Origin of the sequence: Amazonocrinis nigriterrae CENA67, from assembly GCF_016056305.1 — a bacterium.
Lineage (GTDB): Bacteria > Cyanobacteriota > Cyanobacteriia > Cyanobacteriales > Nostocaceae > Amazonocrinis > Amazonocrinis nigriterrae.
In genome coordinates this window covers 1-57,671 of record NZ_JAECZC010000002.1, presented here as the reverse complement: position 1 = coordinate 57,671, position 57,671 = coordinate 1, and the positions used below count along the sequence as shown (strand labels likewise).

Sequence of the window (57,671 nt, the reverse complement as noted above, 5' to 3'; positions counted from 1 at the left end):
TCTTCATTGAATCTTTAACTGGAACTGATACAGTTTATAAGAAATTCAAGTACAGATCAGAATATTAGGTTGTAATGTTAAGAACATGAGTTAAGTAATAGCTTCATTGTTTATCAGTAAGCTATTGTCTTGACTTCACATATTGCACTGTTTACCGTAAAAACCGTCATTAGTGATTAGTCATTTGTAAGCACAAATGAAGCCCACTAACTTCAAGGGGGAAACCCCAACGAACAGTTTGATGCCAGTTGCAAAGGCTGTTGGTAGAGCCTTTCGGCAGTCGCTCATAGGGGGCATCCCCAAGACTGTACTGCCTCACCGCGCTGCCGACGCTCCTACGTCGCTACCGCTACGCTAACACCACGCAACTGTCCTCTGCAACGCAGTGGCTGCTAATGACAAGTGACCAAAGACAATTCTCACGAGTCAGTGTGCAATGTCAATGGGTAACAGTTCTGTTATTCTTATGCTGCTTATAGGTATGAGAATGACTCATCATGTCAATTTATAAAATTACTGCATTTGTTTGAACATAATGCAACTATACACACCTACTGAAATCCAACAAACCCAACAAGATCTTCCCTACTTAAATGAAATCATGGAGTGGGTTAAGAATTTTTTAGCAAGCCCTCACCCCAATTTAGGTAGATCTGGCTCAGTTTGCCCTTATGTGGCTAATGCTATGAGATTAAACAGTATTCGGATGGCGGTTATTCGTGCAAAAAGTTTGGATTTACCGCAATTAGAAGAAATTGTTCAACGCTATCGTGACATCTTCCTTGAGATAGATTCAGAGCAGAAAGAATTATCTATTTATAGAGCTTTTATACTCATATTTCCAGATATGTGTATGGATGAAGATTTGAAATTAATTGATCAAATTCAACGAAAACTTAAACCATTGTTTGTGGAATTAGGCTTAATGTTAGGTGAATTTCACAAGCATACTCAAAGTCCTGGTCTGCACAACCCAGACTTTCGTCCACTGCGTAGCCCTATTCCACTACTAGCTATTCGTTTTATGGTTGAATCAGACCTTCCTTTTCTGCAAAGTCCAAATGATCCGCCCCATTTACGTATAAAGTATCTCGAAGCTTATATAAAGCTTTTCGCTGATCAGATTATAGATAAAACAAAGTTAGATAATGCTTATCAAGCATTAGCGTTAGCGAAAGAACAACTTAAACAAGAAAATGCGGTTTTACTATAAATTTACCTTTGTAACATCAGGTGATTGCCCCGATATTTGTAAATCCTTCTTTAGATAGAAACTTTAACTTGTTCTATTAACATAAATTCATTCCAAGAAGTACAAAGTCAAAGAATAGGGTAAACTCATCCCACCCCTAAAAGGAGTGGGCTTTCCTGCTGGCTTTCTGTACAGATGTTTCCTTTCCTTTGATACTTCTACACCCAGATATCCGAGGTGCAATCACCACCAGGATAGCGCATTTCATGAGCGCGAGCCGGGCCTGCTGGTTCTTTACCAAAATCAACGTAGAAATCTTCGTTGATTTTCAGTCCCCCCTTTTCAGTATCGCAGTCAATCTGCAATAAGTAAGAGCCAGACTTAGACAAGTCAGGGTAAAACTGATTATCCCAACTACTAAATAAAGAATTTGTGACATAAAGCCGCTTACCATCCAGACTTAGCTGTAGCATTTGCGGCCCACCAGCCAATTTATGTCCTTGAACTTCGCCACTTTTCCCTAGCAAACCACCGCACCAAACTTGACCGGTAAGTTGGGGATGGCTAGGATCACTGATATCGTATTGACGAATATCTCCATGTAGCCAGTTGGAGAAATAAACGTAGCGATCGCACATGGAAATTAAGATATCAGTAATCAAGGATGGTACAGGGATAGGCCAGCCTTCTAATTCCACCGATGGCACATCAATTACTTTCTCAACTTCCCAATTACCGTTAGACTTGTGCCAATGCCAAACATTACTACTAAGTGCAGCTGCGACAAATCCGTGAGTGCTGTCGGGGTTATGGTGAAAGCGCACTTCTAAAGGAATTAATCCTTCTTCCCCCAAATCAAAACTTTGGATAATTTCCCTTGTTGACCAATCCCAAAAATGTATATGGTGGCCATATTTACCAGCAGTTACATCATTTAGATCAAAACCAGGATAAAAGGTTTTAGGTGCGCCCCACTCGCTACTTACCATCACATTGTGACGCGGCTGATACCAAAAGTCATAGTTAAACTGCATGGCATCAGCTTGACGTTCCCATTGTCCAACAATATCAAAATTATCATTTAGTAACAAAAAGCCACCAGGGCCATTACCCTCGCTGTCACCTAGCATGGAAATCATCACATGACCATCTGCTAGACAATGTACCGTGTGGGGTGCAGTTAAGTTGGTCTTGGCTTTAATTTCTTCTGGTTCAATAACTTTGTACAGTTTTGGTGCTTTCGTCTCTACTGTATCAACTATATAAATACGGCTAGACCGTAAGCCAGGAATTACAGTATACCGTCGGGATTTACTAGCATCACCATGACAGGAACTACAGGTATTCCAACCAAAATGATGCAATTCATCGCCAATGTAAGGTACTGGTAGGCGATGAATGACTTGGGAATAAGTCGGGGAGTCTGGATCAACATCTATAGTTGCTAAATAATCAGGCTCTTCAATACCTGTACCTGTATAAAGAGCGATCGCATAAAGTACTTTTTCTCGTTCTGCCTTAATGGCTGCTTCAACAGAAGCGTAACCAGGGCCACAGCAAGCATGAGTCATAGTTTAACACCTGAACAAGCTTTGATAAATCGCAATTACTATGAATTTTTACACGTTCTGCTACAGATGGCCATGCCATAAGGTGTATTAGTTGGGTTATGGCATTCTATAGATTGCGATCGCTGACACGTTTTTGGGGTGAATTGTATTTTTACTATCGAGAAATTGAATCTCTAAATATAGAGCTATAGTTTAGTGATTAATATTTCTTTTTTTTACTTAATGTTAACTTTCTTTATCTTCTAATTCATTAATTTGGCGATAAAACTGCTGCAAATAACTCAAGTCGCACGCAAAAAAGTTTTCTACTACCGCAGGCGTAATTTCCTCCAAAGCTCCTAGACGAGTAATCACACGGGATAAAATAATTATCGTGGCATAGGCTGGATTCGATTTAACACGAGGGTCACGCAACGGCACAATTTCATCGATGGCCCTAGATAAACGCATTATACCTTTGCGGTGCAAATTGCCGTCCGCATCTAAATATCCTTTAGGTAAAGTAAATTCAAACTCAGTTTGTAACATTCGGTACTCAGCTAATGTACAGGCCAGTAGCGTCAAGTTAATAAATCAAGATTAGCTTACCTGAACCCGCTTTAATTCTTCAACCACTACTTCTATCTCCTCAATTTCATGTTCACTACCAGCAGCTTTCACATCAGAAATTGTATATCCAGTAGGCCAGGCATTTTTGAATTCTAATCGAAACTGCTCATTAGCTGCTTGATTGTAAATTACTAAAGAACCATCTCGCCTTTGTTCGCTCCACTTTCCTTCTTGAATAGCAGCTAACCAGTTCCACATTGTCATAGAAATAGTTAAACCCCGGCGCAGAATAATATTAGAATAAGTTACATTTCCAGGAATTTTAGTACGGACAATTCTGCCGTTAGTATTTCCTGCTTTACCCCAAGTCAGGGGTGTAACTTCGGAAATTTCTATTACCTGTTGGGTAGTTTTAAAGCCTTGACATTCCATAAAGTAACCATCTACTGGTTCTTGACTACCATCTAGTTTGAGTTCTAGATAAAAACGGCTATTTGTCAAAATTTCTGGAAATTCAGACATAAATTTTCACGTCTTCAAAAAAGGTGAAATCAGTACAGCAATTCTAAATAGCTGGTGGACAAAAAATCATAAAAACGAACCACCAAGTACGCAAAGTACGCAAAGGAAGAAAAGAGAGAATATGTTCACAAATAATTTAGGATTGCTGTATGAATGTAAAAGATAAAGCCTGAAGGATGAAATTGAAGCCTTCAGACTTGATCTTTACTTCTTACGTTCAAAGTAGGTGAAGCCAACTGTCACTGTTTCTGTGAGTAAATCTCCACTACCTGCTGAAAAATCTCCTGTTCCATAACTGGTAGGAAAGACATCTGTAAATTCGTATTGAACTTTTTCATCTTGACCATCATAGATAGAAAGTTTGCCTAGTTTGCGATTCTTGCGACCCTCTGATTTACCTCCTGAGAGGGCTTCAGCATGGCATTTGTTATACCAATCAAGCAACTGTTTAGAATCAGCAGTTGCCACACACTCAATAGTAATCTCAGAGCATTCTACGCCACCAATAGTAGCTTGTGTCTGAGTTTTGCCATCCTTAGTTACACCAATAGGTGCATCCCCTCCTGCAACTGTCATTTTCATTTGCATACCACTGATTTTCTGTATCAAAATTTCAGTCAGACCATCAGCTTCAAAGTAAAACTTGGCATTAGAAATAAATTCTGCCATAAACAAACCTCCAGGTAATTAGGTAATGAGTAATTAATCAGAAGAAAAAATTAAAATCTATTTAGTACGATTGATATTTTCACAAGTAAGGGTGTAAGTTTCTTCGATATAATCGTTGCCATTCACATCTAAATCCCCAATTTTATACTCAGATGGCCAAGCTTCTTTTAAATCCCAACGGAGAACTTCATTTCCATCAGTATCATAGGCAACTATAGAGCCTGTTTTTTTACTATCTAACCATTTCCCTTCGCCTTTTTCAGCTTTGGGCATACACTTTTTAAACCAAGCATACATTTTCTTGCTAGTGCTATCATCATCACCACTCATCAAAGTTGAAACTTCAATTGTAAACAGTCCTTCAAAACCAGCAGAGTTAATTTGTCTAATTGTTGTTCCTCCTTTAGTAGACATCAAAGGTTTATCTTGTCCTTTGACTTTTGCTTCAAATTTGACTCCACCAACTTTGGTAAAAGCCATATCGGTCATACTATCTATTTCAAAGTAAAAATTACTGGCGGCGATAGGTTTAAGTTCAGCCATTTCAATGACTCCTTGGTTTATTTAAGTTGTCGTAATTTTGGACTTACAGAGCTAAAATATTACCCTGTAAGTCAGTTAAAATTGAGCAAGAATTTGGATATTTATTAGTGTTTTAAATTTCGGAAACAACCTTGAAATAAAGGCTTTAAATCCAAAATCCAAAATCTAAAATCCCTCCGGGTGACGCTCGCAAGCTCGCTACCGCTGCGAAGATCGGTAGTCCCCTATCGACGCAAGGCGCCAAGACGGGTGCTACCTCATCAAAATTGCTATCACTGGTTAGGCGACCACTGACTAAAGCGGAAGATGACAAATTCCGCCGGCCTGACTGGACAAACACCAACTTCGATATATAAACGACCCAACATCATAGTTTCGTGAGTGTTGATACTGGCGTCGCACTTGACGTAAAAAGCTTCCGCAGCTGAAGCACCAAATAAAGCACCTTCCCGCCAGAGTCTTTCTAGGAAGTTGCTGACGGTGCGGGTGACACGTGCCCATAAATCTTGATCGTTAGGCTCAAATACTACCCACTGAGTACCGAGTTCTACTGATTTTTCGATATAACTCATCAAGCGGCGGACGCTGATATAGCGCCATTGCACATTATCTGGTTCTACTAAAGTCCGGGCGCCCCAAATCCGGATACCTCGGTTGGGGAAGGTGCGGATACAGTTGATTCCCAAGGGGTTCAAGAGTTCTTGTTCGCGCAAGTTGGTTTCATAGGCTAAACCAATTACACCTCTTGGTGTATCGTTAGCGGGGGCTTTATAGACTCCTCGCGTTTCATCTGTGCGACACCAGACTCCTAGCATGTGACCAGAAGGGGGAATCAGAATTGGTCTACCGCCGTTGCGGGGGTTTGGTACTTTAATCCAAGGGTAGTAAAGGGCGGCAAATTGCGATCGCCGATTAAATGCACTCAACCATTGGGCGATATGCTGCGGCTTCACCTGGGTAGGAGATACAGCCGTACCACCACCCTTGCACGGCGGCGGGTCTAGCACTACCATCCGGTTGGGGGCCGTATTTTCGCACAGACTGACCATTGTCTCCATAATCCCATGCACTTGGTCGAGATCCAAGATGCCGTTTTGATATGCCCGCAACAAGTCAGGGAAGGCAATCATGGTAACTTCGTCAATTTCAAAGATACCTTGCATACCGGTGCGATCGTCGCGTACCCCTTGCACATCTCGTGGAAAGCGGTCTGGTGTAGATATCAATGGGGGAGGACTCACCTCATAGAAACCGTTTGCTGGACGGCGAGATAAGGGTTGTCCTGGAGACTCTAAATCAACTGCGGCTACAAACTGAGATTCTTGCAAAGCTGTTAAAGCATAAGTACCGGCTTCTGCTTGAACTTGTGGGTTCATCGACAGATGGTCGTACTCTTCTAAAACTTCTCCATTCCGACTAATTACGACTTTAAAGAATTCACCAGTATTTAATGGTGGTTCTGCTTCTGGGTTTTCTGGTGGACGAGGCTGACTTTCGGTAATGACAACATTCAATCTACCTTCTTCCCCAGTTTGGTCATTTTCACCTTCAGCAGGCTTGAGGGCTAACTGCAAAGAGGGACGATTACCTGTAGTGCGAATCTTGAGCGCACTTTCTTCGGTGGGTGGTGGCTGGGTACCTGGGAGTTTAGTGCCGATACTTGCTACCCAACAACGCCCTCCCCCATTCAAAAACCAACCATTGACGGCAAAGGGTAAATAAGCATCGAAATCTGTATAACCATCGGAACCTTGTTTGGCAAAGTATTCCAAATACTCGTTCCACGATGTCACCAACATTGGTTTAAACAATTCGGCATCACCGCGCACATCTTCGGTAAAGCCGATAAAGCCAGCAATATTAGTACTCACACCCTCTATTGGGCGGCTACCTCGGTCTACTTCTTCGACGTAAACACCAGGTGCAAAGTAATCCAGTCTAGGCATAGTGAGTCATTTTCCTATGAAGTATGAAATGTGAAAGATGAAGTATAGCCGTAGTCACAAGGGAGCAGGGGAAGCAGGGGAACTCGGGGCCCCCACGACCGAAGGGGAGTGGGGATTAGGGGCACAGGGGAGCGGGGGAGCTTTCGGAGCAGGGGAAGAAAAACTCTTAACTTTTAACTCAGCACTCAGCACTCAGCACTCCTAACTCCTAACTCCTGCCTCCAGCTTTCTGCCTTATTGTTTAAGAGATTGCTTTGTAGGTTAAAGGGTATTGTTAACGTCACATACAAAGCTGGACGTAATGGCACACCCAAAGCACTCCACAAAGCAGCAGCATCGATGGGATGAATAGCAGAAACGGTCATTGACAATTCGCCATGACCGCGTAAGGCTGGTGCTAGCACCTCCTCTTGTAACGAGTGGTGATGTAACAGTAGTATCAATACTTCTGACAGCAGACGTTGTTCTCCCAAACTGGTGAAGTCCCAGGCACTCACCAGAAATGACACATCAAACCATCTAGGTGATAGCATTTGTATCCCCTGCTCGACTGGATGGCGAGAAACTGATTGCTGTATGTAAACATTTTCTCGGATGTTGTAACAGTACAAGTTCAGCCTGGGGTTTACATTTTGTTCCATACCAGGGTGGTTGAAATCAATTTGCTCTGTACTGAGCAGGGAAATCCCGTCAGCTAAAATTTCTGCTAAAGTCTGGGTAGCAGCTGGGATCATAAGACACAACAGCAGGGTTACTTGAATGCTTTGCCAATCATCTTGGTAGGTTTATTTGATGCCACCAAAATGAATGTCTAGAGGTTGGAGCGTCCTTACCAAAGTTCCTAATGTAAGCAGCAAATTATACCAATTTTTAATTAGTAATATTCCTGTATAAACGTAAAATAGTGCGTCTATACTTATTTTTTTCAATTGGTATTACTACCTACCCTACGGAAAAATGAAGGGCTTACAAAACGAAATAAACCTGATTAGGGCTAGCTATTCATAGCTTAAAGATCTAACAGTCTAGTAGTTATTAGACTTTGGTCGATATTCTAAAATAAATGTTGCAATTGCTGACATTGCAAACTTAGGAATGTAAGCTATATTAGTCCGTATTTATACAGTAAGAAGCATAATTTCCACTTGAGAAAAGATTGGAGAGCTTGTAGCATCTGCAAGGCTTTTTGCTGTTCGAGTATGTCGGAGAGTAAAAGATGAAGGCTGCTACTCAAGATTTAACTGCTCATACGCCTCTACCTTCATCTACGCACAATTTACCAAGTAAGTTGTCGGAAGTTGATGTTAACAGGATTTGCCAACTGATTGTTCAACAGTTAGTGACTATGCTTGAAAGTGTGGCTGTCTTTTCTGTATATTTCAATTTGGATACAGGAAAGCGCCAAATAGTTGCGGAATGTATACAAGACCAAATGCTTTCCGCACAGGCTACACCATATTTAAACACAGATGGCTTTGCATCTAGGCAATCTCACCTCTATTTATATCTGCAAGAAGAAAAATGGTTGCTAGAAGAATTGCCTCTTCTGGAAATCAGAGAGTTCAGCATTACAGAACAATATTACGTGTATATTTGCTGTGTAGGTGAACAGAGTCCAGTAGCAGCAGAATATATACTTGTATGCACTACTGAAATGCTTTCAAATAGACAGCAACAATTGATACTTAATAATGCTCAGATATTGAGTGAATATTTAGTAATGTATAAAGAGCGATCGCATCACATGAGAGAAATTGCATCTTTATCTCAAACACTAGGACGAGCAGAACATCAACTGCGGAACCCTTTAGCATTAATTAATCTGTATGCAGAAAATCTCCGCTTAGCTTTGCCTAATGGGTGTTTGCAAGAACAGGCTACACTGATTCGCAAAACAGTAGATGAACTCAGTGCTAAGTTGACCGATTTACTTTACTATGGGCAACAAGCAAGATTACAGATAAAGCAACATAATTTGCAAACAATTGTTGCTGAAAGTATTAAAAATTTAGAACCCTGGTTAAAACAGAAAAAATTACAAATCCATTATCCTGATAAACCTGTGTATGTGACAGTTGACAGCTGGCAGATAAAACAGGTTTTTGACAACTTATTAGCGAACGCAGTTCATTTTAGCCCTGATTCTGGGACAGTGAATTGCAATTGGCATGTGTACAATCATGAAGTTTTAGTGGAAATTCGCGATCGCGGTTCGGGAATTTCCGAAGACGACTTGAAGCAAATATTCAAACCATATTATTCTCGGCGTTTAGGGGGTACAGGCTTAGGATTAGCGATCGCACAAAAAATCATTCTAGACCATCAAGGCAGCTTATGGGCAGATAATATTGCCGATGGTGGCGCTCAATTCTCCTTTACCCTACCGATTAAAAGGTAATGAAGTATGGGGAATTGGGAATTGGGAATTGGGAATGGGGAATTCGGGGCCCCCACGACCGAAGGGAGGAGCCACTGCGGTGAGGCAGTACGGTCTTGGGGTCTCCCCAAGTGGAGTAACTGCCGAACCCGTAAGGGTCTTGGGGTCTCCCCCTTCGGGTTCGGCAGTGACGCTCCTGCGTCGCTAACGCTTCGCTAACGCAATCGGCGGAAGCCGCCAAGACTGCGACTGCCTCACCAAGTGGAGCATGTGGCGTTGGGGATTAGGGGCAATTGGGAATTGGGAATGGGGGATGGGTGGAAAATGACTATTGTCTTGCTGCCTAGGGATATATTGGACAAAAGTCAAAACTGCCTATATAAAGCCTTGTTCTGTATGTCTTAATTACGAATTACGAATTACGAATTACGAATTACGAATTACTATGAGCGTTGCAAAAGAGCTAGTTTCAATTTTGCTTGTAGATGATGAACCGCAATTTCGCCAAGGAATACGAATTTTATTAAACTTTTACAACAATAGTAGTTCTGTAGGTTTCAACATTGTTGGAGAAGCTGCTTCTGTTGAACAAGCTGTGAAGTTAACCACAGAACAACATCCCGCTTTAATTTTACTGGATATGGAATTGCCACCAGAAGATGGAATCACAGCTTTACATCGCTTGGCAGAATTATCTTATAACGGGAAAGTACTAATTTTGTCAGCACATCAACAAGATGATTGGGTGTTTCGAGCAATGCAAGCTGGTGCTTGGGGTTATGTATTTAAAGACCAATTAGCTAGCCAATTACATGAAGCTATTACTACTGTAATTAATAACAAAATATATTTACCTCCAGAAGTAGCAACAGGCTTTTTTAGGTTGTTTCACTACTACACAGGACACTCCTTGACTACTGGTGCTGGCATTGAGTTAACCGAACGAGAAAAAGAAGTATTAAACTGGTTAGTCCAAGGAGCTTCTAACGAACAAATCGCTGGTCGCCTTTACATTACAGTCGCCACCGTTAAAGCTCATTTAACAGCCATCTTTGAAAAATTAGGTGTTGCTAGTCGCACTCAGGCAATTGTCAAAGCCCTCAAGTTGGGTTTGGTTTGCCCTTAGTGGGGAGCAGGGGAGATGAGGAAGATAATTCTTAACTCTTAACTCCTAACTCTTAACTCTTAACTCCCAACTCCTAACTCAGCACTCAGCACTCAGCACTCAGCACTGAGTTAGCACCCAGCACTCCTAACAAATGACAACTGACAAATGACAACTGACCAATGAGCAATTATTTAGCCATTGCCACTGTTACTGCAACTCTACAAAGAACGTTGCAGGCTAGTGTACAAGTAGATGTGGATGGTGCGAGGGTGACAACTGTTAGACCCGATCGCTTGAATACTGGTTCGCCAGAAGCGGGAGTTAATATTTATCTCTATGATATTTTACAAAATACCGCTTGGCGCAGTGCTGATTTAAGGCAACGCTTTTCAAATGAAAAATATACTAAGCAACCACAAACCGGTTTAGATCTCTATTATTTGCTCAGTTGCTATGGTAACGAGGTGGAGTTGGAACCGCAGCGCTTGATGGGTAGTGTGATTCGCACTTTCAATACTAAAGCAACTCTCACCCAACAGATGATTCAAGAGACTGTCGCAGACTCAACTTTGACGTTTTTGGCAGATTCTAACCTCGCTGAACAAGTTGAAACTATCTCTATTTCTCCTGTCGATTTAAATATTGAAGAAATATCTAAAATTTGGTCTGTATTTTTTCAGACCGCTTACTCGCTATCAATGGCTTATAAAGCAAGTATCATCTTAATCGATAGCGGTGAAATACCCAAAAAACCCATACCTGTACGCAGTCTTGGGCGTCAGATCACACCTTATCAGCCAGCGATCGCTCAAATCAAGGTCTTAGAAGCGCTAGCTAAATTATGGCAAACACCACAAGCAGCAACGCCTTTGATTCTCGCTACCAGCACTTTGCTCATTCAAGGTGACAGGTTAGGCGCAGAGAATATCCAAGTACGTATCGGTAATGTCAAAGCAACCCCACAAGCTGTAACTGACAGACAAATAACTTTAGATCTCTCCTCCATACCTGTAAATTCCTTGCGGGCGGGAGTCCAGAGTTTACAGGTGATTCATCCCCAACAACATGTTAATTCCAATGTTGTACCAATTTTGTTACGTCCAACTATTCAGGAAGTGACAGTAACTAACTTAGAGGTTAGGGAAAATGATACGCGATCGGCGGAAGTTTCAGTGTTAGTTAATGTCACCCTTGAGAAAGGACAGCAAGTAACTTTAGTATTAACTGAACTTTCATTGACACAATTTGCAGGATATTCCTTTGAGCAAACTAAACAGCGACGTAGCAATACTCACTCTATTACCTTTACAATTACTGATTGTTTACCAGGAAGTTATTTGGTACGCCTAATAATAGATGGTGCTGAAAGTCTTTTTACTGTTGATACAAATCCCAATAGTCCTACATTTGAACAGTACATTGGGCCTGTGGTAGTGATTTCGTGATTGATGACTGATGGCTGATGACTGTGAGTTCGATGAACCTCTCCCCAACCCCTCTCCGACGCGGAGAGGGGCTTTAAGATCCTTGGTAAAGAACAAAAAATCGAGCTTTTGAAGTCTTTTTTTTTGCAGCAAAGAGGAATGGAAGCGGGGTTTTTTAATTCCGTCGAACTCACGTACTGTTAGACTGAAAACACATGCTACAGGATTCAGGAGCTATGACTGGCGCTACTTCCCAAGTATTGACCTTAGAGGATTTTCTCAAGCTCCCAGAAACTAAGCCGGCAAGCGAATATATCAGTGGTGAGATTATCCAAAAGCCAATGCCTAAAGGGAAGCATAGCCGATTGCAACTGAGGCTCTGTAATAGTATTAATGATGCAGCGGAAAGCCAAAAGATTGCATATGCTTTTCCAGAGTTGCGTTGTAGTTTTGGTGTCCGCTCAATTGTGCCTGATGTAGCAGTTTTCTACTGGAGGCGTATTCCATTTGATGCTGATGGAGAACCGCCCAACGATTTTTTACTCTGCCCAGACTGGACAATTGAAATTCTCTCCCCAGAACAAAGTTGTAACCGAGTAATTGGCAATATTCTCTACTGCTTACAACATGGTTGCCAACTGGGTTGGTTAATCGATCCACAGGATCGCTCTATTTTGGTTTTCCGTCCAGGGCAACAACCAGAGTTATTTCAAGGTAGCGATCGCCTACCAATATTACAAGATATCAACCTTGATATTTCGGCAGATTTAGTTTTTAGTTGGCTCAAGATGGAAATACAGAAGTAACTTCTTATACTTTCTTAACTCTGAGTTCTCTGTGCCTCTGCGGTAGCCTGCGGCAAGCCGCTAGCGCGTCTACGTTAAAAAAATAAGTATTTTTCACCAGGTTAAAAATAATTCAGCGAGCGCCCACTTTAAATTCTGTGAATAATGGTGGCGATCGTTGGCAGATCTCCTTAATATGGTGCAAAATTTATTACCATCTTTTGCTGGACATCAACCGCTACTAAATTAAGTATATGTATAGCAGACAACACAGAACGGCTCAGACTTCTGCTAAATCCTCTGACACCCCAGTGTCTAATCAGTTTGCTCCACGCGGCTTTGTCGTCCAGCCCCAAGCAGAAGAAGTTACACAACAGCAAACACCAGATTTACAAACAGAATCAGCCAAAGAAAGACAGTTTAGTAGTGACTTTCTAGATATATCTGTATCTCCCAGAAATATTACCCCACCACTGCAACCTCGAATTCAGATGAAACTGACAATTGGTCAGCCAGGGGATAAGTATGAGCAAGAAGCGGATAGAGTAGCAAAGGATGTTGTGCAGCAAATTAATGCACCTGAGAGTCAAAATATTCAGCGTCAACAAAGACCAGAAAATAAAGAACTGCAAATAAAACCCCTCTTTGGTAAAATCCAGCGTGTGGAAATGCCAGAAGAAGGCGAACTGCGAATGAAGCCAATAGTGCAGCGTTTGTCTATTCACGATGGGATGGCTGCAACACCTGATTTAGAAGCATCGATTCAACGGGTACGGGGTAACGGACAGCCACTAGCGCAGAGTGCCCGCAAACCGATGGAACAGGCGTTTGGGGCTAACTTCAGCGGTGTAAAAATTCACACTGATTCTCAATCTGACCGATTGAATCAATCAATCCAAGCAAAGGCATTTACAACGGGACAGGATATGTTCTTTAGCCAGGGAGCCTATAACCCTGGAAGTCGTGGTGGACAAGAGTTAATTGCCCATGAGTTGACCCATGTGGTGCAGCAGAATGGAAGTACAGTGCAGCGAGCCATACAAACTCAAGACAAGTCAGCCATAACTCCCACTACCACAAATATCCAGAGGAAAATTGCTTTTGCTGGATTGAACACAAATGACAAATTATTATATACAAAATTTAAAGAAGCGCTAGACAAACACAAACAACTTTTGTCAGAACAAGATTCACAAACGATAAACGAAGCAATAACCGAAAAAAATTTATTTTTGGAAAAAATACGTTACATGGAACTAAGTCCAGAAGATTATGGCGAAATTAATCTGGACAATCCCCAACATTTGCTCTTTTTTATCAAAGATTATATCAAGTTCGACTTAAATGGCAAAACAAAGATAGAGGAAGAGCCACACAAGCAGAAAGAAGTTTGGAAAGAACAAAAGGAAAAGTTGCCCGAACCCTCACGTTATTTCAAGACTGCATTACTTGGCACAGGGCCTAGTATAGCTAATTATTTAAACGTTCATGGTCGTTCTCTAGACCCAGAAGAAACAGTAATTATTGGTAAAATCCAACCTTGGGACTCATCATCACCAGAAAGCCGAGGAATAGATTTTATTAACCACCCGATGCACATGACTTCTCCTGTACGCCATCAAACCAATCTACCCAAAGAATCATCTGGATCTGACGAAACATTTAAGGGAAACCCAGCAAAACTGACTGCTGATATTAACACAGTCATGGGACGTTTCAATAAACCAGTAAATACCACAATTAAGAAGGTTAGCAGAGATGAAAACAAATGGTATAAAATTGAGACTGATCAAGACGATTATTATGCTTTAAAGGTAATCTCAGGTTTGGGTATTGGCCCCCATAAATTTGATAATCTTAACGCCCTATCAAAGGAAATCACAACTGAAGAACATAAAGAAACTGAGAAAAAGCGGGTGATGGATCTCGATACCTTCCAACGACAACTCAAAGATCCTCAATCAGTGATCATGAAAGAATATAAAGAGTACCAAGATAAAGGACATACACTGATTATTGGTGTAGCTGGGCCGAACGCAGGAGTTGATGCTACGTGCGAAGCGACCGAACTGGGAATGGTTGTCGAATGGGTAGTGACTGGTGGGCCTGCTATTGCCGAGGGAATGGGTAATAAAATCAATAGGAAAGGCTTAGTAAATTTGTTTTTCGATTACTTAAAGGGATGGACAATTTCAGCAGCCGGATTCGTAAAAATGCAAATCTCTGGCAAGTGGAAAGCAGCAGAGCAACGAAAACAAGCAGGGGATAATTTTTTGAAGAATAATCCTGGTTGGGACGTATCAGAAGAGCAGGAAGTATTGGTGGATTATCTTGTCATAGCGCAGGGGCCTGATGTAGCAAAAGTTTGGGGTATTTTTGACGAAAGTGCTACCAAAGATTTAACACTGAAAGATGACAAACAAGGACGCTTTGGCGCTCCTGATAGTGAGGATTTTTGGCAAGGGTCAATTGAAACATCCCTGCGTTCCAGTAAGTACAATATCTATTGGGAAGGGATATATGAACGTGTGAAAACTATACTTGGTACTGACAAGGTTTTCACATGGCAAAAAACTAGGGACATTTTACTACAAGAAGCAATGAAGATACTGGAGGTAGAAGAGTTTGCAAATATTACTTTGCAAGAAAACGTAGCTATTGGGTTAGGTACTGAAGACGACTCTTTAGAGATCATTGGTGGGTCAGCAATCAGAATTTTAAACTACTTAGATAGTCAGAAAGATAGAAACAAAGTACCTGAGAAATTGAGAAATGCCAAGGTAGAAGAAAAAATGAAAAAGGTAACAGAAACCTTATCTTCGCCGACAATACTCAATAATGATCAGTTGACGCCTATTCGTAGTCAAGTGGAAGCAGAAGGAGACTATATGCCAGGTTATATCGGTACAGAAGAATCAAACTTTGTCACCGATGACCAAACTATGATTGCAGCGCAAATCGCCAGTTACTATGGAAATATACCCGCAGCTTTAGCGAATTGGGTAACACAAAAAATTATTCAAGACCGTCACCAAAAAGGCGTAAAACCAGGAACTATTCAAGGAAGTAGAGCTTTTGTTGATAGCTGGAAAAATAAACTTGAGGATCTACATAAGCTCTTCTCTCGTGAGAATATAGAGGCAGTGTCTAGTAAAAATAGCATTTAGAAATGATGAAGATAAGGTGGAGCATCCAAATTATGTTTTTACACATTTGGGATGCTCCCGATAAGGGAGTAACATCTACCTCATCTTGTTGATTATAATTACTACCTGTAAATGCAAGTTGGGATGAGTAGCGAAAAGTCTAATGCCTTTAATTAAAGAACCAGTGTAGGATGCGGCAGTAAAAGCGATCGCTCTCTAATTTATCACTGCGATCGCTTAATTCTCAAACAAACTAGCATCAACGTGAAAAAACTGCCCTAAAGCCTTAGCCATGTTTTGCGTAATTTCTTGTTTTCCATTCATGACTTGGGAAACTACTTCTCTTGAACCAAGAATTGCCACTAAGTCAGCAGCTTCTAAACTCCGAGCTTCCATTAGATGTAAGAGCATTGAATGCGGCGTTGCTTCTTGCATTGGATACTGTTCATCTTCATACTTTTCTATGAGAGTAATCAACAGTTCTAACAATGCTGACTCTTCCACAGTTCGGTTAACTTGATGAGAAAGTTCTTCTGCTAATGCAATTGCTTGCTGGTTTTCCTCTTCTGTTTTAATCACTTTTGGTTGATATTTAACCAGCAAACTTGCATAATTATCGCTGTTAAAAGTAAGGGTCATTTTTCCATTCGTCCTTATCGTATTCTGCGTGTGTCAAAATGTATTTGATATAAATTATTTGGTCATTGTAAACCAAATCAACTATTAGACGATATTTATTACCTTTGATATTAAAAACAGTCAAATTACCAACAGCTTCGGTCTGAGGATAAACGGCTTGTACCTCAGTAAGATTATTCCATGTAGCAATACTTGCAGCCTTATACCAGTTGTTAATTGCATCACAGGAATCAGCATGTTTTTGACAAAATTCACGCAGTTTTTTACGACTGATGACATGCATTCTGCTATTGATTAATTGATTTATAATTTGATGTTACTTCAAAGCGTGGCTGTCATTCAGTGCGATCGCGCCACAATCAGCCAGAAAGCCTTGATTTTGCTAGACTCAAAACATCTGACTGATGACTGTTGACTGTTGACTGATGATTAACTTTTTAGCGGAAAGTCTAATGGCTATAGCCAGAGATTCAGTGTAGGATGCGGCAATAAAAGCGATCGCTAAAGGTTTCAGTCGTGGTCAAGGAAACTGGCAAACACATAGTTCAAGAAGCTTGGCAACGAGAAGCTATCACTCAGCAGCCACCTGTTGCTTTGGGAGTTGATTTTATTTATAGAAAGTATCACTGTTCTGATGGTAATACTTTAGGCTGTGAATGGACGCAAAAAACATTAGAGCAAGATTCAACAGCCAAAAAATGCTTACAATGTGGTTTTCCCACCATTTTGCCCCTGAAAACAGAGTTTCGGGGGTATCGTGGTCGATATCGCATAGAAAGTTTTTTGGGACACCGGGGAATGGGGCGTTTGTATTTAGGTGTTCAGGTTGCAGATCAACAGTCAGTGGTAATTAAAGAATATCTACTGCCTAACATTTGTTTCAACCCACAGGAAACTAGAGACAGAAAACAACTTTTTGAACGTGTTGCAGGCTTGAGTCTCGCAGATGGCAGAATCCAAGATATGCGTTTGAATTTGCCTTGGGATGCAGTTGCAGATCCAATTGCAGAACGTTGCTATCTTGTGACTAACGGTAATCAAGATGCATATCCTACCCTCAGCACTTATCTTGCTACTAATGGTGCGATGACAGAGGGCGAAGTGCGTCGTTTTCTCAGCCAAGTTTTACAAACCTTGCAATTTCTCCACGGGCAAAAATTTAGCCTTCCTTCCGGTCAAGTCCAGCAAGGAATTGCACATGGCAATATTAGTCTTGATAGTCTACTGATTTTAGCAGATGATCAAGCATTTTTCATTTATGTGAGTGATTTAGCACTTTGGGAACGTTTGTTTGATTTGCCCACTACTAAAACGGTAATTCCTACATTTGCTCAAGACTTAGTAGATTTAGGACATGTTGCTTTTTATCTATTGGCAGGAAGTACTGTAAACTCATTTAATCATCAGCCCCTTGACCCCAAACAAGAACAGCATTGGACAAAAATTACACCTGCATTTAAAGCCTTTATTTTTAGACTTTTAGAGTTAGATAAACCTTTTGTTAGTGCTGAAGAAGCACGACAATTACTGTTACAACTGCCATCACTACCACCTAGGGAAGAGTTAGTAATTATAGGTAATAAAGAAAATGAAAAAATCAAATTATTTCGTCCTTATTTACTAATTTTAGGAATCCTTGGTTTAATATTGCTGGGTTCGTTGATTTGGTTTTTCATTCAAAAGTTTCAACGTCAAAAAGTTACATCTGAAAATGTGATAGTTTGCTGTTTGAAAGATGTACCTGCTGTTCCTCCAGGGAAATATACTTATTCTTTTGATAAAAACGGAACCTGGAGTTATATAAGAGGACAAAGCAATTTGATCTTACATAATAAAACCCTGGAACAAAAACTCAAAGATAGCCAACCAAAGTTAGAGTTAAATTATCAGTCAGAAGATTCAATTACAAAAGCAATTGAGCAAGTAAAATCAGGAAATAGTGATTTTGCTGTGACTAATTTAATTCAAAAAAATACTCCTGATTTAAGAAATCAAGAATTTGCCTATGATGGTTTAGTTGTATTTGTTGCTTTTAGTTATTCCAAACGAGACAACAGTCTGCCGAAAGCATTAAATGGCAAAATTAGCTTAGAGCAATTACGTGATTTATACACAGGAAAAATTACCAATTGGAAGCAGTTCAAAGGTGCTAATTTACCAGATTTACCAGTTAAACTTTACATACCAAATCAACAAGAAGCATTAGAAGTATTTGAAAAACGGGTACTTCAAGAAGCAAGTGCGATCGCTACTTTTAAAAGCTTACAGACTCAGCATCAACAAACAAACACGTATAGTAGTAGTCCAACTGTAGAAATCACTCAACTTCCCACATTGAAAATGCTACAACAAGTACTGCAAGATTTTGAAGAAAACGATATTGGTAGCATTGGTTTTGGCACACTAAGTCAAGTTTTTGGGCAGTGTTCTGCTTATCCTTTAGCTGTAGTAGATGGTCATAAATCTGCGGTACAAACTTTAATTCAAGATAACGGCAAGCCAATAGATCCCAATACAGATTTATGTGATGACAAAGGTAGCTACAACCCCAATATTCAAGTATTTCAAACAGGAAGTTATCCCCTAGGTTATCCAATAGTCGTAGTTTATCCAGGAGACAATAGTCGTCCTCCTATTGGGCAGAAATTTGCTGAGATGCTGAGAACAGAAGAAGCACAAAAATTGCTAGAGAAAGCTGGGTTAGTGCCACTACAAAAAATTAAAAATTAAACTGGTGACTAGGTACTGGGGATTAGGGACTGGGAGGATTGTTTATTAGCTTAGACTTTTGGCTAATAGTCTCTATATAGAGTGAGTTGATAAAATCATACCAATTTTATTAAAGTATAAAACTTATTGGTTAGTTGATTGTATGACTAATTCTAATGTCACCAAAAATAACCTGAAGGCAGTCTCAGAGATAGCAGCAAAAGTAATGCGCGATCGCCAACTGCTATTAATGCTCAGTGATCAGGTTTATGAATTAATGCTTGAAGATTTGCAACATCAAAGAGAACGTGGCACAAACTATGGTAGGAGATTAAATTCATAATGGCCAATTCTAGCCATGAATTAAACTATGTTACAGCCAATCGATTTTATGTAGAAATCGAAAGTAACATCAGTGCTTGTTTCACCGAGTGTCAAGGTTTAGGTGTGACTATAAAAACTGAAAAATTTTCTGAAGGTGGCGTTAATGACCAACAAAGAGTACTTTTAAATCAAGCAGAATTTTCAGATGTCACTCTTAAGCGAGGTATTACCAACGATTTAACATTCTGGAATTGGATTAGTAAAGTTTTAAGCAGTACCAAAGAACGCCGCAACGTTAATATTTTAGTTTTTAACCAAGCAGGCGAAACTATGCAGTGTTGGACGCTAATTGGTTCTGTTCCTATCTCATGGAAAGCACCAAGCTTAAGTGCAGATTCTAGTACAGTTGCTATTGAAGAATTGACTTTAACCTACGAAGGATTAAAAGTTGATAAAACCAGGTCTGGTGGTGCGTCAATTCTTTCAGGACGTGATGCTTTAGGATACTTTCCTAGTAATTAATACTATATGGCAACAGATTATAACGCCAATATTCCAAAAGAAGTAACAGCCCAAGATTTGAGTATGAAAAATTCATTGAATACTCAAAAACCTTTGGGTCATAAATTCATCAATCCTAAATTTTTGTCGCCATTAGGTACTAAATTATTATCAAATTTGGGTGATTCAGTTAATCGGACTTCAGTGGGTGCAGCCAATAAATCAACTACAAAGAATACAAATACCTCAATAAATACATCAGTTGTATCAGCAGAAACTACTGTTGTTCAGCCAAAAACAAAAACACAACATCAGAACCATCAAACAGAAATTCCTCAATTACCTACAGGTTTGCAAAAAATATCAACTCTCAGCCCGTTGGCTCAACAGTCTGATTTAATCACATCTACTTTTGCAAATCAAACAACTTCACGCAATTCATCTACTTCTATTTCAGTTTCTGCTTTTCCCCCTGTGCAGATGCGAAAAAAATCGGCAAAAGAACCACCAAATTCATGGTCTAGCATTGCTGAATTAGCTGATAAAATTACCAAAGTCGATCATAACCCAAGGGTAGTTGTACAACCTCTTAATTCTAAGCGATCGCACTACAGCCCCCAAGCAATACATTATCCAAAATCCAATAATTCCAGTCAAATTATCCAAACATCTTCTAGTCCTTCTAGTTCTACATCAGTACAGAACATAGAAGACAGTCAGAACGAAGTCACTATTACTCATGAAACCTCACAAGAGGAATACGAAAATTTAGAACTTTTAGCCAAAGAAATCTATAAAATGCTTCAACAGCGGTTAAAAATAGAGCAAGAACGGCGAGGTAAAAATTATTTAGGTCGCTTACCTTGGTAAAAGCTATTTTTTAATTGGCAAAATTACATTTAAATTTATCAAAATTAATTATGACAACTAATCTAGTTAAAGCCAAACTAATTGCCCTAGAAGGAGCAGCACCAGATATTGAGTTTATGTTCAACCCTACTCAGTTAGACTTCTCACGGCAATTTACTGTTAATAAAGAAGGTGCTGCTCGTACAGATAAAGGATTGCCTAAAGTCAGTTTTGCTTATCCAGAACCTTGTAGCTTGACAATTAGCAACATTATACTTGATACCTATGAAGCTGGTAGCAGCGTCCTCACACACATTAAAAATTTTGAGAAAGCTGTTAGCTTCGCCGAATCAGGATCAGGTGCAAAAAAACGTCCACCAGTTTATATATTTACCTGGGGCGCTCAACAATATCTGCGTTGTTTCGTCAAAACCCTTAACTACAGTTTGACTATGTTTTTGCCTGATGGTACCCCAGTACGGGCGAAAGTTAGCTTAACTTTAGAAGAAGTAGATGAATCTTTTTCCCAACCAAGTATGAGTACTCCTACCAGCGTCAACCGTACAGGTGGTGGTCGATCCTCCAAATAGGCAAGGTTAATTCATAATAACTCATAGCGTTTTACTTTAAAGTTGATACATTTAGGCAAGCAGAGGGGCAGGGGGGCAGGGGAGAAATTATTTGTATCATTAATTTAGTGAAATAGTATTACCCCTGTTAAGGAAATTTTAAATGGTACAGATTCCTGCTCAATCCTTAACTTTAAACGAATTCCTCAAGCTGCCAGAAACGCAACCTCCCAGCGAATATATTGATGGGCGTGTTATCAAAAAACCGATGCCACAAGGAGAACATAGCGTCATTCAAACTGAGTTAGCACCTGCAATTAACTTAGTTGTAAAACCCAAACAAATTGCAAGGGCTTTCTGTGAACTTCGCTGTACTTTTGGTGGACGCTCAATTGTAACTGACATTTCTGTGTTTTTGTGGGAAAGAATCCCGCGTAAAGAAAATGGAGGGGTTGCTAACATCTTCGCAATTGCCCCAGATTGGACAATTGAAATTTTATCTCCTGACCAAAATCAAACTAAAGTTACTAAAAATATTTTGCATTGTCTCAAGTATGAAACTCAGATGGGTTGGTTAATTGACCCAGAGGAAGAATCTGTGTTTGTTTACTTGCCAGATCAACCAACTACTTTTTACGATGAACCAGAAACACGTTTACCAGTGCCAGAATTTGCCAAAGATTTTAACCTGACTGTAGCAGACTTGTTTGGCTGGTTGCAAGAGTAAGTTATGTTTTGGGCGATCGCTCTTACTGTTAACGATTGAACTAATCTGTTCTGAGCAACTTTTGATTTTAGTAAGCAAAAAGGCATATTGGCTTCTCAATATCAGCGATCGCCTTCTCATTTCAGTAAAACGCGCAGGCAAAAAGGCATATTGGCTTCTCAATATTAGCGATCGCCTACTCATTTCGGTAGATCACGCACTCATTTCAGTAAAACGCGCAGGCAAAAAGGCATATTGGCTTCTCAGTATTAGCGATCACCTACTCATTTCGGTAGATCACGCACTCATTTCAGTAGAACGCGCAGGTAAATAGGTAACTTGTTTTCAAATTTACCTGATTGCTAACTCATTTCAGTAATTCCTGCACTGATAACAACTGTTAGGCTTGTAGCAAAAACCGTTGCAGATTTGCCAAAATTCTCTCAAGCCGATCAATACGGAAGTTTCTTAAGGTAAAGAATATTAGTCGTATATTACAAGGTGTATATCATGGCCCGCCAAAAAAGAACTTCTAAAGTATTAGAAAAAGCAGTACGCCGTGCTGCTGGTATCAAGTCCATCGATCCAAATTTAGATTTAGACAGCGGACTCACCCTAACTGCCTTCTCAACTCTAATTGAGACGATGCGAAGCAAAGAGAATACATACAACACAGCCCTTTCCAGCTTAGATAAATTTTATCGTGAAATGCTAGAAACAGAACGCCAATTGGCAGATATGGCAGAACACATGCTATTGGCAGTTGCAACTCGATATGGCAAAAGCAGTGTAGAGTATGGCATGGCGGGAGGAGTTCCAAAAAACCAGCGCCACAAGGGACTGCGAGGCGAATCACCAACTTCCAGTTCACAGCAACCCTCATTAACTTCCAGTGTGGACAGCAACGGAAATGGAAATAAACCAGCAACAATATAATATGTGTTACATTACTCAAAATTTTGTCAAGTCTATATAAACGTGAGTTTGATAGATTTAAAAGACCCCTCTCCAAACCTCTACCCTAAAATGAGAGAGGCTTAAAAGGTTGTTTTTTATTCTTTACCTAGAATATTAAAGCCCCTCTCCGCGTCGGAGAGGGGTTGGGGAGAGGTTCATCCAACTCACGTCAATTTACAACTAACAGCACAACAAGTTTTTGCAGCTAGGCAAACTTCAGTATAAAACGTTGCACACCCGCACCCCTGCACCCCTGCTCTATTAATTCGACCTTTGGGGAATAGGACACAATCACATATCCTAATAGGCTATTGTCAATCAACTCTTAGGATATGTATGCCCGCAGTCCGTTACATACCCGAACCGCTGTTACAAATTGATGGTGCTAATGCTTCCACTGATTTGCTCAACGACATTTTGCAAATTTCCGTAGAAGAAAGCCTTCATCTACCGGGAATGTTCACCCTGGTAATCAAAAACGATTATTTTCCCGGACGCACAGAAGACGAAACTTGGCGACACCAAAGCTTATTTGCAATTGGTAAGAAAATTAAAATTGGTTTCGTCTCCAGTACGACGGAAAACGTAGACTTTGAAACTGCGGAACAGGAATATGTATTAGATGGAGAAATTACAGCCATAGAAACTGAGTTTACTGAAAAGTCTCAGGCTCCTATCATCATTCGTGGTTATGATATTTCTCATCGTCTGCATCGGGGACGTTATAATCGCTCATTCCAAAATATGAATGATAGCGACATCGTAAATCAGATTGCAAAAGAAACAGGAATTGCTACTGGCACAATTACTTCTACCAGCATTATTCACGATTACGTCTTTCAAGAAAATCAGACTAACATGGAGTTCTTGCGAGAAAGAGCAGCCCGCTTAGGCTTTGAGTTGTATGTTCAAGATGACAAACTCAACTTTCGCCAGCCGACAAAAGACCAAACCTTGAGTCTCAAATGGCTGGAAGACATACACAACTTCCGCGTCCGAGTTACCAGTGCTGAACAAGTGAGTTCTGTAGAAGTGCGCGGTTGGGACTACACTACAAAGCAACCAATTGTCTCTACAGCATCAACAGAACAAGTAATTACTACCACAGCAAACGGCACAGGTAGTAAAACCAGCACTAAGTTTAGCATCCAGCCAAAGATGATTGTAGTGGATCAGCCAGTGTTCAGCGCCAACGAAGCTCAAAAAATAGCTCAAGCTTTGTGTAATGAACTTGGCGGAGAATTTGTCTATGCTGATGCCAAAGGCGAAGGAAATCCCAACATCAGACCGGGAAGGGTAGTAAAGCTCACAGACATGGGCAATTACAGCGGTAGCTACTACGTCACTGAAACTCGTCACTTATTCCACGAAAGAATTTATACTACAGAATTCAGTGTACGCGGCTTACGCTCTAGTGACCTTTTAGGTAGTCTATCACCCCAAACCCATCTGCAACCAGGACAAACTTTATTAGTAGGAATTGTTAGTAATAACAAAGACCCAAAAGGTTGGGGTCGTGTGAGAGTAAAATTTCCTACCTTGACAGAAGAGCATGAGAGCAACTGGGCTAGAGTAGTGAGTATAGGAGCAGGCCCAGGTAGAGGGTTTGATTGTTTACCAGAAATCAACGATGAGGTATTAGTAGCCTTTGAACACGGCGATATCCATCGCCCTTATGTCATTGGTGGTGTATGGAACGGCACAGATGCACCACCGGAAAATGTCAATGATACTGTTGTTGACGGTAAAGTGCGCCTACGAACTTTTAAAACCCGTGTAGGACATAAACTACAGTTTGTGGAAGAAGATAAAGGTACTAAAAAAGGTGTTTATGTTCAAACTACAGACGGTCATAATTTTCGACTGAATGACAGTGAACAGTTTGCCGAATTAGAAACTACTGGCGGTCACAAATTTCGTTGTGATGATAGTAATAAAACTATTAGCTTAACTTCAACGGGTGACATGACAGTTAAATCAGGAACAACTGGAACAACTAACAAAATTAGTGTTAACGGTGGCGAAATTGCCTTGACCGCAACTCAAAAAATTACTTTAACTGTAGGGGGTACTAGTATAGAACTAACTCCGAGCGGTATTACGATGAGAACTACAGGAACAGTTAGCGTACAAGCTAGTAGTTCAATAAGTGTTCAATCTGCTGGTTCCTTGAGTGTAAATTCTGGTGCTTCCATTAGTGCTAGTGCTGGTGCTTCAATTAGTGCAAATGCTGGCGCTACAGTTAGCATTAATGGTGCCGCTACGGTAGGTATTATGGGGGGTATAATTCGGCTAAATTGTTAGTTGTCATTCTCCCAATTCCCAATTCCCAATTCCCAATTCCCAATTCCCAATTCCCAATTCCCAATTCCCGATTCCCTAATTAATTTTTATGTTTCCAGCAGCACGACTTACCGATTTAACTGTGACAGGCGATCCAATTACTGCGCCAGGTGTACCAAATGTGTTGATTTCAGGTTTACCCGCAGCTTGTGTTGGCGACTTTGTGGCGGGGCCAGTTGTGACTGGTAGCATTGTTATGGGTTCTTTTACAGTTTTGATAGGTGGACGACCAGCAGCGCGGGTGACTTCTCAAGTGGCTGGAGCTAATACTGTCACTGGTGTACCATTAACTACTGTTATAGGAATAGGCGCACCAACTGTATTAATTGGTGGCTGATGATTGTCATCGGTCAATAAGTAGCCATCATGAACTGCTTACACTCAGACGAATAAAAATCTACTTTGCTAATTCATTGACTTTTACTCAGCACTCAAATGTAGGGTGCGTTGTCGCACAGCGCAACGCACCTTGAATTGTTGATGGCGCGTTAGCCTACGGCATAACGCACCTAGACTGACTGTTAAAACTTTAAAGAATATAAAATATTATTAATTTCTATTAGGTATAACAAACTTGTAAGTACAAAAAGCATGTTAACGAGAAAAAGTAGATTAATTTGTATAAAGTACTTGAATCAAAGATAGTTCGTCTACTGTAAATTGATGTGTTGGCTAGATAATCACTCAAACTCATAAATAGCCAGGCTAAACATAGGATAGCTTTTATGCAATTGTCACCTCAAGAAAAAGATAAACTGCTAATTTTTACAGCAGCTTTGGTAGCAGAAAGACGCAAGGAAAAAGGTTTAAAGCTCAATTACCCTGAAGCAGTGGCTTATATCTCTGCTGCTATCTTAGAAGGCGCAAGAGAAGGAAAAACTGTCAGTCAACTCATGAGTGAGGGTACAGAGATTTTAAGAAAGGATGATGTCATGGATGGTATAGCAGAAATGATCCATGAAGTCCAAGTAGAAGCAACTTTTCCTGATGGCACAAAATTAGTAACGGTACATAATCCAATTCACGAATGATTTATTAGTGGGGAGTAGGGAGTAGGGAAGAAAAATTTTGAGGTTTAGTTGTAGGTTTTTCTTATGATTGGCTGATTTAAAGTTTGTACTTGACAATAGGGAAACTTATTAATGTATACAAGTAATCAAGTTGTGATTTATGATGGTGCAAACTATCAAGGCAATAACAAAGAACTTGGAGAGGGCGAATATAACATTTATGAGTTGGGCATTGGTGATAATCAATTATCTTCCTTAACAGTGCCAGCAGGGTTCAAAGTTATTGTATATGAATACGAGGATTTTCGAGGACGGAGTAAAACCTTTACTAGCAACGTACCCGATCTGAATGTTATTCAAGTTGAAGGTAAAAGTTTTGATAACAACGCTTCTTCAATTAAAGTTGAAAAAATTGCAAATATTCCTGGTCAAATAATCATTACTAAAGCAGAACCGCTGGAACTAAATGCAGGACGAAAAATTACTAAAATTAGAGTAAGTAATCAAGGCGATCGCCCGATTCAAGTAGGCTCTCATTTTCACTTTTTTGAAGTTAATAATGGCTATCAAGAAAAGAAAGGGTTAGAGTTTGACCGCGAACAAGCATATGGTAAACGTTTAAATATTCCCGCAGGAACAGCCATTAGATTTGAACCAGGAGATACAAAAGAAGTAGAATTAATTCCCTTTGTTGGAAAGCGTGAAATTTATGGTTTCAATGGATTAGTTAATAAACCGTTAGGAAATTAATTATGCCAAAATCAGCAGCAAGACTGGGAATTGGGGGGCCAGTGGGCAGTGGAAAAACTGCTTTAATAGAGTGTATTGTCCCCAAATTAATGAATCAAGGCATTGAAGTAGCAGTGGTCACCAATGACTTACTCACTACCGAAGATGCAGATAGACTTAAAAATCGCGGGTTTTTACCTCCAGAAAGAATTATCGGAGTAGAAACAGGTAGCTGTCCCCATACAGCAATTCGAGAAGACCCGACGATGAATCTTTTAGCAGTGAAAGATTTTGAGTTACTAATTCCCCAATTAGACTTAATCTTAATTGAAAGTGGAGGTGATAATCTTGCTTCTACCTTTAGCTACGATTTAGTAGATTCTTACATATTTGTCATTGATGTAGGCGCAGGTGATGATATTCCCCGCAAAAATGGCCCTGGCTTTGTACAAGCTGACTTAGTAGTAATCAATAAAATTGATATTGCCCCTTATGTTGGTGCTAATTTAGATTTAATTCGTTACGAAGCGCCAATATATCGACGAGGTAAACCTATTGTTTATAGTAATTGCAAAACGGGTGAAGGTTTGGACGAAGTAGTTGATTTTATTTTGGATACAGTGCTTTTCCGTAGTGCTGCAACAATTAGAAGCTGAAATTTGGGTTTGATTGTGTTAACTTCGCCAATAGAGACTATTCAACGCACTAATAACTTAGAGTTAAAACTGAAGTGCGATCGCTTGGGTCAAACCATCATCAGCCATCAGTATACAGCTTACCCTTTGCGGGTATCTCCTGTGTTTCGTTTCGATGATGCTGATTCTGACCGCGCCTACCTCTATATAATGACAACATCCCCAGGTTTACTTGCTGGAGATCAGTTAAATATATCTTTACAATTAGCAGCGAATACTAGCCTTTATCTAACTGACCAAGCTGCTACTAAAGTGCATTCTATGCCGATAGCAGACTCAAAAGCTACTACCAATTATGAAATTGAAATTGGCGAAAAAGCTACTTTAGAATTTGTCCCAGAACCTTTAATTTTATTTGCTGATGCAACTTTAGAACAAACTACAAATATCAAGATTCATCCTACTGCAAAACTGTTTTTCAGCGAAATCATTTTACCAGGAAGGCTTGCAAGGGGAGAAATTTACCAGTTTAACCATTATTTTAATCGTTTACAAGTGACTTCTACCACTGGAGAACTATGGTTGATTGATGCTATGCATTTAGAAGGTAAACTTAATCCCTTTACCAATAGTCAACTATTTGTTTCTTCATCTGTTATCGGTAATTTACTTATCCTTTTACCAGATACAAACCTTAAATTATTGAGTGAAAGTGTAGAAAATCTAGAAGCAGGTAACTGTGATGGCGTGACTGTAGCAAGCTCAATCTTACCAAAAAATAGAGGACTAGTAATTAGAGTCATAGCTAGTGGAACTCATGAAATCAAAACTTATTTTAAATATGCTTTAAACTGCGTGCGTCGCAGTTGTCATCAACCTCTTTTACCCAATGAATTATGACTGAACTAGCACAAATTTACTTGGGAAATTCTCTTGAAAATGTCAGCTTATCTGAACGGATAGAAAAAGCACGTTCTTCAGCACTTTTTTTAGAAGTTCATATCAGTCAAACTGATAACCGTAAAGGCCGAATACACACTCACAGCACCACTGGTATAGCAGTAGGAATTGTCAAGAATCGGGATTGGTCGTTACGAGAAGGAGATGTTTTAGAAACAGAACAAGGAAAATTATTGTTAATTCATCTGCAAGACGAAAAAGTAATGGTACTGACTTTTACTCAACCAGTTACGCAACACCCCATCAAATTAATTCATTTGGGTCACGTCTTGGGAAATCACCATTGGCCGATTATTTTACAAAATAATAAACTCTACGTTCAACTAGTAGCAGATGTAGAAGTCATAGAATCGACTATCCATAATTTTAAAATTCCCGGCTTAAAAATTGACTACGAACTGCACTCAGCCCAAAGACATCTCGACTTTTCTCAACACCATCATCACGAGCATCACTCATGATAATTGGATCTGCGATCGCTCCACAACTGGCCTTAATGCAGTTGTCTGATTCTTTCTTCCCCTCTGGCTCATTTACCCTTTCTCACGGGCTAGAATCTTTAGTACAAGAAAAGCAACTAACTTCTTCAGAAGACTTGCAAACTTTTCTGAAGTTACTATTACGTAATAAAGTAGCAGTTACAGATACAGTAGCACTCATCCACGCCTATCGGGGAAGTGCAATTGATGACTTAGACGCAGTACGCCTTGCAGATGCTCAATTATTTGCTCAAACTTTAGTAGAGAAAACCCGCGAAACCCAACGCAAAAGCGGACGCGCTTTATTAATGGTAGCTAGTTCAACATGGCAAGATGTGCAATTAAATTCTCTTAATGAAGATGCTACTACAGGTAAAATTCACTGCTTACATCCAATTATATTTGGCGTAGTTGGTAGGGTAGCAATGTTGAGCGAACAGCATACAGTTTTGGCTTTTTTACATAGCTTTATTACTGGTTTATTAGGTGCAGCCATTCGTTTAAGTATTGTAGGACATATACAAGCACAACAAATTTTATTGCAACTAGCACCAGAAATTGAAAAAGCCTATCACACAGCTGCATCCATGAATTTAAATCAAATGTGGTCTTGTACCCCTGCAATTGATATCGCGCAAATGCGACATCAAAGATTGACTCACAGATTATTTGCTAGCTAAGCAGGGGAGATGGGGAGATGGGGAGCAGGGGAGCAGGGGAGAAATAACTAATAACAATGCTCCATTCCCAATTCCCAATTCTCCTTCCCCTTGTTCCTTCTTCTTCCCCTTCCTTTAAAAAAACATGAGTAACTATATCAACCGACGAGAATATATCAATACCTTTGGCCCTACGATTGGCGATCGCGTCCGTCTTGCTGACACAGACTTGTTTATTGAAGTCGAACAGGATTATACTACTTACGGTGGTACTTTGTACGGTGAAGAAGTTAAGTTTGGCGGTGGTAAAGTAATTAGGGATGGTATGGGACAATCGCCCATCACCAAAGACCAAAGCCCCAATGTTGCAGATGTCGTAATTACCAACGCTTTAATTCTCGATTGGACGGGCATTATTAAAGCAGATGTCGGCATTCGAGATGGGATAATTTTCAAAATTGGTAAAGCAGGTAATCCCTACATTCAAGATATTCCCGAAGAACCCAACGACCCGGAAAATAGAGGTATTATCATTGGCCCTGGTACGGAAATCATCGCCGGCGAAGGTAAAATTCTCACCGCTGGGGGAATTGATACACACATCCATTTTATTTGTCCACAGCAAATTGAAACAGCAATAGCTTCTGGTATTACTACCATGATTGGTGGCGGTACTGGTTCCGCTACTGGTACTCTCGCCACAACTTGCACCCCAGGCCCTTGGAATATTCACCGCATGTTACAAGCGGTTGATGACTTCCCAATTAATATTGGTTTGTTGGGCAAAGGCAATAGTAGCAAACCAGAAGGATTAATAGAACAAGTTGCTGCTGGTGTCATCGGTTTAAAGTTGCATGAAGACTGGGGAAGTACCCCCGATGCTATTGATAATTGTCTTCGTGTTGCAGATCAATATGATGTACAAGTCGCAATTCACACCGACTCCCTCAATGAAGCAGGTTTTGTCGAAAATACCATTGCTGCTTTTAAAAACCGGGTAATTCACACTTTCCACACAGAAGGCGCAGGTGGTGGACATGCGCCTGATATCCTGAAAGTTTGTAGTTTAAGTCATGTTTTACCCGCTTCTACTAATCCCACCCGTCCGTATACAATTAATACCTTTGACGAACATCTTGATATGTTGATGGTGTGTCACCACCTAGATAAAAACATTCGTGAAGATGTCAAATTTGCCGAATCGAGAATCCGTAAAGAAACGATCGCAGCTGAAGATATTTTGCATGATATGGGCATTATCAGCATTATGTCTTCTGACTCTCAAGCTATGGGAAGAGTAGGCGAGGTGATTACTCGCACTTGGCAAACTGCCCATAAAATGAAAATCCAAAAGGGATTGTTGCCATCTGTTAGCGATCGCTACCAAACCCATGATAATTTTAGAGCAAAACGCTACATTGCTAAATACACCATTAACCCTGCGATCGCTCATGGCGTTGCAGATTATATCGGTTCAGTGGAAGTCGGTAAAATAGCAGATTTGTGTTTGTGGAAACCAGCATTTTTTGGTGTGAAACCGGATACTGTAATTAAAGGAGGAATGATTGCTTGGTCGCAAATGGGTGATCCAAATGCGAGTATCTCCACCCCAGAACCAGTTCATATGCGTCCCATGTTTGGCAGTTTTGGCGGTGCAATAGCAGCAACTTCTGTTACTTTTATTTCTCAAACAGCTTTAGAACAAGATATACCTAAAAGATTAGGTTTAAAAACTCGCACGCTAGCAGTTTCTAAAACTCGTGAATTAACAAAAGCAGATATGAAACACAATGATGTGATTTTACCAATCGAAGTTGATCCAGAAACTTTTGATGTCAGGGTAAATGGGAAATTGTTAACTTGTGAACCTGCTACATCTTTACCGATGACACAGCGTTATTTCTTGTTTTGATTTATCGGTGTTGTTGATTAAAAATATTAATTTGCCTCACGCAAAGGCGCAAAGGCGCAAAGTTATAGCAAAATGCTGAGTGCGGAGTGCTGAGTATAAACCGAGTTATTTCAAGGCTTTGAGCAATCAATATTGTCCTGACACATCTGGCTACAGCTATACAAAGAAAAAGAGCAATACTTAAATTCTTATTCTCTGTGTCTCTGCGCCTGGTGCGTGCAAAATTCTAGTTCTTGGAACTCGACTTTTGGCGAATAGTTTTGCTGTGGACATGAGCATAAAGTAGCGTCAGTTCGTCAAAATTTACCTACCATGCCGGAACTCAATCAAAATCAACACCTGGGTACAGGCTGGTCTTTTCCGCTACGAGTGAACGTACAGGGAGGTCTACAACTCAGTACAAAAGAACGGAATATTGAAGAGTCGATGCTGCTGATTTTGCGTACCGATTTAGGTGAACGGGTGTATCGTCCTAATTTTGGTTCGCGCTTATCTGCGTTGACCTTTGCACCAATGAATACCCAAACTCTACTGCTTTTACGGCTACATGTGCAAGAAGCTTTAGAAATGTGGGAACCGCGCATCATCCTAGATGCAGTACGTACCGACCCCGATCCGTTGCGAGGTCGGGTAGATATTATCATCGAATACCATCCCAAAGACTCCCACGACTCTCGGAGTTTAGTCTTTCCCTTCTACCTCAACGGCGTTGAAAGCGAGGTGGGGGGATGAGGGAGATAATTTTTAACTCCTAACTCCCAACTCCTAACTCTTAACTCCCAACTTCCAACTCTTAACTCCTAACTCCCAACTCAGCACTCAGCACTCAGCACTCAGCACTCAGCACTTAATAAAAACTGTGGAATTTGATTTTTTACCAAAATTACCAAAATCTAATCTGGACGATCGCACTTTTAAAGATTTAGTAGATGAGTGTATTCTACGGATTCCCCGCTATTGTCCAGAATGGACTAATTATAACCCCAGTGATCCAGGTATCACGCTGATTGAGCTATTCGCCTGGTTGACTGACCAAATGCTGCTACGGTTCAACCAAGTTCCGCAGCGGAATTATATTACTTTTTTAGAGTTGCTGGGGGTGCGGTTGCAAGCACCTGCACCCGCCGTTGCTGATATTACTTTTTATCTCAGTGCTGCTTTACCTGATACCTACACAATTCCTGTGGGGGTGGAGGTAGCAACGGTACGAACGGAAACAGAAGAAGCGATCGCTTTTAGTACAGATCGCCCTTTAATTATTGATAAACCCCGGATTCGTCACTTTCTCTCATCCCAAACCGCAGACACAACACCAGAAATTTTACGCGATCGCTTTACTAATTTGTGGACTATGCGTTCTGATGGTGAATGGTACGGTAGGGAACTTGCATTTTTTGACGAACAACCCCAACCAGGAAACTGTTTTTATTTGGTAATTGATAGCGAGTGTCAGTGCGAGGGTAATGTTTTAGCACTGCAATTGAAGGGAGAAGCCGCCACCGCAACAGGTATTAATCCCGATGTTCCGCCGCGACGCTGGGAAGCTTGGAATGGTTTGCAATGGGAGTCAATTCTGCTGCAAGAATCTGACGATAGTACTAAGGGTTTCAGTTTTAGCGAATTGGCTAGACAAGGTATTAATCCTCTCCAAGGTGCTGATGTGGTCTTGCATCTACCGCAATCTTGGCCTGTGACTACCTTTACAGCTTATCAAGGACGTTGGTTACGCTGCGTTTACACCCCACCCCAACCTAATCAACCGGGATATAGCAGTTCTCCTAAAATTATTGGTTTGGCTATCAGATCCATTGGTGGTACTGTAGGCGCTAGTCAAAGCGAACTGATTCTGAATGAAATTCTAGGGGAAAGTGACGGGACACCCGGCCAAACTTTTCAACTGCAAGGGGTTCCGGTTTTAAATCGTCGTGAAGATGAATATTTGCTAATTTCACCGCCTGGAGGAATTCCCCAAAGATGGCAAGAAGTCACGGATTTTGCCAATTCTAATCCTCAAGATTTGCACTATACCATAGATTCCCGCACAGGTACAGTGCAATTTGGCCCAGTGATTCGAGAACCCGCTCAACTTCAGCAGCAAACAAATATTAGGAGGGGCATGGGGAATGGGGCATGGGGCATGGAGAATATAAATCTTTCCCCAATCCCTAATCCCCAATCCCTAATCCCTAATCTCCAAGAGTTGGAGCGACAATATGGTGCTGTACCACCGCGGGGTTCGGTGATTCGGATGGTGGCTTATCGCACTGGTGGAGGACGTAAGGGGAATGTGCAACGAGGGACAATTACCGTTGCGAAAACGGCTGTTCCTTATGTTGCCAGATTAGTCAACCATACACCAGCCCGTAACGGTTCAGATGCAGAATCATTGGAAGATGCGGTGATTCGCGTGCCGGCAATGTTACGTACCCGTGATCGCGCCGTGACGCCGGAAGATTTTGAAGTGCTGACTCTACAAGCGGGGATGGGGGCTGTCACCCGTGTGCGTTGCTTACCACCCACATCTAACAAAGAAGCCGGGACAGTGCGGTTATTAGTTGTACCTGCTGCAAATACAGATAGTATTGCTCGTGGTGAAGGTATTGAACCAGAACTGTTGAGCCTCAGCCCCCAACTACGCGACCAAATTCTTGCTTACTTAGACGAACGGCGGTTACTGGGAGTCCAAGTCAGGCTGCAAGCACCGGAATATGTAGGTGTAACAGTGCAAACAGAAGTAGCACTAGAACCAGAGTATAACAACACCCTCGCCCGACAAGAAATTTTAGGGAAATTGCGAGTCGCCCTCTACCGCTTTCTCAACCCCATCACTGGCGGACAAGATGGTAGAGGCTGGCCCTTTGGACGCCCTGTATATCCTTCAGATATTGTCAATTTATTTCAGCAATTTCCCGCTGTGCGGTACTTAGGAGTAGTGCAACTTTTTGAACTGCGGTATACAGGTCAAACTTGGGTGCGATCGCTTCCTCAAAATCCAGTGATAGATCCTGGGCCTCTGGGTTTAATTTGTTCTTGGCAAAACACTCGTTTACGTTCCGGTCATGTTGTTAATTTAATTCAATAAGTTTATGACTAGTCAAATCCTGCACCTGCAACTTACAGCAATGCAATTATCCGACGCGATGCAGCCATCAGCGGTAGGTAAAGGTGTAAGTGATTTTCGGCAAACAGCGCTTAGTATTCAAGACTCAGTACGCGCTGGTTGTGATGTGCTGATTCATCCCCAAGAACCGAGTGAAATAGTGTTGCAGCTAGAAAACATCGGTAGTCGCAACCTGCGTCTAAACGTGCGAATCGAGGGTAACTTTCCCTCCGAATGGTGTCGCATTGGTATGGAAGGCTATGACCTGGCACCGCGATCGCGCATGGATGCAGTATTGTATTTCCAAGTACCAGCAGATTTCTTTGAAAATCAAGCACCTTTGGAACCAGGACAATCTTTGGTGCTGGATTATCACAGCTTGATTTATGTTTACTATACAGAGGAGGATACCGGCAGACAATTAGTTGAAACCGCAGGCGTAAATTTGTATGTTCGTCCCCGCAGTTTATATTTAAATTTTGTACCTGCCCTTTATCGAGAAGTAGACTTTATTGGTCGCTTCTTAAAGATTTTTGAGCAAGCTTTTGAACCCGCAGTCCAGACATTAGATGTACTTTGGGCTTACTTAGACCCCATGACTGCACCCCAAGCCATGTTACCTTTTCTCGCCCATTGGGTAGCTTGGCCAATAGACCGCCGCTGGACTTTAGAACGCCAACGTTTTTTAATTCGTTCCGCTGTTGAACTTTACCGCTGGCGCGGTACAAGGCGGGGTTTGCGCTTGTACATACATCTTTATACAGACTTACCTTTAGATGACCATATAATTGCTGAAAAAGATAAACACATTTGTATAGAAGAAATCCGTGGTCAGGGCTTAGTTTTAGGCAACACACGCTTAGGTGAAGACGCCATGCTAGGCGGCGGGCGACCGTATCATTTTATCGTGCGCCTGCGTTGCGATCGCCCAAATCAAGTAGACGAACAACTAGTACGTCACATCATCGACCAAGAAAAACCAGCTTTCTGCACCTATGAACTTTATGTAGAAGAGTTAGGAGTTAGGAGTTAGGAGTTAGGAGTTAGTTGTCAGTTGTTAGTTGTCAGTGGTCAGTGGTTATTTGTCATTTGTCATTAGTTATTTATAATTCCAATTCCCCTTTCCCCATTCCCCTTTCCCCATTCCCCAAACTATGTACCCTCCACCACAAATTCAGCCTTTAGAGAGATTGCAAATTGAAGATGGTTTATTGATTAATGCTGAACGTTGGAAGCGATCGCATGATTACCATCGTCAGCGGCAAAATATTCATTATCAGTCGCTGAATCAACCTGGAATTGTTCATGGTTTGGGTGTAAGTTTAATTCCGACACCGCCAGATATACCTTCGCAATATAATGATGGGCGATGGTTGCAGATTCAACCAGGGATAGCAATTGATTTAATTGGCAATCCAATTGTAGTTTCCCAACCGATAGATTTTCACTTAGCAGCTGATATCACCGAGGAAAAACCCCGCCTTATTTATATAGTGATCAGTTATGTAGACCCGGAGAAATTACAACGCAAACAAGTACAAGAATTTGAGCCAGAAAGTTTTCGTATTTATGAAAAGACAATTCCACCAGATGATTTAGAGTTGGAATTGTGCCGGATTTTGTTGCAACCGGGATTAGTAAGTTTAGAAAATCCTCAAGATGTCTTTTTTCCTGGTTTGAATAGTTTAGACTTTCGTTATAGAAAAATAGCGCGATCGCGTCCTATTAACATTGTGCGCGTTGCTCATTTAGAAACCTCTCAATTAGAAGATCCAAATAGTTTTGCTAATCTCTCTCACCTAATTAAATCTACTGCCAATCTTACCCACACTTTGCAAGGAAACGAGCGAATTGATCGCCTAGCTTTTCCCTTACAAGATGTGACTACAGCCCTTAACTATGACTTGTTATTTATCACAGGTCAGCAACCATTGCTTTTTAGTATACAAGAATTAACAGACCTCAAAAGTTATTTAGATGCTGGCGGAGTTTTACTTGTAGAATCGCCCACCGATGCTATCAACCGTCTTGAAAGCATCATGGATATCACAGAAAAATTAGGCACACCTTTAGAAGATTTACGAAGACTAGACCGTAATTATCCAATGCGGACACAACCATTTTTGTTCGCTGCCCTACCTATATTAAATCAAAAGCCAATTCAAATATTAATTGCAGGCGGCATTGTTTTAGTTATTGGTGATTTATCAGCTTCTTGGGGATTAGATGATCAACTTTCGCTACCACGAGAGACAATTCGCACTGCACAAGAGTTAGGAATTAACATCTTACATTTTGCCTGGGCTAGACGACAAATGACTCAGTTACAGCAACAGACAATTCTACCAACACCAAACAAACCAGACGCTTTGAAAAATGTCTTTAACAAACTAGAACAACTGTAAATTGAAAGGGAGGTGGGGAGATGAGAAAGAAATAATTCGCAATTCCCAATTCCCAATTCCCTACTCCCTACTCCCCACTCCCTATTTAACTTATGGCAGTTAACCTCGTCAATACAAGTATTTCTACAAAAGTTCTTCACTTTAAACCAGGTGGTTCACCAGCATCTTTTGAAGTGACTGTTATTAACGAAAGTAATCAATTTGCTTCTTTTCAATTAGAAATTATTGCCGCAGGCGGCAGTTCAAGTCTGGGTTCTAATTGGTACAATATTTTCCCTGCTGTTAGTGCTAAAAATCCGCCTGGAGATATTACAAAATTTTATGTAACTATTACCGATACACCAGTTGCAGGTTTTATTGGCAAAATGAATCTCATCGTCCGCATTTTCTCACTAGAACTACGTGACGAGGACAGACAACTGCTACGTTTAGTAGTGGAAGAAGGAATTGATTCTATACCAATAAAAGTTGAGTTACCTCTGCGAGAATTTTCGGCTCAACCTGAAACTTTAATTGAAATTCCAGTTGAAGTATTTAATACTAGTCAAAAGCCTACGACTGTCACACTCAAATTGTGTGGTACAGAACCACAATGGCTACTAGATGGTAGTGAACGACTAATACAAGTTGCTGCGGGTGCTAAGGCGGAAACATCTTTTTTATGTCAATTACCAATTGCGGAATCAGTTCCTAGCAAAGCATATCCTTTCACCATTGAAGCTACTCACCTCAATGGTATGCCGTCCCGCAGTCCAGAAGGGATAATCAAAGTATTACCTGGGGGATTAATTGATTTTCAATGTATTCCAGAAAAGCAGTATATACCTGCATCTCGTCCTTGGCTACCCCAATGGTGGACTAATTCTGCTATTTATCAACTTGAATTTAAGAATGCTAGTAATTTAAATCAGCAGATGCATGTTGAAGTGAGAAAAGGTGAAGAAGAACAGCCGAAATGTTTTTTGGATGTTCAGCCAGAAACAATTGATATTCAACCAGGTGAAACAAAGGATTTGCAATTGTTGGTAAGTAGGCGGCGGCGATGGTTTGGTGTCGCACAAAAATTTTCATTTAGAGTTAAGGCGTTGGCATCAGATAAAAGATTAAATATTAATAATGAAAATCAATTTTTACAACTAACTATTCATCCTGTTCTTCATCCTTGGCTACAGTTACTATTAGGGATTTTACTATTATATATACTTTGGGCAGTATCATGGTTAAATCCTGCTAATCCATTATTTGGACATCACCGTTCTGTGACTTCTGTGCAATTTAATGGAGTAGGCGATCGCGCTGTTAGTGGCTCGCAAGACCAAAGTATAATCAGGTGGAATCTTGCAGGTTTTACGAATCCATTGATTAATCAGCAAGATGGCAAAATCGCAAAAGATATCGGTAAATCTGTACGTGTTGTCCGCTATAAACCTGTAGATAATAATATTGTGGCAGCAGGTTTGGAAAATGGAGAAATCCAACTTTGGAGTGTACTTAGTGGCACTAAAAAGCCGATAGCTACTTTTATAGAGGCAAAAGCAGACCGCGTTTTAGCTTTGGAGTTTAGCCAAGATTCGCGTTATTTATTTAGTGGACATGGTAGTGGTCAGGTTGTGCAATGGAATGTTAATAATACTCTTTTAGGAAATGACCCAAGTATTGCTAAAGTCAATAGTCAAAGTGTGAATTTTTCTGTTTATGGTCTAGCGCTGGTTGGCGATGAGCGGGATAATTTAGTGATTGGGGGAAGATATAACAATTTAGAAGTTTGGAATTTCAAGCAAAATAAATTGTGGAAATTACCATACAATCCCCCAGGAAGCCAAAATGATTATATTGTTAGTTTGAGTAGTGCTGTATATAAACCAAATTTGTTAGCGACATCTGATAATCAGGGGCAGATTAGTTTGTGGGATATGGAATTATGTCTAAATAATAAAAAAGCTAAGTGTCAAGATATTGATCATTGGTCTGATGGTCATGGTGGAAAGGCGGTACGGTCGGTTGCTATTAGTGATAATGGCTGTTATTTGGTGAGTGGTGGTGATGATAATCGAGTGATGTTATGGCCTTTGACTAAGGAGGGTAAGCGTGCGGTTACTAATGGGATAGTGGTACGTTCTGCTTTGCAAAGATTTAATAGTGTTGATGTCAAGGTTGTGAAGGATAAAGTTTTGATTATTAGTGGTAATGATAATACAGAGGTGATGTTAGATATTCAAGATTTAGATACTAATTCTTATTGTAAGAAGTAAGGGTTTTGTTATGTCTGTGATATTTGTGTTGTGAAGATTATTTTTAAACGAACCGCCAAGACGCCAAGGACGCCAAGAGAAGAGAGAAGAGAGAGTTTTAAGAAGTATTTAGGGTTGAGATTTTTTGTTTTTTTATGGGGTGATATGTATGACTGCCACTGATGCAAGAATAACAGGTTTAAAAGCTGGTTTGTCTATGGCAGAGGTGCTGATGCTGCCACCTCAACAACGCAAAATTGTACAGTGGATGATGAAGCGATCGCCTGAAGGTGTAACTTTAAATGAGGCGGCTTTTCATATTGATTTGAATCAACAAGCTACTTTGGCTTTGTTGGATGAGTTGGTTGAGGAAGGTTTTATTGAGGAAGTTTTAACTTCTGGTGAGGTTCAATACCGAGTCCGGCTGGCGGCTAAACGTGGTATTCAACAACAGACTATTCAACAAACTCTAGCACCTGGTAATCCTCTGGCTGTGATTTTTAATCCTTCTGGTGATTATGCTGTACAGGCTGGTTCTAAGTTTGAAATTTATGTGACGGTGACTAATAAGGGTGCAGAAAGTGCGTTAATTGATGTTTTTGTTGATGAATTATCGTCTTTAATGATTCAATGGTGCAATGCACCGCGTCAACGGTTGGCGTTGGGGTCTAATTCTATTAGTGAGGTTTTATTTGAGTTTGATGTGCCTATCACGGCAATTCCTAGTACTTATAATTACTCGATAATTATTGATGCACCTCTGCATTATCCTGAAGATACTCCCATTCGTCATGGGGCGCGAATTCAAGTTTTACCTGCCATTGAAACTGTTGTGAGGGTGAGTGACCCGACTTTTACAGTTTTACCACCAACGAGTTCGCGATCGCCTGCTGCAATTCTCCCTGGAGGTATTCTACAAGTTAATGTCATTGTCCACAACCGTTCTGACCGAGTAGACCGTTTTCGCCTCAATTGTCTGGATTTTGATGAAAGATGGTTTAGTATCCGCTACCCGGAAGGTTTGCAGACGGCGGGACTGGTGATACCCAATATGGGGTTAAATCTTAATCCTGGGGAACAGGGAGAAATTTTACTTCAGTTTAATCCGCCGTTGGGTGTGACTGCTGGTTTATATTATCCAACTATCCGGTTGTACTCTGCCAATAATCCCGATTTGGTATTGTTGGATGTGGTGTATTTGGAAATTCTGCCTTCTTACTTGCTGAATGCAGAAATGCAAATCATTGTTGGTAGGGTGAAACGCAAGTATGGGGTGTTTGAAGTCAAATTGATGAATGCGGGTAACACTGTGCGGGAAATCGCTTGTCAAGCAATTCCTGCTGATGAAGATGAATTGTGTAGTTATACAATTTCGCCATCGCTGTTGCGTGTGTTGCCTGGGGAAAAGATCAGTTCACAAGTAACGGTGACACCGCTAAAATGGTGGCGTCGTCCCATATTTGGGGCGGGACAATTACTCAATTTTCGCATTGAACTAGAAGATCGGCAGCAATTGCCTTTACCTTATGCTTCCCTACCAGGGACTTTAATTTGGGAACCGCGTCCTTGGTGGCAGTTTTTGTTGGTGTTACTCACAGGGTTAGGGACTTTAGTAGCGATCGCATTTTTGGTATGGTGGCTATTACGACCTCCTGCACCACCTAAAATTCTGCAATTTAATTCTTCAGATACTTTATATCAACAAGCTAATCATGAAAATATTCGCTTGAGTTGGGAAATCCGTAACCCTAAAATCTTGCAAAGATTAGCCCTCAGTGGTTTGTTTGCCGATGGTAGCGCAGCAGTACAACCAGTTATTTATAATTTCAACGGCAAAGTACCAGATGAACTGCAACAATTTTGTCAGTTGGGCCAGGTGTTAACTTGTGCAAATGTACCTACAGATGCGCGTAAACCTGGCGATTATGTATTTGAATTACAAGCATTTACTAACGATAATCCCAATGTGACAGCGGATGTTGTGAAGACAAACATGATTAAAATTGCTCCTGTTCCTCCACCTGCAATTTTAGAGTTTGCCTCTGCAAAACCGATTTATCAAGAAACACCAATCAATTTACAAAAGCAGAATCAAATCAGACCCGATCAAATTCGCTTGAACTGGAAAATCAATAATTTTGACACAATTAAAGAATTGCGAATTATCGGGCGATCGCCTGAAGGATTAATTATTAGTCCACTACAGCAATATAACTTTAGTCAAGACATTCCCAAGGAACTCAAATCTTTTTGTCAACAACAGCAAAATCAATTAACATGTCGCAATGTGCCTGCAAATAATCGTGAGGCAAAAGACTATATTTTTGAACTGCAAGTCATATCTAAAACCGATACAGATAAACCAAGCGCATCTCAAAAAACAGATGTGATTAAAGTTCAACCTTTACCGAGTAAAATTGTCGAGTTTAAAATTAATGGTGCTAACCCACCCGCCAAATATTCAATTCCCCTTACTCAAGATAAAGCTAACAAATTTATCAACATATCTTGGAAAGTAGAAGGCACCAGCAATATTATAGTAGAATTGCTTCCCGCCCCTGGAACAGTTGCCCGTATGGGGACTATAGCTTATCCCATTAGTCAACAACCCAGCAGCGAAACAATTACATTACAAGTCACTAATAGTACTGGCGAAAAAATTAATCGTTCAGTGACTATTGAAACTTTTATTCCACCTTCTTTTGCAACCAGCCAGACAAACCAGCTACCAAAATTAGAAGAAGCTAAACCTCAAATACCTGTAATTCCTACACCAGCACAACCTGCACAAACTCCTAACAATGGGGGTTCAGCTTCACCGTCTTCTTCCCCCAGTTTTGGTTCACCTCAACCTTCCCAACCAGATCAACTCTCGCCTTTAGAATTACCGCCAGGATTTGATTAAACCGCCCTTCGGGTTCAGCAGTGACGCTCCTGCGTCGCTAACACTTCGCTAACGCAATCGACACAAAGCGCCAAGACTGCGACTGCTTCACCAAGACGCCAAGACGCCAAGAAGAATTAAGAGGGAATTACACATAATCAAGAACTGCTATTTTTCTGTAACTTTAATTATGCCTAATCAAAAAAATAAAAACTTCAAACCTCATCTTTTACCTTGGACTGCAACCCTTTCCAACTTCTATAGCAATCATAATATATCTATAAAATCCTCTCTTCTCTTCCTTGGCGTCCTTGGCGTCCTTGGCGGTTCGTTAAAGAAAAGATTACTATATCTAGCGATTATATTAACTTACAGCTTAATTTTCCCTTTTCCCTTTTCCCTTTCCCCTTCCCTATCCGCACCAACATTAAACCAAACTTTACCAGCCATACAATACCGTGCTGACTACCTTTTAAAATTAGGTAATACACAACTAACTAACGGACAACTTGCAGCCGCTTTAACATCACTGCAAGAGTCAATCAGGCTTTATCAACAAATAGGCGATCGCACTGGCGAAGCCAATGCTTTGCTACAATTAGGCGAAACTCATTTCACACTCGGACAATACAAAAAGGCAATTTATTTTTATCAACAAAGTTTAACCTTAATGCAGGAGTTAGACAATCAACCAAGTGTAGTAAAAATTTTAGAACGTCTCAGCAATACTTACTTCAATCTTGGTGATGAAAAGTTAGCCAAAAAACTGCAAGAACGTGCAACAGCATTAAGGCGAGAAATTGGGAATCCTGACAAAGAAGCAGCTTTTTTGAGTAATGTGGGTTTGGAACATGAAATGCTAGGCGAATATCAACAGGCGATTTCTTTCCACTCCCAACAGCTAGCAATTGCCAAGGAAACCAATAATCGCAATTTACAAAATTATTCTTTACAAAATATTGCCGCAGCTTATAGACAATTAAAGCAATATCCCCAAGCCATAGCTGTTTATCAGCAACAATTAGAATTAGCTAACCAGTCAGGCGATAAATCTTTAGCTAATCTGACTTTGCAACAGTTAGCGAAAACTTATGAATTGCAAGGAGATTTTAATCAAGCGATCGCTTGCTACCAACAACAGCTAGAATTAACACAAAAGTCTCAAAATTCTGTTAATAAACCTGATTTAATTAAACAGCTAGGACGTGCTTATGCTTTTGCAGGACAGTATGACAAAGCATTAGCACTGTATCAAGAACAATTAACATCTGCCAAAGCTGCTAAGGATATTTTTTCACAGGGAATAGCTTACAATAATTTAGCGTTTGTTTTCCTGAAATCTGGCAAGCTTACCGATGCTCAAAACAACCTCACACAAAGTATCAAAGCTTGGCAATCTCTACGCTTAAATCTTGGTAGTACACAAGATTATGCTGCTGAACAAGCTTATACATATAGCTTACTACAACAAGTACTCATTGCCCAAAAGCAACCAGAAGCAGCTTTAGAAATAACTGAAGCAGCTAGCACAATGGCATTTTTAAAATTATTAGGAATGCGTTTAGCTTCTGAATCAGCAGGCACTAATTTAAAACTTGCTCCTAAGCAAATTGTACCACCAACAATTAACCAAATACAAACAATCGCTAAACAGCAAAAAGCTACTTTAGTTAAATATACTCTGATTCCAGATGAAGGGATTTATATATGGGTAATTCAACCCACAGGTAAAGTCACTTTTCGCAAAATTAACCCCAACTCAGAAAATACAATTTCTCCCATTACTTCTATCAAAGAAGTTATTGCCAGTATACCTACTTCTCTAGTTTTGCCAAGTCAGGTAACAATATCCAAAAATAATGTTAACCCATTATTACAACTTAATCAACTACTAATTAAACCAATTGCCGACTTATTACCAAAAAATCCTACAGAACAGGTAATTTTCATTCCCCAAGATGAATTATGGTTTGTTCCTTTTCCAGCTTTAATTGATATTTCTGGCAAATATTTGATTGAAAAACACACAATTACAACGATACCAGCAATTCAAATCCTCCAGTTAACCAAAGATAGACGTAACAATACAGGTGGTAGTAAAGTTGTTGTGGTAGGTAATCCAACAATGCCTAAAATTGATGATAAATCTCAACCTTTACCACCATTAATCAATGCTGAACAAGAAGCTTTAGAAATTGCCGATTTCCTTAAAACTACAGCATTCATAGGTAACCAGGCAACTAAAGCAAATATTTTACCTTTATTACCCAAAGCAAAAACAATTCATTTGGCAACTTATGGTATTTTAGATAATGTCAAAAGACAAGGAATACCAGGAGCGATCGCACTTGCAAATACTGGTGATAGCAATGGTTTACTCACCGCCAGTGAAATTATCAATTTATACACTCAACCCAAAGGTAAACGTTTACGCGCTGGGCTAGTTTTTCTGAGTGCAGGTGAAACAGATAATATCAGCACTGGCGAGGGTGTGCTTGGTTTATCGCTGGCATTAATTACTGCTGGTGTCCCCAGTATTATTTTTTCCCAATGGGCTGCACCTGATACTCCTAGCGCGGCTATTACTACTGAATTTTATCGCCAATTAAAGCAGAATCCTAATAAAGCGCAAGCCTTACGCAATGCCATGTTAACAACTATGAAGCAATACCCAAATCCTAAAGATTGGGGAGCATTTTCTTTAATTGGTGAAGCGAAGTAAGAAGTGCTGAGTGCTGAGTATTTAGCAGGACTTACACAAAAACTCTTTACTTTATGTTCTTTGTGTTCTTTGTGGTTCGTTTTTCTAGTTAAAAATAATGAATATATCCCGTTTCTACATTAAGATGCACTATTTTAATAAACGAACTGCCAAGGACGCCAAGGACGCCAAGAAAGAAGGAATAATCATTGACGATGCTAAATTCTATAAAGAATAGAAAATTGCTTAAATTTATCTCTAAATTCTTGTTTTTTACTTTTTTACTTTTAACTTACCCAGCAATAGCACAAGCACCAAATCCAAAAGGTGATAGAAACCAAGACCGTTTTCCCCAACGTGAAGTAACCCCAGCACCTCTATCACCAGAAGAAAAACCCTTACAACCTACCCCAACTCCAGAAACTTCGCCTACACCAACTTCTGAAAGTATCCGAGTAGAAAAAATTCAGGTGACAGGTAGCAGTATTTTTTCTTCAAAGATATTAAATAATATTACTAAATCAGTCGAAGGTCGTTCTGTAACTTTAGCAGAATTAACTCAAATTGCCGACGCTATAACGCAACTTTACTTAAATAAAGGTTATATCACTTCAAGGGCGATTTTAGTAGACCAAAAAATTAATAATGGTGTTGTAGAAATTCGAGTAATTGAAGGAAGCTTGGAAAAAATAGAAATCCAAGGTACAAAACGTCTCAATCCTAATTATGTGCGATCGCGCATTTTATTGGGTGCAAGTAAGCCGCTTTTGACTGCCAATTTAGAAGACCAATTAAAATTATTGCGGAGTGACCCTTTATTCACCAATGTAGAAGCTAGTTTACGTCCTGGCACTGGTCTTGGTCAAAGTATTTTAGTTGTGCGTGTCACAGAGGCTAATCCTTTTAATGGCACATTATCTATTGACAATTATTCACCACCAAGCGTTGGTTCTGAAAGATTAGGTGTCAGCGCTAGTTATGGCAATCTTACAGGTATAGGTGATGAAATTGCTGCATCTTATTATCGCACAGCACAAGGAGGTTCTAATATTTATGATTTCAGTTATCGAGTACCTTTGAATGCCATGAATGGTACTTTACAACTGCGGACTTCAATTAATAATGTTGAAGTGATTCAAGAACCTTTTAAAACCTTAGATATTAGTGGCGAATCTCAGTTATATGAAATTAATTATAGACAACCACTGCTGCGATCGCCTCGTGAAGAATTTGCTTTGTCTCTAGGTTTTGCTGTGCAGAATGGTCAAACCTTTACCTTTGCAGGGCCGACACCCTTTGGTTTTGGCCCCGATGCTGAAGGTAACAGCCGTACTCGCGTCATTAAGTTTGGACAAGACTATGTGAGTCGAGATGTTCAAGGCGCTTGGGCATTGCGATCGCTTTTCAGTTTTGGTATTGATGTATTTGATGCTACCATCAACTCTGACCCTGTTCCTGATGGTAGATTTTTCAGTTGGTTAGCACAAGTCCAGCGAGTGCAACGCTTAAGTGAAGGTAATTTATTAATTGCTCAAGCAGAGATACAACTTACACCGAATGCTTTGTTACCCTCCCAGCAATTTGTAGTTGGTGGTGGTCAGTCAGTGCGTGGTTATCGGCAAAATGTCCGCGCTGCTGACAACGGCGTGCGATTTTCTCTGGAAGACCGCATCACAGTGCAACGTAACCCAGCAGGAAATTCCATGTTACAATTTGCCCCATTTTTTGATTTAGCATACGTTTGGAATGTAGATGATAACCCCAATAGTTTACAAAGACAAAAGTTTTTAGCCGGTTTAGGAATGGGAGTTTTATTCGAGCCAATACCACGTCTCAATGTCAGGCTAGATTATGCCCTACCTTTGATAGATTTAGATGACCGAGGCACAAATGCCCAAGATGATGGCTTTTACTTCAGCGTTGGCTATCGCTTTTGAAAACATGGGGAGATGAGGGGATGGGGAGATGGGGGGATGAGAAGATAGGGGGACAAAAAACAATTTTTCCCATACCCAATTACCAATTACCAATTACCAATTACCAATTACCAATTACCCATTCCCCATTCCCCATTCCCAATTCCCAATTCCCAATTCCCTATAACCAACGTTGTTGTCTAGCATAGGCAATACTAGTAATTACAATTAATATGATGACGCTGATGACAATAGGATAAGCCAAAGGTTGCTCTAATTCTGGCATATATTTAAAGTTCATTCCATAGAAGCCAGTAATAAAAGTAAGCGGTAAAAATATAGTCGAGAGGATAGTTAGGCGATTAATTCGTTCACTGGTTTTGCTTGCAATATTATCGCGTTGAATTTCCATTAATTCTGACATCCAGCCTCTCAGCGCTTGATATTCTTGCCAGAGATTATCAACTTGATGAGCCAATTCTTGATTGAATAATGCTTTGACTGGCTGAGTAATCCATTGGAAATCTTCATAATTTATAATAGCTAAAAGTGACTTGATACTTTGAAAATTACGCCGCCCAGAACGCGTAGATTGCCTCATCGTGGCAATTTTTTTGTACGTTGTTTCATCACCAGCATTTGCTAAAACTTCATCTTCTAAATCATCAAGTTGTCTAGAAATATAGTCAAAGACACTATGATAATTATTCAAAATATTTTTAAAAATCAGATATAAAAGATAATCAACTCCTGACTCTTGAATATCTATAGTTCGCTTTTGAATATTATTGCTTAATATACTTAAGACTTTGACTTCAGTGATTTCAAATGTAATAATAAAATTAGTTCCCACTATAATACTGCCATGCGCCACCTGAAACTCTCGATTTTTTATTTGATGAGTTAGTATTTCATAGCTATCAAATAAACAATCTTCCATGTCTTCATCAATTCCTGTAGGGGAATGATTAAAAATCATATCAACACGAGATGGATTGAGTCCAAAGTGGTTGACAATTCTGGCTGTTCCAGTGCGATCGCGGAAATGAATGCAGCGTAACCATACCTGATGAGAACCATCAATCCTTTTCAGTACCGTATCAACATCCCAACTCGTGAATAATTCCAGGTGATTCTGCGAGTAGCTGAGAAGAATTAGCATATAGCAATCCTAATTGAGTTGAAATCAAATACGGTGACTCATATTGCTCGATAATTTATTTGACTACACCCATACATAAAATGTCAAAGTTTACAAATATCGCAAGCTTTTAGCCAAAAAGTTTGATTGCAATGCGATCGCCCCTAGTAATACAAAGCACCTAGTCCTAGCGAGAGCGAAATCGCACACCACATACTTAAAGTCGGGGAACCCCTTTTGGCCGCGCTGCGGGGATTCTCCCCGTTGAAGCAAATGGCGGCGACTTCCAGTCGCCTGGTGCTGGAATTTGTTAGTATTTAGAGGTTTAGGACTGAAAAAACTCGATTTACGAGTCAGAAACTTGATTTTCAAGTCACAAAACTTGATTTACGATATTGTAACCAGCTTTTGTAGGGTACGTTATCACAATAGGACAACGCACCCTCGTATATTACATTAATTGGAAAAATTATACTAAAAATGAAAAATTATACTGTGAATATTGTCTCAAGAGATTAAAACTATGAGCTTTAAACCCGAAGCTTTACAACTTCCTACCCTGAAAAAAGGTTCCCAAGGACTAACTGTCACCGCTTGGCAACAATTTCTTTTAGATCATGACTTTCCTATTGCTGCGGTGGATGGAGATTTTGGGAATATTACGAATAATGCAACCCGTGAATATCAGACTAAAAACAAATTAACGCCAACGGGAATTGTAGATAATGCTACTTATAAAAAAGCATTAGAACAAGGATTTGCTATTTATTTTGCTTTCTATACCAAGGCTACAAATAAATTGTTAGCCTATCTGAATTTGGGAGAGGCTGAAGTCAAAGACCTACAAAAAAGTTTAACTGCGATCGCTACTTTAAATCCCCCCTTAGTAGTTGATGGAGATTTTGGCATCATTAGTACAAGAGGATTAGCCGAAACTTACAAAAAAAGAGATGTTCGTTTTACAGCCGAGTTAGCTCAACAGCTTTCTGATGCAACAAAAACAAAACTGGGTAGTGATTTGGAGTTAGCTTTAGACAGCTTAACCAAATATGCCAAAAAATTAAGAGAACGCCTGAGTGGTAAAAATTGGATTAACTTTTTTCCAGACAGTGACTCAATTGAAGATTTAGCTTCTCCCTTTCGTCAGAAAGTACAAGCCTTTGAGAAAGCCTTACGAAATGCTGGAGCTACTATCAGTATTGCATCGGGATTCCGTCCACCAGAACGAGCTTATTTAATGCACTACGCTTTCCAACTAATTAATAGCAATGAAATAGAACCTCAAGACGTTCCACCTATGCCCAATGTAGATATTAATTGGGTACATTATACGAAGATAGCCTCAATTCAGGCTGCCAAAGAAATGGTGTCTGCTTATGATATTGCTTATCAACCTGCTCTCACCTCTCGTCACACCAAAGGATTAGCAATTGATTGGGAAATCACTTGGTCAGGAACTTTAAATATCAAAAATGCTAGTGGAACTACAATTAGTATTGGTGAGCCGCGAACAAGTTATGAAAATTCTACATTATGGCAGGTTGGTCGCTCTTATGGTGTAATTAAGTTGATTGGCGATCGCCCCCACTGGTCTACTGACGGACATTGAGCAAAATGTCAAAAAGCAAAGCCACCGCTGCTGTTTAATGAGTTTGTGCAGGCGATCGCTAATAATTCCTGATGCTGAAACCCCCATGCATAGTGAACTGGGGGTTGTTAAATCTAAAATCACTGACTAGAGTTAATCTGGAGAAATTATAGAAGCTGGTAGCTCAGGGCTGACAACTAAACTATGAGTGAAGCCTTACTTTGTATCGAAAATCTGCGAGTTGCTTATCCTCGACCTGGTGGAGAAGAGTTGAGATGGGCAGTTGATGATGTATCTTTCACGTTGCAAGCTGGTGAAAGAATGGGATTGGTAGGAGAATCTGGTTGTGGTAAATCAACTATAGGACGCGCTGCAATGCGCTTGCTACCAGCCTCTAGCCAAGTTGAGGGACGAGTAACATTTCAGGGACAATCGGTGTTTGACTTAACGCCATCTGAGTTGCGGAAATTTCGCGGAGAGGCGGTGGCGCTGATTTTTCAAGACCCGATGACACGCCTCGATCCGTTGATGACCATTGGTAATCACTGTATTGAAACTTTACAGGCGCATTTACCAGAATTATCAGCGCGGGAAGCAAAACAAAAAGCACTTGCAACTTTGGATAAAGTCAAGATTCCTGCTAGTCGTTGGAATCAGTATCCTCACGAGTTTAGCGGTGGGATGCGTCAAAGAGTAGCGATCGCTTTAGCTTTACTTCTAAGCCCCAAGTTAATTGTCGCAGATGAACCCACCACCAGCTTAGATGTCACCGTCTCCGCCCAGATTTTACAAGAATTAACTCGACTGTGCGCTGAAGAAAATATGGGACTGTTGCTGATTTCTCACGATTTGGCAATGGTAGCAGAATATTGCGATCGCATTGGCGTGATGTACAACGGCAAAATAGTAGAAATGGGTTTGACAGAATCCGTATTTAAGCAACCCCAGCACGAATACACGCGATCGCTTTTACAAGCTGCATTGCACATTCAAACAGTAGATGAGGCTGAGGGATTGGGGACTGGTGACTGGGGACTAGCGACTGGAGATAGTTCCTCCCCAATTCCTAATTCCCAATCCCCAATCCTGCGTGTCACAGAACTAAAGCAGCATTACACCATAGAACCGAACTTTATTGAAAGACTGTTTAAAGGGCAAAGTCAGACAATTAAAGCAGTGGATGGTATTAACCTGGATCTGTATCCGGGGGAAATTCTGGGATTAGTCGGCGAATCAGGCTGTGGTAAAAGTACATTGTCACGGACAATATTACAACTGATACGTCCCACTGCTGGCAAAGTCGAGTTTTTAGGAAAAGATTTAACTACCCTGTCGCCTCAAGAAATTCGTGCTGAACGGCGACAAATGCAAATGGTGTTTCAAGACCCCCATGCTTGCTTGAATCCAGCCATGACAGTGGGACAAAGTATAGCTGATCCTTTATTGATTCATCATATGGCTGATTCAGCCAAAGCAAAACAACAAGTTTTGTGGATGCTTGAGAAAGTGGGATTAACACCGCCAGAAATTTATTATGAGCGTTATCCATCAGATTTATCTGGCGGACAGCAGCAGAGAGTTGCGATCGCTCGTGCTTTAATTACTCATCCTAAACTGCTAATCTGCGATGAACCCGTGAGTATGTTAGACGCTAGCGTGCAGTCACAAGTATTAGATTTAATGTTGCAGTTAAAAGAAGAGTTTGAATTAACCTATTTATTCATCACTCATGACCTTTGGTTAGCGAGATTTTTGTGCGATCGTATTGCTGTAATGAATGGAGGACAAATTGTAGAACTAGGCCCTACAAAACAGATTTTTGCCAATCCTCAGCATCCTTACACTAAAACCTTACTAGCTGCTGCACCCTTATTAGCACGCGCGTAAATAAATTAGGAGTTGGGAGTTAGGAGTTAAGAGTTAGGAATTAAGAGTTAAAAACTAAGAGTTGAGAGTTAGGAACTATTCTCTTTGTCCCCATCTCCCCAGCTCCCCATCTCCTCTGCTCCTCATCTCCCCTGTGCCCCTAATCCCCACTCCCCTTCGGTCGTGGGGGCCCCGAGTTCCCCTGCTCCGAAAACTTCCTCACTAATCATCACTTCCCTCAATTAATTTAGTCGTTTCTATGCCTGTACCATATAACTCAACAAATCGATGAAATAGTAACATACTTGCGTGATTTGAAAACTTATTTAATTTGAATAAACGCTCTATATTTATTTCAGCTAAATTACGTAGATAAGGCCAATCTTCAAACAGCGTTAAACAAGAAGCAAAATGTAACAAGATTTGCAGTAATGGTTTAGGCCAATCTAGGTCACTGTAAATCTCGATAAAGAATTGATGCTCATTCTCAGTTAAGGGTAAGGCATTAAATATAACAATTATTCTTTTGTTATCGTAGACTGGAATACTTAGTTCTACAGTATAAGGATTATGTAGTATTAAATCTACTTCTACAATTGGTTGTCTCCAAATTCTCAGAGGATTGACTGGAGAATCTAAAATTGTTTGGAATTTGATTATACCACCAATACTTGTTGGTTGAAAATGACTGACATGCAAAATTTTTAAGTTACTCAAACTAAAACTATGAACTGTTTCTAAGTGTTTTAAATTCAATAAGTGGTAGATTTGACAAAGATAAGGAAAAGGTAAAATATACTCTTGGCTGATCATATGTCGCTTTTTCAACTCATAATTATTTGCTTGAGTTGGACAGAGACATCCTTGATTTGAGCTAGCATCTAAACTATTATCTGGTTTCAAATATAGCCAACTTAGAAAAAAGAAGGAAGCTGTAAACAGCTGAAAAACTTCTATGGTAGATAAATATCCATCAGCAAATGCAGACATACTCCTATCGGTGATGCCAAAAAGCCAAGAAGGAATACCTAATAGCCAAATACCTGTTCTCAATTGTCCGAGAAATAAAGAAAATCCTATTTCTATAGGTGTATTCCTTGGAGTATCCTCTATATTTTCTCTAGAAATATCATTGGACTTAACAATATTATGAGACATAAAAACTCAACCATAAATATTCATATCTATCTTGATACTAAATAAAACTTATAGAATTACCCTCTACCTTTAGCTGTAGACAAGAGGAAGGAACATTTGTAACTAAAACTCAAAGATATTTTGTAATTATGGCTACGAAATAATAGTCAACTTTTCTATAATCTTGTGATGAAGTTGTAGAAATTAAATCTTGTACTCCAATGGGAGGCAAGAGGCAGGAGGTAAAAACTTTTCATATATTATTTTGAGTCCTGCGTTTTGTACCTCACTTAAAAGCAAACCGCTGTAATTGCAGTGGGAGCCTAGAATTACTAACGTAAACGCTGTATTATTTTTGAATATTTTTAACTTCTCTCCTAAACGGCAGTGATGACTATCCGCCACGCAACCGAAACTGACTTGCCTACAATTGTGGCAATTTACAATGCTGCTGTTCCAAGTCGCATGGCAACGGCTGATTTAGAACCAGTGTCTGTAGAAAGTCGCCGCGCATGGTTTCAAGGGCGATCGCCCTCACAACGGCCACTTTGGGTAATTGAAGTAGAGGCAGAAATTGCTGGATGGCTGAGTTTTCAATCATTTTATGGGCGGCCAGCCTATAGTACAACCGCCGAAATTAGTATTTACATTGCCCCAGCTTTTCATCGGCGTAGTTTGGGACGACAACTCCTAACGCAAGCAATTCAAGAAAGTCCTCGTTTGGGTATAAAAACCCTAGTTTGCTTTATTTTTGCCCATAATCATCCTAGTTTAAAGCTCTTTGAAAGCTTTGGTTTTCAAACCTGGGGACATTTACCGCAAGTTGCAGAACTCGACGGTGTTGAACGAGACTTGATGATCATGGGGCTGAGAATTGGGTAGTTAGTTGTCAGTTGTCAGTTGTCAGTTGTTAGTTGTCAGTTGTCAGTTGTTAGTTGTCAGTTGTCATTTGTTTTTATCCCCCATCTCCCCTGCTCCCCTGCTCCCCTGCTCCCCATCCCCCTCATCCCCTACCAAACTCTGCTAACTTCTTATTAGCAAACTCGCGTACTTGTTCATCTGAGTCATTTTCTGCTCTGTCGTGCAATAGTGGTAAAGTCTGGGGATGCTGAAGATGTTGTTCAATAATTGCCTCAAGTGCTACTTTTCGCGGGTTGTCTTGAAAGTTATACTCACGCACAAACGGGTCATTGATAGCACAGTTATAGAATACTTCAAACATTCCAGGTTCATCTTTAAACCCTCTAGCTAATTCTTGCAATGCAGTATGCCTGACATCTGAAGATTTATCAGATGCAACGCGTTTTTTCAGGATTAGGAGGGTATCATAATCATCTTTGAATCCACGCGCTAATTCTTGTAATGCTGCTTGTCGCACAGTTCCAGATTTATCAGATGCAGCATGTTTTTTGAGGATGGAGAGGGTATCAGGGTCATCTTTGAACCCACGCGCTAATTCTTGTAATGCAGCACGTCGCACATACTCATTATCATCAGCGATCGCACGTTGTTTGAGAATAACAAGAGTGTCAAAGTTATCTTTGAATCCTCTAGCTAATTCTTGCACTGCTGCACGTCGCACATCTGAATATTGATCCGCGATCGCTCGTTGTTTTAAAATGGGAAGGATATCAGGGTCATCTTTAAACCCTCTGGCTAATTCTTGTACTGCTGTTTGTCGCACATATCTATCATTATCTGCATTGGCGCGTTCTTTTAGCCAAAGTAAGGTATCTGCTTCTTCTTTAAATACCCGCGCTAATTCTTGTACTGCTGCTTGTCGTACATTTGAATCTTGATCAGCAGTAGCACGTTGTTTGAGCATGAAAAAAGTATCAGCATCGTCTTTGAAGCCTCTGGCTAATTCTTGTACTGCTGCTTGTCGCACATATTCATTATCATCAGCAGTTACACGTTGTTTAAGGATCAGCAGAGTATCAGGATCATCTTTGAAGCCTCTAGCTAATTCTTGTAATGCTACTTGTCGCACAGTCCAATCATCAGCAGAAACGCATTTTTTCAGCCAAGGAAGAATATCTGGATGATCTCTAAATCCTCTAGCTAATTCTTGTACTGCTACTTGTCGTACCGTCCCAGATTTATCAGCATTGGTGTGTTCTTTTAGCCAAGTTAGGGTATCTAGTTCATCTTTGAACGCCCTAGCTAATTCTTGCACAGCTGCTTGTCGCACATACTCATTATCATCAACAGTGCCAGCTTGTTTTAAGATATGGAAAGTATCAGCATCATCTTTGAACGCCCTAGCTAATTCTTGCACAGCTGCTTGTCGCACAGTTGCATCATCATCAGTAGTAGCGCATTGTTTCAGCCAAGGGAGAGTATCAGGATCATCTTTGAAACCTCTGGCTAATTCTTGCAAAGCTGCACGGCGAATATACTCATAATCATCAGCCGTAGCTAGTTGTTTCAACCAAGGAAGAGTATCAGGGTCATCTTTCCAAGTTATAGCTATAGATGCAACAGCTTTAGTACGAATTTCCTGTACTAGCTTAGTTTCTTCTTCATCTCGATAAGGTTGGTAATAGTAACCAAGGTCATATTTAGTTAAATCTTTGATTTTGTATAGTAATTTAGTTGCTGTTAACGCAACTAATAAGCGATTTCGCACTTCTGCAAGACACTTGGCTGCTAGAAATAGGTTAATGAATTTTCCTGCTTCACCATTTTGAGCCATCAAGTAATCTAGAATTTCACAGACAAATCTTGGCTCAATCATTCCTGTAATTAAACGTAATACCTCATGCCAAGTTTCATCTTGCCAATGTTTACCAAAAACTTCTTGATTGAGTTCCTTAATTGACAGCGTTTGTGTTTCTTTAAACTGCCAGACAAATTCCCAAGCGCAGAAATATTCTAAAAAAGTCCGATGCACAAATGCATAGTAATCTGCACCCAAAAAACATAACATAAAGTTGCGAGTCCGCAGTTGATTAATCATCACCCTGGCAACTTTTGTCGGCTGCTCAAATTCGATATTTTTTAGGTAGCGAATCAAAATATTTTCTAAATCGCCTACACTGATTAAATTACCTGCCAAACCTTTTTCACTGGTTTGCATATGATAGGCAACTTGACGCAACATTGCTTGCTTATCTTTATAATCAATAGTTTTTGGATCGAGTCGAGCATCTTCGACTAAGGCGCGTTCCACATCCCATTGATGCAGCAGTACTCGTGATGCTTGTTCATAAAGTGTCGCTCTGTCTCTTGGCAGTTCTTGATTACGATTGAGAATTGCCATCATCGTTAATAAAAGAGGATTACCTGCTAGTTCTACAATTGCTTTTGAAGTGTCAATTGCTCTTTGCAATCGCTCTTTTTTTCGCAATTTATCCACTGGATCATGAAAGGCTAACTCATGCCAGCGGTTGATAAAATCTTGAATTTGTTCTGAGTCTAAATCTTGTAGCATGAAGTGCCGAAACTCAGCATCTCGTAACCGCTGCGGTTTGTAACCAATCACACGCGAAGTCACAATCACCCGCACGTTAGGATATTCATTTGTGAAGCGATGAATATCGGTGATGATATCTTCTCGCTTGCCGATTTCAAATACTTCATCTAAACCATCAAACATTACTAAAACATTACCAGCTTTTAAATGTTCATGGAGGATATTTTGATTGAGATGATGAACAGTACCACTACATTGATGGAAAAATTCTAGAAAATTATGACACTCATTATTTTCTAGCCTACGAATATAAGTGCGTAACTCAATTAATAAAGGAATGGGCTGAGAAATAATATTATTCAGAGGTGTTTCTGCCCAGTTGAGTGCGAGAAATTGCAATAAGGTAGACTTTCCCGAACCCGGATCTCCCAAAATTACTATATATTTATATGTCTGGCGATCGCTAATAATATCCAGTACAGAATGTATCGGTTGTTCAAAATAAATTCGCTTATAGCCTTCTAATTCTTCGAGTGCAATTTCTTCCTCTAATTGCTGACTTTCTCGTAATCGCCTGAGATGTTCTTTCGGAAGTTCGTGTACTTGTGGCAAAACTTGGTGAACTTCCCGCACATTCAAAGCAATAAACAATCGCCATAACTTCAATTCGTTATAGGCATAACCAGTAGTATCTAAACTATCTAATTTTAGATTGCCATATCGTTCGCGCAATCCTTCTTGATATCCTCGCAAATCAAAATCTGTAGTAACCCCAGCGATTTGTTGCAAGGTATTCTTCACTTCTTCTAAATTTTGTGAATCTAAGATAGAACGTAAATCATCTGATTCTCTAATAATTGATTTAACTTTTTTCAGATAGCGCTTGGTGAGTCTTTCCCAGTCAAATCCATGAGGTAGAATCACTAAATTCATCTCATACCAAGCATTTGCCAATACTTTAGAGTCTAGAGACTGACAGTCTGCTTGAAAAGGACGACCTAAAATCTCTGTCAGAGATTTGTTATTAATAAATTTCTTTAAGGGTTGAGTGTATTGCTTTAGTTCCGCTTCTTCTAAGTCTGCGTCTTCTAATTCCTGCTGCATTAGTTGCAAAAATTCCTTGAGTGCTTTGCCAGCAGCAATTTCAATATCTTCTTTTTTGAGGCGCTGTAAGATATTTTTGGGAATACCTTTTAATAAATCTTTAGCCCAGTCTTTAGCCGCGTCTTTTGCTAAGTCCTCGAAAATCGGCTTAAAAGCAAACCCGACAGCTTGAGTGACACCCCAAACAACTAGCCAATCTACTATCATACTCGCGTCTGCCTAGTCTTAGACTTCGAGTATATACATCAGCCCCAGGAAATGCTCCAGATTTCAGGATATTTGAAGAAGTGGCACAAGGGAGATGGGGAGCAGGGGAGCAGGGGAACTCGGGGCCCCCACGACCGGAGGGAGTGGGGATTAGGGGTAACAG

The 57,671-nt window shown here is 40.2% G+C and carries 46 protein-coding genes; 34 read left to right on the top strand and 12 right to left on the bottom strand.

Annotated elements, in window-relative coordinates:
• Positions 1–535: 535 nt before the first annotated feature.
• Positions 536–1,213, top strand: coding sequence for a DUF6875 domain-containing protein (locus I8748_RS01835; protein ID WP_198122981.1), 678 nt, complete (start codon positions 536–538; stop codon positions 1,211–1,213).
• A 197-nt stretch (positions 1,214–1,410) separates the two neighbouring features.
• On the opposite strand, the gene I8748_RS01830 is transcribed toward I8748_RS01835, so the two are convergent.
• From I8748_RS01830 to I8748_RS01800, 7 genes are all read right to left on the bottom strand, one after another.
• On the bottom strand, positions 1,411–2,763 hold the full coding sequence (locus tag I8748_RS01830) for a selenium-binding family protein (RefSeq protein WP_198122980.1): 1,353 nt from the start codon (positions 2,761–2,763) through the stop codon (positions 1,411–1,413).
• 225 nt (positions 2,764–2,988) lie between these two features.
• Positions 2,989–3,291 (bottom strand): hypothetical protein, encoded by a 303-nt coding sequence (locus I8748_RS01825; RefSeq protein WP_198122979.1) that lies wholly within the window; start codon positions 3,289–3,291, stop codon positions 2,989–2,991.
• A 51-nt stretch (positions 3,292–3,342) separates the two neighbouring features.
• Positions 3,343–3,834 (bottom strand): phage tail protein, encoded by a 492-nt coding sequence (locus I8748_RS01820; RefSeq protein WP_198122978.1) that lies wholly within the window; start codon positions 3,832–3,834, stop codon positions 3,343–3,345.
• Between the two features lie 204 nt (positions 3,835–4,038).
• Positions 4,039–4,503, bottom strand: a complete 465-nt coding sequence (locus tag I8748_RS01815; RefSeq protein WP_198122977.1) for a phage tail protein — start codon at positions 4,501–4,503, stop codon at positions 4,039–4,041.
• A 57-nt stretch (positions 4,504–4,560) separates the two neighbouring features.
• Positions 4,561–5,046, bottom strand: coding sequence for a phage tail protein (locus I8748_RS01810; protein ID WP_198122976.1), 486 nt, complete (start codon positions 5,044–5,046; stop codon positions 4,561–4,563).
• Between the two features lie 272 nt (positions 5,047–5,318).
• The gene (locus I8748_RS01805) at positions 5,319–6,992 is read right to left on the bottom strand and encodes a phage tail sheath family protein (RefSeq protein ID WP_198122975.1); all 1,674 of its coding nucleotides are present in this window, start codon (positions 6,990–6,992) and stop codon (positions 5,319–5,321) included.
• Positions 6,993–7,177: 185 nt separating this feature from the next.
• A complete protein-coding gene (locus I8748_RS01800) occupies positions 7,178–7,726 on the bottom strand; it encodes a Pvc16 family protein (RefSeq protein WP_198122974.1) in 549 nt (182 codons plus the stop codon).
• A gap of 482 nt (positions 7,727–8,208) precedes the next feature.
• On the opposite strand from I8748_RS01800, the gene I8748_RS01795 reads away from it, so the two are divergent.
• The 5 genes from I8748_RS01795 (at position 8,209) to I8748_RS01775 (ending at position 15,853) form a co-directional block, all read left to right on the top strand.
• Positions 8,209–9,390: a sensor histidine kinase gene (locus I8748_RS01795; RefSeq protein ID WP_198122973.1), complete on the top strand. Its 1,182-nt coding sequence runs from the start codon at positions 8,209–8,211 to the stop codon at positions 9,388–9,390.
• Between the two features lie 424 nt (positions 9,391–9,814).
• Positions 9,815–10,495 (top strand): response regulator, encoded by a 681-nt coding sequence (locus I8748_RS01790; protein WP_198122972.1) that lies wholly within the window; start codon positions 9,815–9,817, stop codon positions 10,493–10,495.
• Positions 10,496–10,656: 161 nt separating this feature from the next.
• Positions 10,657–11,922: a DUF4255 domain-containing protein gene (locus tag I8748_RS01785; protein WP_198122971.1), complete on the top strand. Its 1,266-nt coding sequence runs from the start codon at positions 10,657–10,659 to the stop codon at positions 11,920–11,922.
• A 215-nt stretch (positions 11,923–12,137) separates the two neighbouring features.
• Positions 12,138–12,707, top strand: a complete 570-nt coding sequence (locus I8748_RS01780; RefSeq protein WP_198123188.1) for a Uma2 family endonuclease — start codon at positions 12,138–12,140, stop codon at positions 12,705–12,707.
• Between the two features lie 233 nt (positions 12,708–12,940).
• Positions 12,941–15,853, top strand: a complete 2,913-nt coding sequence (locus I8748_RS01775) for an eCIS core domain-containing protein (RefSeq protein WP_198122970.1) — start codon at positions 12,941–12,943, stop codon at positions 15,851–15,853.
• 216 nt (positions 15,854–16,069) lie between these two features.
• Here I8748_RS01775 and I8748_RS01770 read toward each other — a convergent pair whose 3' ends face one another.
• Together I8748_RS01770 and I8748_RS01765 are read right to left on the bottom strand one after the other, a co-directional pair.
• On the bottom strand, positions 16,070–16,471 hold the full coding sequence (locus I8748_RS01770; protein ID WP_198122969.1) for a helix-turn-helix domain-containing protein: 402 nt from the start codon (positions 16,469–16,471) through the stop codon (positions 16,070–16,072).
• Complete coding sequence (locus tag I8748_RS01765) at positions 16,455–16,754, bottom strand: type II toxin-antitoxin system HigB family toxin (RefSeq protein WP_198122968.1); 300 nt, start codon at positions 16,752–16,754, stop codon at positions 16,455–16,457. Before I8748_RS01765 ends, I8748_RS01770 begins: the two co-directional genes overlap by 17 nt.
• 233 nt (positions 16,755–16,987) lie before the next feature.
• Between I8748_RS01765 and I8748_RS01760 the strand changes: the two genes are divergently transcribed.
• The 25 genes from I8748_RS01760 to I8748_RS01640 all read left to right on the top strand — a co-directional run bounded on the left by I8748_RS01760 (position 16,988) and on the right by I8748_RS01640 (position 47,071).
• Entirely contained in the window at positions 16,988–19,201 is a 2,214-nt protein-coding gene (locus tag I8748_RS01760; RefSeq protein ID WP_198122967.1) for a substrate-binding domain-containing protein, read from the top strand.
• Between the two features lie 142 nt (positions 19,202–19,343).
• Complete coding sequence (locus tag I8748_RS01755) at positions 19,344–19,523, top strand: hypothetical protein (protein ID WP_198122966.1); 180 nt, start codon at positions 19,344–19,346, stop codon at positions 19,521–19,523.
• Positions 19,523–20,026 (top strand): phage tail protein, encoded by a 504-nt coding sequence (locus tag I8748_RS01750; RefSeq protein ID WP_198122965.1) that lies wholly within the window; start codon positions 19,523–19,525, stop codon positions 20,024–20,026. The genes I8748_RS01755 and I8748_RS01750 overlap by 1 nt, the downstream gene beginning before the upstream one ends.
• 6 nt (positions 20,027–20,032) lie before the next feature.
• Positions 20,033–20,875, top strand: coding sequence for a hypothetical protein (locus I8748_RS01745; RefSeq protein ID WP_198122964.1), 843 nt, complete (start codon positions 20,033–20,035; stop codon positions 20,873–20,875).
• A gap of 50 nt (positions 20,876–20,925) precedes the next feature.
• Positions 20,926–21,444 carry a CIS tube protein gene (locus I8748_RS01740; protein ID WP_198122963.1) on the top strand — a complete coding sequence of 173 codons (519 nt, stop codon included), beginning with the start codon at positions 20,926–20,928 and terminating at the stop codon, positions 21,442–21,444.
• A gap of 142 nt (positions 21,445–21,586) precedes the next feature.
• Positions 21,587–22,150, top strand: a complete 564-nt coding sequence (locus I8748_RS01735; RefSeq protein WP_198122962.1) for a Uma2 family endonuclease — start codon at positions 21,587–21,589, stop codon at positions 22,148–22,150.
• Positions 22,131–22,463 carry a hypothetical protein gene (locus tag I8748_RS01730; protein WP_198122961.1) on the top strand — a complete coding sequence of 111 codons (333 nt, stop codon included), beginning with the start codon at positions 22,131–22,133 and terminating at the stop codon, positions 22,461–22,463. Before I8748_RS01735 ends, I8748_RS01730 begins: the two co-directional genes overlap by 20 nt.
• A 176-nt stretch (positions 22,464–22,639) precedes the next feature.
• The gene (locus I8748_RS01725; RefSeq protein WP_198122960.1) at positions 22,640–23,065 is read left to right on the top strand and encodes a hypothetical protein; all 426 of its coding nucleotides are present in this window, start codon (positions 22,640–22,642) and stop codon (positions 23,063–23,065) included.
• Positions 23,066–23,422: 357 nt separating this feature from the next.
• Positions 23,423–25,390, top strand: a complete 1,968-nt coding sequence (locus tag I8748_RS01720; RefSeq protein ID WP_198122959.1) for a VgrG-related protein — start codon at positions 23,423–23,425, stop codon at positions 25,388–25,390.
• Between the two features lie 88 nt (positions 25,391–25,478).
• Entirely contained in the window at positions 25,479–25,766 is a 288-nt protein-coding gene (locus I8748_RS01715; protein WP_198122958.1) for a PAAR domain-containing protein, read from the top strand.
• Between the two features lie 388 nt (positions 25,767–26,154).
• Entirely contained in the window at positions 26,155–26,460 is a 306-nt protein-coding gene (gene ureA / locus I8748_RS01710; protein WP_198122957.1) for an urease subunit gamma, read from the top strand.
• 399 nt (positions 26,461–26,859) lie between these two features.
• Positions 26,860–27,189, top strand: coding sequence for an urease subunit beta (locus I8748_RS34890; RefSeq protein ID WP_318781184.1), 330 nt, complete (start codon positions 26,860–26,862; stop codon positions 27,187–27,189).
• 2 nt (positions 27,190–27,191) lie between these two features.
• Positions 27,192–27,824 carry an urease accessory protein UreG gene (ureG, locus tag I8748_RS01700; protein ID WP_198122955.1) on the top strand — a complete coding sequence of 211 codons (633 nt, stop codon included), beginning with the start codon at positions 27,192–27,194 and terminating at the stop codon, positions 27,822–27,824.
• Between the two features lie 15 nt (positions 27,825–27,839).
• Positions 27,840–28,703, top strand: a complete 864-nt coding sequence (locus I8748_RS01695) for an urease accessory protein UreD (protein ID WP_198122954.1) — start codon at positions 27,840–27,842, stop codon at positions 28,701–28,703.
• Positions 28,700–29,224: an urease accessory protein UreE gene (locus I8748_RS01690; RefSeq protein WP_198122953.1), complete on the top strand. Its 525-nt coding sequence runs from the start codon at positions 28,700–28,702 to the stop codon at positions 29,222–29,224. The genes I8748_RS01695 and I8748_RS01690 overlap by 4 nt, the downstream gene beginning before the upstream one ends.
• On the top strand, positions 29,221–29,922 hold the full coding sequence (locus I8748_RS01685; RefSeq protein WP_214662384.1) for an urease accessory protein UreF: 702 nt from the start codon (positions 29,221–29,223) through the stop codon (positions 29,920–29,922). The genes I8748_RS01690 and I8748_RS01685 overlap by 4 nt, the downstream gene beginning before the upstream one ends.
• A gap of 136 nt (positions 29,923–30,058) precedes the next feature.
• Entirely contained in the window at positions 30,059–31,813 is a 1,755-nt protein-coding gene (gene ureC / locus I8748_RS01680) for an urease subunit alpha (RefSeq protein ID WP_404800260.1), read from the top strand.
• 312 nt (positions 31,814–32,125) lie between these two features.
• The gene (locus tag I8748_RS01675; protein ID WP_198122951.1) at positions 32,126–32,545 is read left to right on the top strand and encodes a GPW/gp25 family protein; all 420 of its coding nucleotides are present in this window, start codon (positions 32,126–32,128) and stop codon (positions 32,543–32,545) included.
• Between the two features lie 127 nt (positions 32,546–32,672).
• Entirely contained in the window at positions 32,673–34,895 is a 2,223-nt protein-coding gene (locus I8748_RS01670) for a putative baseplate assembly protein (RefSeq protein ID WP_198122950.1), read from the top strand.
• 4 nt (positions 34,896–34,899) lie between these two features.
• On the top strand, positions 34,900–35,946 hold the full coding sequence (locus I8748_RS01665; protein WP_198122949.1) for a phage tail protein: 1,047 nt from the start codon (positions 34,900–34,902) through the stop codon (positions 35,944–35,946).
• A gap of 121 nt (positions 35,947–36,067) precedes the next feature.
• A complete protein-coding gene (locus tag I8748_RS01660) occupies positions 36,068–37,318 on the top strand; it encodes a DUF4159 domain-containing protein (protein ID WP_198122948.1) in 1,251 nt (416 codons plus the stop codon).
• A gap of 92 nt (positions 37,319–37,410) precedes the next feature.
• On the top strand, positions 37,411–39,570 hold the full coding sequence (locus I8748_RS01655; RefSeq protein WP_198122947.1) for a WD40 repeat domain-containing protein: 2,160 nt from the start codon (positions 37,411–37,413) through the stop codon (positions 39,568–39,570).
• Between the two features lie 148 nt (positions 39,571–39,718).
• Positions 39,719–42,454: a COG1470 family protein gene (locus I8748_RS01650; protein ID WP_198122946.1), complete on the top strand. Its 2,736-nt coding sequence runs from the start codon at positions 39,719–39,721 to the stop codon at positions 42,452–42,454.
• Between the two features lie 169 nt (positions 42,455–42,623).
• Positions 42,624–45,155, top strand: coding sequence for a CHAT domain-containing protein (locus I8748_RS01645; protein ID WP_198122945.1), 2,532 nt, complete (start codon positions 42,624–42,626; stop codon positions 45,153–45,155).
• Positions 45,156–45,349: 194 nt separating this feature from the next.
• Positions 45,350–47,071: a ShlB/FhaC/HecB family hemolysin secretion/activation protein gene (locus tag I8748_RS01640; RefSeq protein ID WP_198122944.1), complete on the top strand. Its 1,722-nt coding sequence runs from the start codon at positions 45,350–45,352 to the stop codon at positions 47,069–47,071.
• 160 nt (positions 47,072–47,231) lie between these two features.
• Here the strand turns inward: I8748_RS01640 and I8748_RS01635 are convergent, their stop codons facing one another.
• The gene (locus tag I8748_RS01635; RefSeq protein WP_198122943.1) at positions 47,232–48,212 is read right to left on the bottom strand and encodes a magnesium transporter CorA family protein; all 981 of its coding nucleotides are present in this window, start codon (positions 48,210–48,212) and stop codon (positions 47,232–47,234) included.
• Between the two features lie 502 nt (positions 48,213–48,714).
• Here I8748_RS01635 and I8748_RS01630 point away from each other — a divergent pair.
• Both I8748_RS01630 and I8748_RS01625 read left to right on the top strand, forming a co-directional pair.
• Positions 48,715–49,800 (top strand): peptidoglycan-binding domain-containing protein, encoded by a 1,086-nt coding sequence (locus tag I8748_RS01630; RefSeq protein ID WP_198122942.1) that lies wholly within the window; start codon positions 48,715–48,717, stop codon positions 49,798–49,800.
• Between the two features lie 183 nt (positions 49,801–49,983).
• On the top strand, positions 49,984–51,666 hold the full coding sequence (locus I8748_RS01625; RefSeq protein WP_198122941.1) for a dipeptide ABC transporter ATP-binding protein: 1,683 nt from the start codon (positions 49,984–49,986) through the stop codon (positions 51,664–51,666).
• Positions 51,667–51,867: 201 nt separating this feature from the next.
• Here the strand turns inward: I8748_RS01625 and I8748_RS01620 are convergent, their stop codons facing one another.
• Positions 51,868–52,803 (bottom strand): hypothetical protein, encoded by a 936-nt coding sequence (locus I8748_RS01620; protein WP_198122940.1) that lies wholly within the window; start codon positions 52,801–52,803, stop codon positions 51,868–51,870.
• A gap of 369 nt (positions 52,804–53,172) precedes the next feature.
• On the opposite strand from I8748_RS01620, the gene I8748_RS01615 reads away from it, so the two are divergent.
• A complete protein-coding gene (locus I8748_RS01615) occupies positions 53,173–53,664 on the top strand; it encodes a GNAT family N-acetyltransferase (RefSeq protein WP_198122939.1) in 492 nt (163 codons plus the stop codon).
• Between the two features lie 121 nt (positions 53,665–53,785).
• On the opposite strand, the gene I8748_RS01610 is transcribed toward I8748_RS01615, so the two are convergent.
• On the bottom strand, positions 53,786–57,508 hold the full coding sequence (locus I8748_RS01610) for a HEAT repeat domain-containing protein (protein ID WP_198122938.1): 3,723 nt from the start codon (positions 57,506–57,508) through the stop codon (positions 53,786–53,788).
• Between the last annotated feature and the right edge of the window lie 163 nt (positions 57,509–57,671).

Coding starts and splice junctions, on each gene's coding strand:
- I8748_RS01645 (WP_198122945.1), top strand. CDS start 42,624: ATGCCTAATCAAAAAAATAAAAACTTCAAACCTCATCTTTTACCTTGG.
- I8748_RS01835 (WP_198122981.1), top strand. CDS start 536: ATGCAACTATACACACCTACTGAAATCCAACAAACCCAACAAGATCTT.
- I8748_RS01665 (WP_198122949.1), top strand. CDS start 34,900: ATGACTAGTCAAATCCTGCACCTGCAACTTACAGCAATGCAATTATCC.
- I8748_RS01815 (WP_198122977.1), bottom strand. CDS start 4,503: ATGGCAGAATTTATTTCTAATGCCAAGTTTTACTTTGAAGCTGATGGT.
- I8748_RS01720 (WP_198122959.1), top strand. CDS start 23,423: ATGCCCGCAGTCCGTTACATACCCGAACCGCTGTTACAAATTGATGGT.
- I8748_RS01795 (WP_198122973.1), top strand. CDS start 8,209: ATGAAGGCTGCTACTCAAGATTTAACTGCTCATACGCCTCTACCTTCA.
- I8748_RS01625 (WP_198122941.1), top strand. CDS start 49,984: ATGAGTGAAGCCTTACTTTGTATCGAAAATCTGCGAGTTGCTTATCCT.
- I8748_RS01810 (WP_198122976.1), bottom strand. CDS start 5,046: ATGGCTGAACTTAAACCTATCGCCGCCAGTAATTTTTACTTTGAAATA.
- ureG (WP_198122955.1), top strand. CDS start 27,192: ATGCCAAAATCAGCAGCAAGACTGGGAATTGGGGGGCCAGTGGGCAGT.
- I8748_RS01830 (WP_198122980.1), bottom strand. CDS start 2,763: ATGACTCATGCTTGCTGTGGCCCTGGTTACGCTTCTGTTGAAGCAGCC.
- I8748_RS01750 (WP_198122965.1), top strand. CDS start 19,523: ATGGCCAATTCTAGCCATGAATTAAACTATGTTACAGCCAATCGATTT.
- I8748_RS01635 (WP_198122943.1), bottom strand. CDS start 48,212: ATGCTAATTCTTCTCAGCTACTCGCAGAATCACCTGGAATTATTCACG.
- I8748_RS01640 (WP_198122944.1), top strand. CDS start 45,350: ATGCTAAATTCTATAAAGAATAGAAAATTGCTTAAATTTATCTCTAAA.
- I8748_RS01650 (WP_198122946.1), top strand. CDS start 39,719: ATGACTGCCACTGATGCAAGAATAACAGGTTTAAAAGCTGGTTTGTCT.
- I8748_RS01715 (WP_198122958.1), top strand. CDS start 25,479: ATGTTTCCAGCAGCACGACTTACCGATTTAACTGTGACAGGCGATCCA.
- I8748_RS01630 (WP_198122942.1), top strand. CDS start 48,715: ATGAGCTTTAAACCCGAAGCTTTACAACTTCCTACCCTGAAAAAAGGT.
- I8748_RS01820 (WP_198122978.1), bottom strand. CDS start 3,834: ATGTCTGAATTTCCAGAAATTTTGACAAATAGCCGTTTTTATCTAGAA.
- I8748_RS01770 (WP_198122969.1), bottom strand. CDS start 16,471: ATGACCCTTACTTTTAACAGCGATAATTATGCAAGTTTGCTGGTTAAA.
- I8748_RS01620 (WP_198122940.1), bottom strand. CDS start 52,803: ATGTCTCATAATATTGTTAAGTCCAATGATATTTCTAGAGAAAATATA.
- I8748_RS01765 (WP_198122968.1), bottom strand. CDS start 16,754: ATGCATGTCATCAGTCGTAAAAAACTGCGTGAATTTTGTCAAAAACAT.
- I8748_RS01675 (WP_198122951.1), top strand. CDS start 32,126: ATGCCGGAACTCAATCAAAATCAACACCTGGGTACAGGCTGGTCTTTT.
- I8748_RS01755 (WP_198122966.1), top strand. CDS start 19,344: ATGACTAATTCTAATGTCACCAAAAATAACCTGAAGGCAGTCTCAGAG.
- ureA (WP_198122957.1), top strand. CDS start 26,155: ATGCAATTGTCACCTCAAGAAAAAGATAAACTGCTAATTTTTACAGCA.
- I8748_RS01790 (WP_198122972.1), top strand. CDS start 9,815: ATGAGCGTTGCAAAAGAGCTAGTTTCAATTTTGCTTGTAGATGATGAA.
- I8748_RS01610 (WP_198122938.1), bottom strand. CDS start 57,508: ATGATAGTAGATTGGCTAGTTGTTTGGGGTGTCACTCAAGCTGTCGGG.
- I8748_RS01735 (WP_198122962.1), top strand. CDS start 21,587: ATGGTACAGATTCCTGCTCAATCCTTAACTTTAAACGAATTCCTCAAG.
- I8748_RS01725 (WP_198122960.1), top strand. CDS start 22,640: ATGGCCCGCCAAAAAAGAACTTCTAAAGTATTAGAAAAAGCAGTACGC.
- I8748_RS01805 (WP_198122975.1), bottom strand. CDS start 6,992: ATGCCTAGACTGGATTACTTTGCACCTGGTGTTTACGTCGAAGAAGTA.
- I8748_RS01690 (WP_198122953.1), top strand. CDS start 28,700: ATGACTGAACTAGCACAAATTTACTTGGGAAATTCTCTTGAAAATGTC.
- I8748_RS01615 (WP_198122939.1), top strand. CDS start 53,173: ATGACTATCCGCCACGCAACCGAAACTGACTTGCCTACAATTGTGGCA.
- I8748_RS01780 (WP_198123188.1), top strand. CDS start 12,138: ATGACTGGCGCTACTTCCCAAGTATTGACCTTAGAGGATTTTCTCAAG.
- I8748_RS01785 (WP_198122971.1), top strand. CDS start 10,657: ATGAGCAATTATTTAGCCATTGCCACTGTTACTGCAACTCTACAAAGA.
- I8748_RS01800 (WP_198122974.1), bottom strand. CDS start 7,726: ATGATCCCAGCTGCTACCCAGACTTTAGCAGAAATTTTAGCTGACGGG.
- I8748_RS01685 (WP_214662384.1), top strand. CDS start 29,221: ATGATAATTGGATCTGCGATCGCTCCACAACTGGCCTTAATGCAGTTG.
- I8748_RS01745 (WP_198122964.1), top strand. CDS start 20,033: ATGGCAACAGATTATAACGCCAATATTCCAAAAGAAGTAACAGCCCAA.
- I8748_RS01825 (WP_198122979.1), bottom strand. CDS start 3,291: ATGTTACAAACTGAGTTTGAATTTACTTTACCTAAAGGATATTTAGAT.
- I8748_RS01775 (WP_198122970.1), top strand. CDS start 12,941: ATGTATAGCAGACAACACAGAACGGCTCAGACTTCTGCTAAATCCTCT.
- I8748_RS01740 (WP_198122963.1), top strand. CDS start 20,926: ATGACAACTAATCTAGTTAAAGCCAAACTAATTGCCCTAGAAGGAGCA.
- I8748_RS01660 (WP_198122948.1), top strand. CDS start 36,068: ATGTACCCTCCACCACAAATTCAGCCTTTAGAGAGATTGCAAATTGAA.
- I8748_RS01655 (WP_198122947.1), top strand. CDS start 37,411: ATGGCAGTTAACCTCGTCAATACAAGTATTTCTACAAAAGTTCTTCAC.